Here is a 55749-nt window from a genome sequence, read left to right on the forward strand (position 1 = left end):
GACGGCGCAGGTGTTGACCAGCACGGCGTCGGAGAGGCCCGCTTCGAGCGCCTTCCGCCGCATCACTTCCGATTCCGCCGTGTTGAGGCGGCAGCCGAAGGTGATCACCTCGATCGCCATGCCGTCGTCGTGCTCCCTGTGGTCCAGACCCGGCTATATGGCGGAAAGGCGCGGAAATTGCCAGAGGCGAAACCGCGGGGGACCGCTAATCCGGGCGGCGGGCGCGCACCACGTGCGATCCCCATTCGCCGCCGCCGGCGGCGGGCTCGCCGAGATAGCGGTGCCTCAGCGCCTGGATATCGAGGTCCTCCACGTCGGACAGGCCGATTTGCCGCAGCGCGGCGGCAAGCTCTGCCGGCTCGAAGAAGCCGACCCACGGCTCGCCGCTGGCCGCCAGTTCCGCCGTCATCGCCTCGGTGACGGCGCGGCCCTCCGGCGACTGGGAATGGGGCGGCACCGTATAGTCGAGGACGACCTCGGAGCGCGGCAGGCCGGCGATGAAGCGGAGCAGATCGAGCGTCGTCGCCACCGGCAGGTAGACGGCGACGCCGAGCATTTCGAAGAAGGTCGGCTGGTCGGCCCGCCAGCCGGCGGCGGAGAGCGCCGCGGCGAGGTCGCCGCCGCCGATCTCGGCCGGCACCAGCGACAGGCCGGCCGGCAGATGCGGCCCGAGGCGCAGGAGGCGCCGCCGCTTGTCGGCCTGGGCGGCGGCGCGGTCGACCTCGAAGACGGCGAGCCCGAGCCGCCGGTAGGGGTTGCGGAGGCTGAAGGTGTCGAGGCCGGCGCCGAGGATCACCATCTGGCGGCAGCCGCGCTCCACCGCCTCGGCCAGCGCGTCCTCGGCATAGCGGCTGCGGGCGGGCATCAGGAAGCGCAGGACGTGGTAGCCGGGCACCCCCGGCAGGCCCATGGTCAGCGGCGCCGCCTCCGGGCCGAGGATGTCCTCGGCGAAGGGATCGCGGAAGACGCGGCCGTCGTCGTGCGTCTGGTGCGCCGCCCGGATGGCGGCGGTGACCTGCGAGGTCTGCATGGGAAAGCCGTAGCGCACGACCAATCCTCCCGAGCGCCTCCGTGCTGCGCGGCCGCGCTCCATCTGCTTGTTTGCCCGCGGTTCCGGAGGGAAAGGTGGAAGCCGGCTTTCCCGGAACTGCTTCAGGCTACCTCCGGCGCGAAGGTCGCTTCCGGCAGCAGGCCGTCGTGCTCGAATTCGGTGGCGCCGGTCATCAGGATGCGGTTCTCCGCCGTCCAGTCGATGACGAGGTCGCCGCCCGGCAGGCTGACGCGCACCTTGCGGCCGGTGCGGCGGGTGCGGGCGGCCGAGACGGCGGCGGCGCAGGCGGCCGAGCCGCAGGCGCGCGTCAGGCCGGCGCCGCGCTCCCACACCCTCAGCGTCAGCGCGTCGGGCGCCGTGACGTGGGCGAGCGAGATGTTGGCGCGCTCGGGGAAGATCGGGTGGTTCTCCAGCATCGGCCCGATGGCGGCGAGATCGTAGGCTTCGACGTCGTCGACCCAGAAGATGGCGTGCGGGTTGCCGATGCTCACCACCGACGGCGAATGCAGGATCGGCGCGTCGATCGGCCCGATCTGCAACTCGATGGCGCGGGTGTCGGCGAAGGGCTCGGCGAGCGGGATGTCGTTCCAGGCAAAGCGCGGCTCGCCCATGTCGACGGTGACGAGGCCGCCCTCGGCCCGCTCGACGCGGAGGAGGCCGGCGCGCGATTCGAGGAAGAAGGGCGACGGCGCGCCGGCCTCGAACAGGCGGGCGCCGACGCAGCGGCTGCCGTTGCCGCAGGCGAAGCTCTCGGAGCCGTCGACGTTGAAGATGCGCATCGAGGCGAGGGTGTCCGGCCGGCGCGGCGCGTAGAGCACCATCAACTGGTCGAAGGGCTCGCGGGCGGCGATGGCGCGGGCGGCGTCGGCCGTCACCGTCTCCGGCCGGTGCCTGAGGTCGAGCACCACGATCTCGTTGCCGATGCCGTTCATCTTGACGTAAGGGATGCCCATCGCCGCCTCGCTTGTCCGGCTCCTTCATAGACGATCGGCGGCGACGGCGGAAGGCGATCCTCGCTTTTCCTTGACTTCAAGCCGCCTTGTCTGTAAGGCCCGTCCATTCTCGTCCTGTTGCGACAGCCGAGCCGCCGACCGGGGCATGATCCCGGAGGTCAACATCCGCCAGCGCGTCGCGCCCGCGGATGGGCGTGGCGCTTGGGTTTTGCGGCCGGCGAGGCCATATGAGCGGTCCGACAGACCGTTCGACGGGGACCGCCGATGTTTGAAAGCCTTTCCGATCGCCTTGCCGGCATCTTCGACAAGCTCACCCGCCGCGGTGCGCTGTCGGAAGCCGATGTCGCCGAGGCCATGCGCGAGGTGCGGCGGGCGCTGCTCGAGGCCGACGTGGCGCTCGACGTCGTCAAGTCGTTCACCGACAAGGTGAAGAACCGCGCCGTCGGCGTCGAGGTGGTGAAGTCGGTCACCCCCGGCCAGATGGTGGTGAAGATCGTCCACGACCAGCTGGTGGAGACGCTGGGCGCCGACGCCCAGCCGATCGACCTGGAGGCGCCGGCGCCGGTGGCCATCCTGATGGTCGGCTTGCAGGGCTCGGGCAAGACGACGACCACGGCGAAGATCGCCAAGCGCCTCACCGACCGCCAGCGCAAGAAGGTGCTGATGGCCTCGCTCGACACCCGTCGGCCGGCCGCCATGGAGCAGTTGAAGGTGCTCGGCCAGCAGAATGGCATCGACACGCTGCCGATCGTCGCCGGCCAGTCGGCGCAGGAGATCGCGGCGCGGGCGCTGACCGCCGCCCGGCTCGGCGGCTACGACGTGGTGCTGCTCGATACGGCCGGCCGCGTCACCGTCGACGACGCGCTGATGAGCGAGGCGGCCGACGTCAAGCGGATCGCGGCGCCGCACGAGGTGCTGTTGGTGGCCGACGCGCTGACCGGCCAGGACGCCGTCAACACGGCGCGCGCCTTCGACGGCCAGATCGGCATCACCGGCATCGTGCTGACGCGCGTCGACGGCGACGGCCGCGGCGGCGCGGCGCTGTCGATGCGCGCCGTCACCGGCAAGCCGATCAAGCTGATGGGCGTCGGCGAGAAGGCCGACGCGCTCGAGGACTTCCACCCGCAGCGGGTGGCCGACCGCATCCTCGGCATGGGCGACATCGTGGCGCTGGTCGAGAAGGCCGCCGCCAACCTCGACGCCGAGAAGGCGGCCCGCATGGCCGCCAAGATGGGCAAGGGCGAGTTCGACATGAACGACCTCGCCGAGCAGCTCGGCCAGATGCAGAAGCTCGGCGGCATGAGCGGCATCCTCGGCCTGATGCCCGGCATGGGCAAGATGAAGAACCAGCTCGCCGCCGCCGGCTTCGACGACCGGCTTCTCAAGCGGCAGCTCGCCGTCATCCAGTCGATGAACAAGAAGGAGCGGGCCAAACCCGCCCTCCTCGATGCCAAGCGGCGGAAGCGCATCGCCGCCGGCTCGGGTACCGACGTCTCCGACGTCAACAAGGTGCTGAAGATGCACCGGCAGATGGCCGACATGATGAAGGCGATGGGCAAGCAGAAGGGCGGCCTGTTCGGCGGCCTCGGCAAGCTCGGCGCCATGATGGGCGGCGGCGGCCTGCCCGACCCCTCGAAGATGGACCCCGCCCAGCTTGAGAAGATGGCCCGCGACATGGGCATGGGTGGCGGCGCCGGCGGATTGCCGCCCGGCCTTGGCCAACTGCCGCCCGGCCTCGGCGGTCTTGGCGGCCGCCTGCCGGGATTGCCGGGTCTGCCCGGCCTGCCGAAGGGGCCGAAGAAATGACCACCCCCGATCCGGTGATGGCCGAACTCCTGGAGCTGCGCGGCTCGATCGACAACATCGACGCGGCGCTGGTGCATCTCCTCGCCGAGCGCTTCAAGTGCACGCAGCGGGTCGGCCGTCTCAAGGCCGAGCACGCGCTGCCGGCGGCCGATCCGGCGCGCGAGAAGGTGCAGATCGAGCGGCTGCGCGGCCTTGCCGCCGACGCCCGGCTCGATCCGGACTTCGCCGAGAAATTCCTGAACTTCATCATCACGGAAGTGATCAGGCACCACGAGGCGCTCCGCCTCTAGGGGCGCCTCACCGAACCCAAGACGCCTCAACCTCAAGACAGACAAGCTGGAGTAACCCCGATGTCCCTCAAGATCCGTCTCGCCCGCGGCGGCGCCAAGAAGCGTCCGCACTATTCGATCGTCATCGCCGACGCCCGCTCGCCGCGCGACGGCCGCTTCATCGAGAAGATCGGCACCTTCGATCCCATGCTGGCCGACGACGCCGAGAACCGCGTCACGCTGAACGCCGAGCGCGCCAAGTACTGGCTCGACCAGGGCGCCCAGCCGACCGATCGCGTGCTGCGCTTCCTCGACAAGGCGGGCCTCGCCAACCGTCCGGCCCGCTCCAACCCGAAGAAGGCCGAGCCGGGCGACCGCGCCAAGGAGCGCGCCGCCGAGCGGGCCGCCAAGGCCGCCGCCCTCGAGGCGCCGACCGAGTGATTGCGGCCTGACGCCGCCTTTCAAGGGACCGTCCCGCCCCGCGGGGCGGTCCTTTTCCTTGCCGGAGACCCGCCATGGCCGAGCCGAAGCCCATCCTGATCGCCGAGATCGGCGCCGCCCACGGCGTGCGCGGCGAGGTGCGCGTCAAGGCGCATACCGCCGATCCCCTGGCGGTCGCCGACTATGGACCGCTGTCCGACGGCAAGGGTGGGGTATTCAAGGTGAAGTCGCTGAGGCATCTGAAGGACGACATGCTGGTGGTCGCCTTCGAGGGCGTCGCCGACCGCACCGCCGCCGAGAAGCTCAATCGGACAAAACTCTTCGTCGACCGCTCGGCGTTGCCGCCGCCGGATGAGGACGAGTTCTACCACGCCGACCTCATCGGCCTCGCCGTCGAGACCACGGCCGGCGAGGCGATCGGCACGGTGGCGACGGTGGCCGACTTCGGCGCCGGCGATCTTCTGGAGGTGCGGCGGCCCGGCAAGCCCTCGGTCTACCTGCCGTTCACCCGCGCCGTGGTGCCGACGCTCGACTTTGCGGCGGGCAAGGCGATCGTCATGCCGCCGGACGGCCTCCTCGACGAGGCCGGCCAGCCGGAGGACGGGGAGGACGCATCGTGACCGGCTTTGCCGCCGATGTGCTGACGCTCTATCCGGAGATGTTTCCGGGGCCGCTCGGCGCCAGTCTGGCCGGCCGGGCGCTCGCCGAGGGCGGCTGGTCGCTCACGGCGACGCAGATCCGCGATTTCGCCACCAGCCGGCATCGCAACGTCGACGACACGCCGGCGGGCGGCGGGCCGGGCATGGTGATGCGTGCCGACGTTCTGGCCCGTGCCGTCGATGCGGTGTCGCCGCCCGACGACGCGCGGCCGCGCCTCGTGATGACGCCGCGCGGCACGCCGCTCCGGCAATCGCGGGTGCGCGAACTGGCGGCCGGTCCCGGCGTCGTCGTGCTCTGCGGCCGTTTCGAGGGCATCGACGAGCGGTTGATCGGCCGGCGCGGCTTCGAGGAGGTGTCGATCGGCGACTACGTGCTGTCCGGCGGCGAGGTGGCGGCGCTGGTGCTCATCGACGCGGTGGTGCGCCTGCTGCCTGGCGTGATGGGCAACGACCTTTCCGGCCTCAGCGAGAGCTTCGAGGACGGCCTCCTCGAACACGCCCAATATACCAGGCCGCCGGTGTTCGAGGGCGAGGCGATCCCGCCCGTCCTGTTGTCCGGCGACCACGCCAAGGTCGACGCCTGGCGCCGCGCCGACGCCGAGCGGACGACCGCTGCCCGGCGGCCCGACCTCTGGGCGGCGCATGTCGAGCGCCGGAGCCGGAAATGAAGGCTTTCCGGCCAAGATTCTTGCCGCAGGTGGTCGACAAAGCCGCTCTGCTCGTGTAGGAACCCGGCCGGTAATTGATTGACGCATCCGCCCCTTCGTCCTGATGTGACGATGTCTTCGGGCGCTCTGGTCGGCTCAGGAAGAAGAAGGAATTCAAAGATGAGCAAGATCATCCAGGAGCTCGAGGCCGAGCAGATGGCCACCGTCAAGGCGCAGCGCGAGCTGCCGCAGTTCTCCCCCGGCGACACCGTGCGCGTCAACGTCAAGGTGACCGAAGGCACTCGCACCCGCGTGCAGGCCTACGAAGGCGTCTGCATCGCCCGCAAGGGTGGCGGCCTCAACGAGAGCTTCACCGTCCGCAAGATTTCCTACGGCGAGGGCGTCGAGCGCGTCTTCCCGGTCTACTCGCCGCTGATCGACTCGCTCGAGGTGGTGCGCCGCGGCAAGGTGCGTCGCGCCAAGCTCTATTACCTGCGCGATCTGCGCGGCAAGGCGGCCCGCATCTTCGAGGCGACCAACGCCCGCGCCCGCAAGCTCAACGACGCCGCCAAGGCCGAGAAGTGAGCCTCAGCCACGGCTGAACCATTCCAGGCCCGCGCGCAGCCGCCCGCGGGCCTTTTCACGTTCGGAGAGCCGAGAGCCATGCGACAGGTCAAGATCGCCACCTGGAACATCAATTCCGTGCGGATGCGCCGGCTGATCGTCGAGCGGCTTCTCAACGAGGCGGCGCCCGACGTGCTGTTCCTGCAGGAGACCAAGTGCCAGGACGGTCAGTTCCCGGCCGCCGACTTCCGCAAGCTCGGCTACGAGCATGTGGCGCTGAACGGCGGCCGCGGCGGCTACCACGGCGTCGGCATCGTGTCGCGGCTGCCGCTTCACGACGTGCGCGTGCAGGAGTTCTGCGACAAGGTCGGCGATCCACGCCATATCTCGGCGGTGATCGGCGAGGGCAATTCGGCCTTTCGCGTCCATAACTTCTACGTGCCGGCCGGCGGCGACGAGCCGGACCCGGCGATCAACCCGAAGTTCGAGCACAAGCTGCGCTTCCTCGACGAGATGAAGGGCTTCCTGCCGGCGATCGGCGACGGTCTGCCGGACGTGGTGGTCGGCGACCTCAACGTCGCCCCGCACGAGCACGACGTCTGGTCGCACAAGGCGCTTCTGAAGATCGTCAGCCATACGCCGATCGAATGCGAGAAGCTGGAGGCGGCGCGGGCGTCGGCCGGCTATGTCGACCTCGCCCGGCGCTTCGTGCCGCTCACTGAGAAGCTGTATTCCTGGTGGAGCTACCGCGCCAAGGACTGGCGGGCGGCCGACAAGGGCCGGCGGCTCGACCACATCTGGGCGCATCCGGCGCTGGCCGACCGGATGAGCGACTTCCGCATCCTAAAGGATGCCCGCGACTGGGACCGGCCGTCCGACCACGCGCCGGTGGTGGTGACCGTCGATCTCTAGAGCAATTCCAGCAAAAGTGGGAACCGGTTTTGCGTCCGGAATTGCGTCTCAACAATGAGATTGAGCCTTTCCGGTGAACCGGATTTCACCGGAAAGGCTCTAGCGGTCAGTGACCGAGCCGGTCGAGGCGGTCGCGCACCGCCATCAGCCGTGAGGTGGTGTCGCGGACGTTTGCCGACAGGCGGCGGTGCAGGCTGGCGGCGATGTCGGGAAACTCGTCGAGCATGCGGCGGAACAGCGGCCGGCGGATCAGGATGGTGTCGACGCGACCGCGCGCCACGGCGGTCATCGTCCGTTCGCCGTCGACGATCAGCATCAGGCCGTCGATCAGCGCGCCGGGCGCCGCCACCTCGGCTGGCGTCGCGTCGTTGCCGGGCGGAAACAGCGCCACCTCGCCCGACGACACCACATAGGCGCCGTCGGCGCGGTCGCCGGTCGAGTAGAGGCGCTGGCCGTCCTTGAAACTGCGGCTCTCGGCCGAGAAGGCGAGCAGGCGCAGCTTGTCCTCCGTGAAGTCGGACAGCATGGGCACCGTGCCGAGCAGCTTGATGTCGGACTCGAGACTCATGGACAGCCTGAAAGGCGGGCTCGGCGGCGACGACGACCGATCACGCGCCGCCGCACGACGCATGACGGAGAAGCAGTAGCACGCCGGTCCCGGAAGGTTAACCGCCCAATGCCCCGGCCGTCCGAAGCGGCCGGGTTTTCCACGCCGAAGGCCGGGCTCACGGTACCAGCTTGTAGCCGCCGCCCTCGGTGACGAGGAGCTGGGCGTTGGCCGGGTCTTTCTCGATCTTCTGGCGCAGCCGGTAGATGTGCGTTTCCAGCGTGTGGGTGGTGATACCGGCGTTGTAGCCCCAGACCTCGTGCAGCAGCACGTCGCGGGTGATCACCTTGTCGCCGGCCCGGTAGAGGAACTTCAGGATCGAGGTTTCCTTCTCGGTCAGCCGGATCTTGCCGCCCTTGCCGTCGACCAGCAGCTTGGCCGAGGGGCGGAAGGTGTAGGGGCCGATGGTGAACACCGCCTCCTCCGACTGCTCGTGCTGGCGCAGCTGGGCGCGCACGCGGGCGAGCAGCACGGCGAACTTGAAGGGCTTGGCGACATAGTCGTTGGCGCCGGCTTCGAGGCCGAGGATCTGGTCGCTGTCGGTGTCGTGGCCGGTCAGCATGATCACCGGCGCCGCGAAGCCGCCCTTCCTCAGGATCTTCACCGCCTCGCGGCCGTCCATGTCGGGCAGGCCGACGTCCATCAGCACCAGGTCGACGTGGGCGGTGCGGGCCGCCTGCATGCCCTTGGTGGCGGTTTCGGCCTCCAGCGGCTCGAATTCGTCGAACAGCGAGAGCTGTTCCAGCAGCGCCTCGCGAAGGTCGGGATCGTCGTCGACGATCAGGATTTTTCGAGCGGTCATGTCGTCCCCGTCAAGGATGGGCCGTCCAGGATGAACGCCGGCAGCACCCCCGTCCTGCCGGAGGGGCGCCGCCGGGTTGGCGATTCACCCGATCTCTGCCAGATTATCACGGCGGATCGGATACTTCACAGAATTATACCGTCTGTTGGTCGCTGGCGGCCGTCTGTCAAGCAAGGCGGAAAATATGCATCGCAAGCCGGAATCGAAGGGGTCGGCGTTCGACCTCATTCACGTTCGCGTGACATCGCGTCGAAACTGTCGCGGCCGTCTCGTCGGTGACGGCATCGATCTCGCCGCTGCCATCGGCCGCTCGGGTCTCACGGCCATGAAGCGGGAAGGCGACGGCGCCAGCCCGATCGGACAGTTCCGCATCGTCGGCGGCTACTACCGGCCCGACCGCTTTCCCGCCCGGCCGGTCGCCGGCCTGCCGCTCAGGCCGCTCAGGCCGGACGACGGCTGGTGCGACGATCCCGGGAATCGCAACTACAACCGCCCGGTCCGCCGGCCCTATCCGGCCAGCCACGAGGCGATGTGGCGCGACGACGGCGTCTACGACATCGTGCTGGTGCTCGACGTCAACCTCATGCCGCGCGTCAAGGGCGGCGGCAGCGCCATCTTCTTTCACCTGACGCGCCCCGACTTCGGCCCGACGGCCGGCTGCCTGGCGATCAGCCGCCGCGACATGCTGCGGCTGTTGCCGCGCCTCTCCACCGAGACGGTAATCGCCTTCGGAGGATAGGTCAGATCGGCTCGCCGTCGACGAGGCGGGGCGTCGGGCCGGGCGCGCCGGCCGCGGCGGCGATCAGCGCCCGCTTGACCGGCGGCAGCCGGTCGATCAGGCCGAGGCCGAGGTCGCGGACCAGCCGCAGCGGCAGGAGATCGTTGGAGAACAGCCGGTTGAGACCGTCGGTCATGGCGGCCATGCGGATGGTGTCGAAGCCGCGCCAGCGCTGGTAGTCGCCGAGCACGTCGGCGGCGCCGGGATCGCGGCCGGCTCTCAGCGCACCGGCCACCACCTCGGCCAGCGCCGCCGCATCCTTGAAGCCGAGGTTGAGGCCCTGGCCGGCGATCGGATGGATGGCGTGCGCGGCGTCGCCGACCAGCGCCAGCCGTTCGGCGGTGAAGCGGCGGGCGAGCGCGAGGCCGAGCGGGAAGGCCTGCCGCTTGCCGACCACCGAGAGCTTGCCGAGCCGGTGGCCGAGGCGGCGCGCCAGCTCTGTGTCGAACAGGAAGGGCTCGCCGCCGACCAGACGGCCGGCGATGTCGCTGCGCTCGCTCCAGACCAGCGACGAGCGGCGGCCGCCCTTCAGCGGCAGCACGGCAAACGGGCCGGCCGGCAGGAAATGCTCCTCGGCGCGGCCGTCGTGCGGCCGCTCGTGCTCGATGGTGGCGACGATGCCCGACTGGCCGTAGCTCCAGGAATTGACGCCGATGCCGGCTTCGGCCCGGAGGCGCGAGCGGGCGCCGTCGGCGGCCACCACCAGCGAAGCCAGCATCGTCCGGCCGGAGGCAAGCGTGACGCGCCGGCCGCCGGGGAGGGGTTCGGTGGCGGCGACGCTGTCGGGAGACAGGAAGCGGACGCCGCTTTTCTCGGCGGCGGCGCCGAGCGCCGCCACCAGCGGGCCGGTCGGCAGCATGTGGGCGAGCGGCCCGTCATTGCCTTCCTGTCGCTCGAAGGTCAGGAACACCGGACGGATCAGGTCGTCCAGGCGGGAATCGGTGATGATCATCTCGCGCACCGGCTCGGCCTCGCCCGACAGCCCGTCCCAGACGCCGAGGGCGCCGAGCATGCGGCGGCCGGCGGCGGCCACCGCGAAGGCTCGGCCGTCGCCCGACGCCTCGCGCCATGGCCGGGGATCGACGAGCGCCACCCTGGCGCCCGGCACCGAAGCGGCGATGGCCAGCGCTGCGGACAGGCCGACGTAGCCGCCGCCGGCGATCAGCACGTCCACTCTCTCGACGGTTTCGGTCATTGTCCGGTACTCCCGCTGCGATCGAAGGCCCCATCAACATAGTGGGATTGCGGATGGCGGCCAATGGCCCGCTGTCTCCGGACGCGAAAAAGCCGGCCGCGGCTGGAGGTGACTGCCGTAAAAAGAGGCGGCAGTAGCAAGATCGTTTGCCTTTGATATGGGCAGAGCGGCCTCTATGCCGCTGAAATGATCACCGGCCATGGCGCCGACGGCGCCTCCGACCGCCGAAATGCAGAAAAAGCCGCCTGTCCGGCCAGCTTGGCACAAAGATTGTTTCTCCTGGAGGCATCGAGGCCCGCAACGGGGCGCATCGCGGGGGTGCGCGCCTGGTCCCGGGAAACCAGTCGATGGAAGGAACCCCATGAAGATCGTCATGGCAATCATCAAGCCCTTCAAGCTGGACGAGGTGCGCGACGCGCTCAACGCTCTCGGCGTGCACGGGCTCACGGTGACGGAAGTCAAGGGCTATGGCCGCCAGAAGGGCCATACCGAGATCTACCGCGGCGCCGAATATGCTGTCAGCTTCCTGCCGAAACTGAAGGTCGAGGTGGCGGTGGCCACCGACCAGGTCGACAAGGTGGTGGAGGCGATCGCCACGGCCGCCAAGACCGGCCAGATCGGCGACGGCAAGATCTTCGTCACATCCATCGAGCACGCCGTGCGCATCCGCACCGGCGAGACCGACGGCGAGGCGCTCTGACCCCACGGCGGGCCCGCTGCCGGGCCTGTCAGGCACGCCGCCGGTTGGCGCCCAGGTGGGCAGGCAGGCCGGACGGACAGTCGACAACCGATCCAAGAGGATTTCGATGAAGCATCTCAAGTCCCTTCTCGCGGCCGCGCCGGCACTGGCGCTGATGGCCGCCGCGGCGTTCGCCCAGGACGCCGTCGCGCCGGCGGTCGAAGCCGCCGCCCCGGTTCCCGTCGCCGATCCCGGCCACACTGCCTGGGTGCTCACCTCCACCGTGCTGGTCGCCATGATGACCGTACCAGCGCTGGCCCTGTTCTACGGCGGTCTCGTACGCTCCAAGAACGTGCTGTCGATCCTGATGCAGTGCCTGATCGGCTTTGCGGTGATGGCCATCCTGTGGATCGTCTACGGCTACTCGCTGGCCTTCACCATGCCGGACGAGGCAACCGCGCTGTCGCCGTTCATCGGCACCTTCGGCAAGGCCTTCCTGGCCGGCATCACCCCGGAGACGGTGTCCGGCTCCATACCCGAGATCGTCTTCGTCGCCTTCCAGATGACCTTCGCCTGCATCACGCCGGCGCTGATCGTCGGCGCCTCGGCCGAGCGCGTCAAGTTCGGCGCGGTGATCTTCTTCCTGGTGCTGTGGTTCACCTTCGCCTACCTGCCGATGGCCCACATGGTATGGGGCGGCGCCGGTTCCTATCTCGGCAGCGTCTGGGGCGCCATCGACTTCGCCGGCGGCACCGTGGTGCACATCAACGCCGGTATCGCCGGTCTGGTCATCGCCATCATGGGCGGCAAGCGTATCGGTCTCGGCCGCGACAACTTCGCGCCGCACAACCTGGTGCTGACCTATATCGGCGCCATGCTGCTGTGGATCGGCTGGTTCGGCTTCAACGCCGGCTCGGAGCTGGCCGCCGACGGCATCGCCGGCTACGCGCTGCTCAACACCCTCGTCGCCACTGCCGCCGCGGCCATCGCCTGGCCGTTCGCCGAATGGCTGACCCGTGGCCACGCCTCGCTGCTCGGCGGCGCCTCGGGCGTCGTCGCCGGCCTGGTCGCCATCACCCCGGCCTGCGGCACCGCCGGTCCGTTCGGTGCCATCGTGATCGGCCTTGCCGCCGGCGCGATCTGCTTCTGGGCCGCCACCTGGGTCAAGGCGAAGTTCGGCTATGACGACGCCCTCGACGTGTTCGGCGTGCACGGCGTCGGCGGCATCGTCGGCTCCATCCTGACCGGCGTGTTCGCCAACCCGGCGCTGGGCGGCCTCAAGGCCGACTACGCCGGCTTCGGCACCCAGGTCACCGCCCAGGTGGTGTCGGTGATCGTCTGCATCCTGGTGTCGGGCGTGGTGTCGGTGATCGCGCTGTCCATCGTCAAGGCGATCATGGGCCTGCGCGTCACCGAGACGGCCGAGCGCGAAGGTCTCGACATCACCACCCACGGCGAGCGCGCCTACAACTGAGCCGACGTCCCGTCGGGCGATTTGCAACGGGCGGATCCCTGAGGGGTCCGCCCGTTCATCCTTTCGGTGCAATCGCCGCGCGACGCGCCGAGGACGGCAGTCTCCATTCCATTTTCCGCTTGGCGCTCGCGCCGGTCGCGCTATGGTCGGCGTATCGACAAGGCGGTTCGCCGCCCATCCCGACACGGACCGGAAAAGAGGTGCCCCCATGAAGATCGTGACGGCCATCATCAAGCCCTTCAAGCTCGACGAGGTGCGCGACGCGCTGACCACGCTCGGCGTGCACGGCCTGACGGTCACCGAGGTCAAGGGCTACGGCCGCCAGAAGGGCCACACCGAAATCTACCGCGGCGCCGAATATGCCGTCAGCTTCCTGCCGAAGCTGAAGATCGAGGTCGCCGTACCGGCCAACGAGGCGGAGAAGGTGGTGGAGACCATCGCCTCGGCCGCCAAGACCGGCCAGATCGGCGACGGCAAGATCTTCGTCCATTCGATCGAGCACGCCGTGCGCATCCGCACCGGCGAGCAGGACGAAGAAGCGCTCTGAGAGACCGCCCGGAGTTTCCGCTCCGGCGACCGCCCGCCCCGACCTCCCCAGCTGTCCGGTGCCCGCTTCGGTGAAAGCCGGAGCGTCGCTGCCGGACGCAAATTTCGGAAACGGTCGCCGGGACCGTTTCGGGGCGATCCCGGCGAGAGGGTTAAAGGGCGTTTAACCATGGATGCCTAGAGTGGCCAGGTGACGACAAGGCCGGCCGCTCTCAGGGGCCGCGGGCCGAATCACCCGTTGCCCCGAGCCCAGGCTTTCATGACCACGCCTCTGCCGCCTCCCGTTTCCCCGTTCCAGCGCCTTGGCCGGCTGATCGCCGGCGTGGCGCCCGGCCGTCCGCCGATCGACGTATCGGTCGGCGAGCCGCGTCACCCGGTGCCGGCCTTCGTCGGCCCGGTGCTCGACGCCGCGCTGGCCGATTTCGTCCGCTATCCGCCGATCAAGGGCACGCCGGCCTTCCGCGCCGCCGTCGCCGGCTGGGCCGAGCGGCGATTCGGCCTGCCGGACGGTACTGTTGATCGCGACGACGGCGTGCTGCCGCTCAACGGGTCGCGCGAGGGCCTGTTCCACGCCACGCTCACCGCCGTGCGGCTGGCTGGCGGCGCCAAGGGGCCACGGCCGGCCATCCTGCTGCCCAATCCCTTCTACGCCGTCTATGCCGCCGCCGCCGAGGCGGCCGGCGCCGAACCGGTGCTGGTGTCGGCCGGCCGCGACGACGGCTTCCTGCCGCGCTTCGAGGCGCTGCCGGAGGAGTTGCTTGCCCGCACCGTCGCCGCCTTCCACGCCAGCCCGGCCAACCCGCAGGGGGCGGTGGCCGACCTCGCGATGCTGCAGGGTCTCGTCCGGCTCGCCCGCCGCCACGGCTTCCTGTTGTTCTCCGACGAGTGCTACTCGGAGATCTGGCGCGGCCGGGCGCCCGACGGCGTGCTGGCCGCCGCCCATGGCCTCGGCGACGGCCTCTCCGGCGTCGTCGCCTTCAACTCGCTCAGCAAGCGCTCCAACCTGGCCGGCGCCCGCTGCGGCTTCGCCATCGGCGATCCGGCCTTTCTGGCGGCCTGGGCGGTGTTCCGCAACGTCTCGGCGCCGCAGGTGCCGCTGCCGATCCAGGCGGTGGCCGTGGCGGCGCTCGGCGACGAGGCGCATGTCGTCGAAAATCGCCGCCTCTACGACCTCAAATATGCCGCCGCCGCCGACATTCTCGGCGACCGCTTCCCCGACCTGGTGCCGCCCGGCGGCTTCTTCCTGTGGCTCGATGTCGGCCGCTGGGGCGGCGGCGAAACGGTGGCGGCCCGGCTGTGGGGCGAGGTGGGTGTCAAGGTGGTGCCGGGCGGCTATCTGTCGGCCACCGGCGCCGACGGCGTCAATCCGGGCGCCGACTTCATCCGCATCGCCATGGTCGAGAGCCTGGCGACCAGCCGCGAGGCGCTGAGCCGTCTGTCGGAGGTTCTGTCATGAGAGCAGAGATGAGGACCAGCCCCCGCCTGCGCGACAACGGCCGCCTTGACGGACCCTACGAGCCGCGCCCCGGCAACGCCCGCCGCGCCGCCAACCTGCGCGACCTCGACCAGCGCCAGCGTCAGGCGGCGCCGAGCCGTGAGGATCGCCTCCGGCAGGCGATGCTGCGCAACATCGCCGGCGCCTCCGGCCTGATGCTGATCGCCGGCGTCGCGGCGCTGTCCGCCGCGCTCGCCACCTGGTCGGTGGACGATCCGAGCTGGAGCCACGTCGCCGACGGCCCGACGCGCAACGTCATGGGCTCGGCCGGCGCGGTGATCGCCGACCTCGTCATGCAGCTGTTCGGCCTCACCGCCGCGCTGTTCCTGGCGCCGGTGGTGATCTGGGGCTGGCAGCTTACCGTCGGCCGCATCCCGCGCGTCGCCAGGAACCGGCTGTTCGGCTGGGTGATCGGCACGCTGGTCGGCGCCGCCTTCATGGGCGCGCTGCCGCCCACCACCGGCTGGCCGCTGCCGACCGGCCTCGGCGGCGCCATCGGCGACCTCATCCTGCAACTGCCGGCCGCCTTCAACAACGGCGTCCTCACCGATACGCTGCGCCTCGTCGTGCTGATCGTCACCGGGCCGCTGTCGCTGGTGGCGATGATCTATGCCTCCGGCATTCCCGGCCGCAAGATCGGCGCCGCCGCGCCGGCTCGCGACTGGCAGGACGACGACGACGAGGACGACGAGGAGGAGGGCGGTCGCCTCGCGGCGCTGCGCGGCGTCGTTGGCCACTGGTGGCTGACGCTGCGCGCCGGCCTCTCCCGCCGCTTCCTGCGCCGGCCGGCCTTCGCCTATCCCGGCGAGGAATACGAGGACGACGAGGACGACTATCAGCCGCCGGCGCCCCGCCGGGCCGAGCCGACCATGGCCCGGACGCGGCCGGTGGCACCCGCCCAGGACGAGGACGACGATTTCGGGCCGGCGCCGGTCGTCGACCGGCGTGGCGGCCGGGTGGAGCCGAGTTTCGCGCCGGAAGCGCCGCGCGCCGCGCCGGCGCCGATCGCCGATGAGGAGGACGAGGACGACGATCCGCCACCCTTCGCCCTCGACGACCGGCTCGCCGATTTCGACGACACCGATGGCGAGCCGATCGCCCCGCCGAAGCCGGTCGCTGTCGCGCCGGCGCCGCGCAGCTTCGAGGCGCGGCCTGCTCCCTTGCGCGGCCCCGCCTCGCGCATCGGCAAGCCGGCCGCCCAGCCCGACAAGCCGGCCGGCCGCGTCAAGGCGCCGGCGCCGCCGGTGCAGCAGGCCAAGCGCGCCAAGGGCGGCACCCAGCTGTCGCTGCTCGACGCCGCCGGCTTCGAGTTTCCCGACATCGAACTCCTGGCCGAGCCCAAGGGCGGCAACGGCGTGCAATACACGCCCGACAGCCTGGAGCAGAACGCCGGCCTCCTGGAAGGCGTGCTGGAGGATTTCGGCATCAAGGGCGAGATCTTCAACGTCCGTCCCGGCCCGGTGGTGACGCTCTACGAACTGGAGCCGGCCCCCGGCATCAAGTCGTCACGCGTCATCGGCCTTGCCGACGACATCGCCCGCTCGATGAGCGCCGTCGCCGCCCGCGTCGCCGTCATACCCGGCAAGAACGCCATCGGCATCGAGCTGCCCAACCAGCGGCGCGAGATGGTCTACCTGCGCGAGCTGATCGCCAGCCAGGACTTCGAGAAGTTCAAGGGCCGTCTGGCGCTGGCCCTCGGCAAGACCATCGGCGGCGAGCCCGTCATCATCGACCTCGCCCGCACGCCGCACATGCTGGTGGCCGGCACCACCGGCTCGGGCAAGTCGGTGTCGATCAACACGATGATCCTCAGCCTGCTCTATCGCATGACGCCCGAGGAATGCCGGCTGATCATGATCGACCCGAAAATGCTGGAGCTGTCCGTCTACGACGGCATTCCGCATCTCCTGACGCCCGTGGTCACCGATCCGCGCAAGGCGGTGGTGGCGCTCAAGTGGACGGTCCGCGAGATGGAGGACCGCTACAAGAAGATGTCCAAGGTCGGCGTGCGCAACATCGAGGGCTTCAACGCCCGCGTGGCGCAGGCCATCGAGCGCGGCGAGAGCATCAACCGCACCGTCCAGACCGGCTTCGACAAGGAGACCGGCGAGCCGGTGTTCGAGACCGAGGAAATGGAGCTGAAGCCGCTCCCCTTCATCGTGGTCATCATCGACGAGATGGCCGACCTGATGATGGTGGCGGGCAAGGAGATCGAGGGCGCGGTGCAGCGGCTGGCGCAGATGGCCCGCGCCGCCGGCATCCACGTCATCATGGCGACGCAGCGGCCGTCGGTGGACGTCATCACCGGCACCATCAAGGCCAATTTCCCGACCCGCATCTCCTTCCAGGTGACCTCGAAGATCGACAGCCGCACCATCCTCGGCGAGCAGGGCGCCGAGCAACTGCTCGGCCAGGGCGACATGCTCTACATGCAGGGCGGCGGCCGCATTCAGCGCGTCCACGGCCCGTTCGTCTCCGACGGCGAGGTGGAGGCGATCGTCGCCCACCTGAAGACGCAAGGCGTGCCCGACTATCTCGACGCCATCACCGCCGACGACGAGGAGGACGGCGGCGGTGAATCCCCCGTCTCGACCGACGAGGGCGCCGACCTCTACGACCAGGCGGTGGCGCTGGTGCTGCGCGACAAGCGCGCCACCACCAGCTACATCCAGCGCCGGCTGGGCATCGGCTACAACCGCGCCGCCTCGATCATCGAGCGCATGGAGAAGGAAGGGCTGGTCGGCCCGCCCAACCATGCCGGAAAGCGCGAGATACTGGTCCGCACCAGCGAGGATTGACGGCGGCGGCCGCAAGCCGGACAAAGGGCGTCTTCCCCTGCGGGAGGACGCCCTTTTCGTCGTCATCGGCTGCCCCATGCATCGCATCCTGATCTCCGCCTGCCTGATCGGCCGGCCGGTCCGCTACGACGGCGCCGGCAAGCCGCTCGCCGACCGCCGCGTCGCCGGCTGGCTGGCGGAAGGCCGGCTGGTGCCGCTCTGCCCGGAGATGCTGGGCGGCCTGCCGGTGCCGCGGCCGCCGGCCGAGATCGTCGGCGGCGACGGTGGCGATGTCCTGGCCGGCCGGGCGCGCGTGGTGACCGCGACCGGCGAGGACGTGACCACCGTCTTTCTGGCCGGCGCCGTCGCGACGCTCGACCTTGCCCGCCGGGAGGACTGCGGCCATGCACTGCTGATCGACCGCAGCCCCTCCTGCGGCAGTCTCACCATCTACGACGGCAGCTTCTCCGGCCGGCGGATGCCGGGCGCCGGCGTCGTCGCCGCCCTGCTGGCCGCGAGCGGCATCGCCGTCTTCGCCGACCACCAGCTGGATCGCCTCGCTGCGGCGATCGCGGCAGGCGAAGGAGGGGAACCTGCGACGGGGTGAGGCGTTGTGTCTTGCGCCGGCCGTCCGGCCGGATCGGACTTCCAGACGGAGAGCCCCATGGCAGACAGCATCCTCGTTCTCGGCGCCACCGGCACCATCGGCCAGCTGGTCGTTTCCGAACTGGTGGCGAAAGGCGAAACCGTCAAGGCGGCCGCCCTCGACGGCGAGGCGCATCCCAATGCCGAGGTGCTGCGGTTCGATTTCCGCGATCCCGCCAGCATCGCGCCGCTGTTCAAGGACGTCGACCGCGTCTTCGTGCTGATGCCGTCGGCGCCCCTCGACGTCATCGCCGCGCTGATGCCGGTGATGCGGCACGTCGTCGACCGCAAGATCAAGGCGGTGCTGCTGTCGACCATCGGCGCCGACGTCTCCGACGACAATCCCTACCGCCGCCTGGAGCTGGTGCTGGAGAATTCCGGACTGCCCTTCGTCATCCTCCGGGCCAACTGGTTTGCCGACAACTTCCGTACCGTCTGGAAGGAGGACGTCGGCAAGGGTGAGCTGGCGCTGCCGGCCGACGACGGCCTGATCAGCTTCGTCGACGGCCGCGACGTGGCCGCCGCCGCCGCCGTGGCGCTGACCGGTTCCGACTTCGACGGCCAGACGCTGTTCCTCACCGGCCCCTCGGCCATTCCGCTCGCCCGCGCCGCCGAGGTGATGAGCCACGTCACCGGCCGGCCGGTGACCTTCAAGCCAATTTCCGCCGCCGATTACGAGGCGCGGCTGGCCGCCGAGGGCGTGCCGGAGCAGCAGATCGCCGAGCGGGTGGCCGAGTTCGACACCATCCGCGACGGCACGGCATCGATCGTCAGCCCGGCCGTCGAGAAGATGACCGGCCGTCCGCCGCGCTTCTTCGAGAGCTTCGCCAAGGATCACGCCACCGACTTCGTCCGTTCGTGAGCGGCGCCGAAAACGCCGCTCCCGGCGTCGAGAGCATTGACCCCCCGTGCCGTTTCTGATGATGGTCATGCCGTGATATTTTTCGCGGGGGTCCGGCGCATCAGGCGCCTGGCTCAGCGGCGGCGTGGGACAGAAGACGAGACGATGGCGACCGAGCGATACAACGCGCGCGAATCGGAGACGCGCTGGCAGAAGGCCTGGACCGAGGCCAAGGTGTTCGAGACGACGAACGACGATCCGCGGCCGAAGTATTACGTGCTCGAGATGTTCCCCTATCCGTCCGGTCGCATCCACATCGGGCACGTGCGCAACTACACCATGGGCGACGTGGTGGCCCGCTACAAGCGCGCCAAGGGCTTCAACGTCCTGCATCCCATGGGCTGGGACGCCTTCGGCATGCCGGCCGAGAACGCGGCGATGAAGGGGGGCGTCCATCCCAAGGCCTGGACCTACGACAACATCGCCGCCATGCGCGGCCAGCTGAAGAGCATGGGCCTGTCGCTGGACTGGAGCCGCGAGTTCGCCACCTGCGACGAGGACTACTACACCCAGCAGCAGAAGCTGTTCCTCGACTTCATTCAGGCCGGCCTCGTCTACCGCAAGAAGTCCAAGGTCAACTGGGACCCCGTCGACATGACGGTGCTCGCCAACGAGCAGGTGATCGACGGCCGCGGCTGGCGCTCCGGCGCGCTGGTCGAGCAGCGCGAGCTGACGCAGTGGTTCCTGAGGATCTCCGACTATTCCGAGGAGCTGCTCACCGCCCTCGACGGGCTCGATCGCTGGCCGGACAAGGTCCGGACCATGCAGCGCAACTGGATCGGCCGTTCGGAGGGCCTCCGCGTCCGCTTCGAGATCGACGGCGCTCCGGTGGCCGGCGAGCCGACCATCGAGGTGTTCACCACCCGTCCGGACACCCTCTACGGCATGAGCTTCCTGGCGCTGTCGGCCGACCATCCGGTGGCGCGGGCGCTGTCCGGGACGGACCCGGCCGCTGCCGCCTTCTCCGAGGAGTGCCGGCGCATCGGCACCTCGGCGGCGGCGCTGGAGACGGCCGAGAAGAAGGGCTACGCCACCGGCCTCAGCGTCAAGCATCCTTTCAACGGCAAGAGCTATCCGGTCTATATCGCCAACTTCGTGCTGATGGACTACGGCACCGGCGCCATCTTCGGCTGCCCGGCGCATGACCAGCGCGACCTCGATTTCGCCCGCAAGTACGGCCTGTCCGTCACGCCGGTGGTGCTGCCCGAGGGGGCCGACCCCGCTGCCTTCGCGGTGGCCGACGTCGCCTATACCGACGACGGAAAGCTCTTCAACTCCGACTTCCTCGACGGAATGGACGTCGAGGCGGCCAAGGATCTCGTCGCCTCGAAGCTGGAGGCGACGACGCTCCACGGCGCGCCGGCCGCCAGGCGCCAGGTGAACTATCGCCTGCGCGACTGGGGCATCTCGCGCCAGCGCTACTGGGGCTGCCCGATCCCGGTGATCCATTGCGAGGCCTGCGGCGTGGTGCCGGTGCCGGCCAGGGATCTGCCGGTCCGCCTGCCGGAGGACGTCGAGTTCGACCGGCCCGGCAACCCGCTCGACCGCCACCCGTCGTTCACCAAATGCGTCTGTCCGACCTGCGGCAAGCCGGCGCGGCGCGAGACGGATACCATGGACACCTTCGTCGATTCGTCCTGGTACTACACGCGCTTCACCGAGCCGCACGCCCAGACGCCGACCGTGCCGGAGGTGGCCAACGCCTGGCTGCCGGTCGACCAGTATATCGGCGGCATCGAGCACGCCATCCTGCACCTGCTCTATTCGCGCTTCTTCACCCGCGCCATGAAGAAATGCGGCCACGTCGGCTTCGACGAGCCGTTCCGCGGCCTGTTCACGCAAGGCATGGTCGTGCACGAGACCTACCAGTCGGAGAGCGGCGAATGGCTGTCTCCGGCCGATGTCGAGGTCTTCGAGGAGGGCGGCAGCCGCAAGGCGCGGCTGCGGTCGTCGGGTGTGCCTGTCAGGATCGGCCCGATCGAGAAGATGTCGAAGTCGAAGAAGAACACCGTCGACCCCACCGACATCATCGATAGCTTCGGCGTCGACACCGCCCGCTGGTTCATGCTGTCCGACAGCCCGCCGGAGCGCGACGTCGAGTGGACCGAAGCCGGCGCGCAGGGCACCGCCCGCTTCCTGCAGCGCGTCTGGCGCATCGTCTCGGAGGCGTCCGAGCTGGTGCCGGGCGCCGGCCGGGCCGAGGGCGGCGACAAGCTGGCGCTCGCCTTGCGCAAGGCGGCGCACAAGGCGCTGGCCGCCGTCGAGGAGAATATCGAGGGCCTGCGCTTCAACGTGGCGCTCGCCAAGATCTACGAGCTGGTCAACACGCTGGCCGGCGCGCTTTCCGCCGACAAGGCGCTGCTCGCCGCCGACGGCGCCGCCGCCGCGGCGCTGATCGAGGCGACCGGCCTGCTCGTCCGGATGATGGCGCCGATGACGCCGCATCTCGCCGAGGAGAGCTGGGCGGCGCTCGGCAACGACGGGCTGGTGGCGCTCACCGACTGGCCGGCGGTCGAGCGGGCGCTGCTCGTCGAGGACGAGGTGACGCTGCCGGTGCAGGTCAACGGCAAGAAGCGCGCCGACGTCACCGTGGCGCGCACCGCCTCGCCGGCCGAGGTGGAGGCCGAGGTGATGAAGCTCGATGCCGTGATCAAGGCGCTCGACGGCAAGAGCCCGAAGAAGGTCATCGTCGTCGCCCAGAGGATCGTCAATGTGGTCGTCTGATCTCAGCCGCCGCGGCCTGCTGCTCCTGGCGGCCGCCGGCCTCGTCGCCGCCTGCCAGGTGCGGCCGGTCTACGCGCCGGCCGGCTCGCCGGCGGCGGAGAGCCGACCGGCCGTCGCCACCGAACTCGCCTCGATCGCCGTCGAGACGCAGACCGACCGGGTCGGCCAGGCGCTGATGAACGAGCTGATCTTCCAGCTGCGCGGCGGCGGCGCGCTGGTGGCGCCCAAGTACCGGCTGCACCTCATCCTGACGACGCGCGTCTCCGATCTGGCCATCCGCGCCCGCGAGGGCATTCCGGTGGCGCGCCTGTTGTCGCTGACCGCCACCTACACGCTGACCGAAATCGCCAGCGGCCGGGTGGTCACCTCCGACAACGTCTATACGACGGCCTCCTACGATACGAGTTCGCAGCGTTATGCCAACGTCCGCGCCGAGCGCGACGCCGGCGACCGGGCAGCCCGGACGGCGGCGGCCGACATCCGCCTCAGGCTGTCCTCGGCGCTGATCGGCAAGGGCTGAGCCGATGGTGGCGGCGCGCCCCCAGGAGGCCGACCGCCTCGTCGCGCGGCCGCCGCGCGACGTTGCCTTCTACCTCGTCTACGGGCCGGACACCGGCCTGGTCTCCGAGCGGGCGCGGACGATCGCCGCCGCCTTCGCCGACCCGGCCGATCCCTTCGCGCTCGTCCGGATCGAGGCCGGCGAGCTGACGGCCAACCCGACGCGGCTCGCCGACGAGGCCTATGCCCTGTCGATGTTCTCCAGCCGGCGGGCGATCCTGCTGCGCGACGGCGGCCGCACCGATCTGGCCGGCCGCTTCAAGGCGCTGTTCCGGCAGCCGCCGACCGACACCGCCGTGGTCGTCGAGGCGGGCGATCTCAAGAAGTCCAATCCGTTGCGCGTGTTATTCGAGCAGGAGAAGGGCGCCTATGCCATCCCCTGCTTTGCCGACGACGAGCGATCGATCGGCGCTTTGATCGACGACGAGGTGGCGGCGGCCGGCCTTGCCATCGCGCCGGAGGCGCGGGCGCTTCTCATCTCGCTGCTCGGCGGCGACCGGCTGATGACGCGCGGCGAGGTGCGCAAGCTCTGCCTCTACGCCCATGGCGCCGGCTCCATCGCGCTCACCGACGTCGAGGCGCTGATCGGCGACAGCTCGACCTTCGCCGTCGACGAACTGATCGACGCGGCGGCCGGCGGCCTGCCGCCGGCGCTGGTGGAGGGACTGGCCAAGGCACGCGCCGAGGGCGTCGATGCCGGCCAGATCGCCGGTGCCGCGCTGCGCCATTTCATGCTGCTCGACGAACTCCGGGCGGCCGTCGAGAACGGTGTCAATCCGGCCGACGCGGTGAACGGCGCCCGGCCGCCGGTGTTCTTCAAGCGCAAGGGCAAGGTGGAGGCGGCGATCGGCCTGTGGCCGCCGGCCCGGCTGGCCCGGGCGATCGTCGTGCTCGGGGAGGCGGCGCGCGACGCCCGCCTCAGCCCGGCGCTGTCCGCCGACATCGTCGGCGAGACGCTGTTGACGCTGGCCCGCGCCGCCGAGCAGGCGAGCCGGCGCAGAAGATAGGCCCTATGCCAGCCCCGCGAAGATGCTGACGCATCCGGTCGTTGAGAAATTCGCGACCGGACGATCACCAGCCGTTCTCAAGCCCGCCGATATTACGCCGGGCCGATGTGGCCGAATGCGGCCAGCACGCGGGCGTATTGCGCCCGCCGGTGCAGCGGCGCCACGCCGGGCAGCTCGGCGAGCGGCCGCCAGCGCCATTCGACGAATTCCGCCGGTTGGTCGGTATGGGTGGCGGCGACGGTGATCTCGTCCTCGGAGCCGACGAAGCGGAAGGCCGCCCAGCGTTGGCGCTGGCCGCGGAAGGGGTGGAGCTTGTGCGCCTTGGAACCGCGGGCCGGGAAGTCGTAGCTCCACCAGTCGTCGGCAAGGGCGATCAGCTCGGCGCTCCGGACGCCGGTTTCCTCCCAGAGTTCGCGGCGCGCCGCCGCAATGATCTCCTCGCCGGCGTCGATGCCGCCCTGCGGCAGCGCCCAGTCGGCGCCGTCGGCGAACACCTCCGGATCGGGCCAGCCGAAGGGGTTGGCGTGCCCCCGGCCGGCGAACACCAGGCCGCGGCTGTCGAACAGGCAGATGCCGACGTTCGGCCGGTAGGGGAGATCGGCGAGGAGCGGCTCGCGTATCGCGGGATCGGGCGGCGTCGTGGCGGCCGGCAGGCGGACGCTCACGCCGGCACCGCCAGGTGCGCCAGGGCGGCGCAGACCTCTTCGTAGACCGGCCGCTTGAAGGGCACGATCAGCGACGGCACCTCGGCCAGCGGCTTCCAGGCCCAGTGCGAGAACTCGGCCGGGTGGGCACCGCCGCCGGGATGGTCGACGTCGATCTCGGCGTCGTCGCCGAGGAAGCGGAAGGCGAACCACTTCTGCGTCTGGCCGCGCCACTTCTTCCGGAACCGGCCGGCGGCGATGTCGTCGGGGACGTCGTAGCGGTACCAGTCGGGCGCCTCGCCGATCAGCTCGATCGAGCGCACCGAGGTCTCCTCCCACAGCTCGCGGCGAGCGGCGTCGAGCGGGCTCTCGCCGTCGTCGATGCCGCCCTGCGGCATCTGCCAGGGGGCCGGCGTGCCGGTCATGTCGGCGACATGCTTGCGGTGGCCGACGAAGACGAGGCCGGCGCGGTTGATCAGCATGGCGCCGGCGCAGCGGCGATAGGGCAGGTCGGTGCGGCTGGTCATCGGGGTCAGCTCCGCTTGGGGACGGCAGTGATCGGCACCAGCGTGATGCCGCGGCCGTCGAGGCCGGCCACCCAGCCGGAGAGCGCCTTCAGCGTCGCCGGCCGGGCGCTGGCGACGCCGACGGCGAGGCCGCGCGTGCGGGCGATCTGTTCGAGCTGGGCGAGGCGGCCGGCGATCTCGCGCGGCGTCGGCACCGTGTCGATGGTCATGTCGGCCTTGGCGAATGTCGTCTTGAAGCGGCCGGCCGCCTCGGCGGTGACGCTGCGCGGCGAGCTGCCGTCGTCGAGATAGAGCAGGCCGCGCAGGGCGATCTCCTCCATCACCGGATCGAGGGCGGCGGCCTCGGCGGTGAAGCGGGCGCCCATGTAGTTGACGATGCCGACATAGGTCGTGAAGCGGCCCATCACCCGGTGCAGGTTCTCGATGTTCTGCCGCGCGTCCTTGCCGACCAGCAGCGTGTTCTCGCCGGGGTCGTTGTCGGGATAGTCGAAGGGTTCGAGCGGCACCTGCAGCAGCAATTCGTGGCCGTCCTCGCGCGCCTTGGCGGTCCAGCGATCGAGGCTGGCGCCATAGGGGGCGAAGGCGAGGGTGACCTCGGGCGGCAGGTCGGCGAGCGCCTGCTGCGTGCCGGTCTGGCTGAGGCCGAGGTCGCCGACCACCAGGGCGATCTTCGGCGCGGCGCCGATGAAGCCGGGCACCGGCCGGGCGTAGACGTCGGCCGGCCGGCGGCCGTCGGCGGCGACGCGCGGTAGCGGCCCAAAGGGCGAGGGTTCGACCAGGGCGACATCGGCCTCGACCGGCAGCGCCACCCGTTCCTGCGCGCCCTCGGCCCCCCCGAGGCCGACGGCGGCATCTTCGGCGATATCGGGCGGGACCTCGGCGGGCGGCGGCAGCAGTTCGCCGGTGCCGGACTTCACGCCGACCGTGGCGATGTCGGCGCGGGCGTAGCCGGTGTTGGATGCCTCGATCTTGACGCGGGCATAGGGCTCGCCACCGAAGGGATCGTTGACCACCATCAGCCAGACGGCGAGGCCGGCGATCAGGCTGGCGGTGAGCACGGCGGCGATGGCGCCGACCGGCAGGCGGAACTTGCGGCCGCCAGCGCCGCCGAAGCCGAGGGGATTGGACAGATCGTTCATGGCGCGTGCGGTCCCGGCGGCGGGCAGCGGCCCTGATTCGCTTTCCGGAGCTTAGAGCATCGCGTGGAAAAGTGGGAACCGGCTTCCGGCGGAACGATGCGATGGGAAAGCCGGGCACCGGCGGCCCGGACGGATGGCGGCGGGCCGGAGGGGTCTCCGGCCCGCGCGTTGGTCGGCCGCTCAGTTGGCGGCCGCTTCACCCTTCGGCGGGAAGGCGGCGTTGGCCTGCAGGCCGCGCAACAGGTCGAGCGCCAGATTGAGCTGCTTGTCGTCCTTGGGGTCGGGCGGCACGTAGGCCTGGCTGCCCGAGCCTTCGGCGCCGGCCGTCTCGCTCTTCAGGTGACCCTTCAGCGACGCTTCGCCCTTGGTCTCGGTCACCTGGCTCTTCAGGTCCTCGGGCAGGTCCTGCAGCACCTCGATGTCGGGGTGGATGCCCTTGGCCTGGATCGAGTTGCCCGACGGCGTGTAGTAGCGGGCGGTGGTCAGGCGGATGGCGCCGTTGGCGCCGAGCGGGATGATGGTCTGCACCGAGCCCTTGCCGAACGAGCGCGTGCCGATGATGGTGGCGCGGCGATGGTCCTGCAGCGCGCCGGCGACGATCTCCGACGCCGAGGCCGAACCGCCGTTGATCAGCACGATCACCGGCTTGCTGCCGACCAGCTCGCCGGCCTTGGCGGCGTAGCGGCGGGTGTCGCCGTCGTGGCGGCCGCGCGTCGAGACGATCTCGCCCTTATCGAGGAAGGCGTCGGACACGGCGATCGCCTGATCGAGCAGGCCGCCCGGATCGTTGCGCAGGTCGAGCACGTAGCCCTTCAGACGGTCGTCGGGAACGGCGGCGTCGATCTTGTCGATCGCCGTCTTCAGGCCGTCGAAGGTCTGGGCGGTGAACTGGGAGATGCGGATGTAGCCGACGTCGTCCTTCACCTCGTAGCGCACCGACTGCACCTTGATGACGTCGCGGACGATCTTGACGTCGAACGGCTTGTCGGTGCCGCGCGCCACGGTCAGGGTGATCGCCGAATCGACCGGGCCGCGCATCTTGTCGACCGCCTCGTTGAGGGTGAGGCCCTTGACGTCCGTGCCGTCGATGGCGGTGATCAGATCACCCGAGCGGATGCCCGCCTTGGCGGCCGGCGTGTCGTCGATCGGCGTCACCACCTTGACCAGGCCGTCCTCCATGGTGACCTCGATGCCGAGGCCACCGAACTCGCCCTTGGTCTGGACCTGCATGTCCTGGTAGCTCTTGGCGTTCATGTAGCTCGAATGCGGGTCGAGCGAGGTCAGCATGCCGTTGATGGCCGCCTCGATCAGCGCCGGCTCGTCGGGCTCCTCGACATAGTCGGAGCGGATGCGCTCGAACACGTCGCCGAACAGGTTGAGCTGGCGATAGGTGTCGACGCCGGCGGCCACGGCCGACCCGAAGCCGGGCAGACGGTGCTCGAGGGTCAGGGTGGTGACGCCGGCGCCGATGACGGCGCCCGCTGCGAGTAGCGACAGTTTTCTGATCATCCGCTGACCTTCCGATCCTGCGATGCGACCCACCAGGGGGATGGGTCGATCGAAGTTCCACCTTTGCGAAATTCGACGTAGAGCACGGGCTGCGTGACGCTGGCGTCCAGCGCGGCGGCGCTGGCCAGCCGTTGATTTCCCATGACACCGACGGGCTCGCCCGTCAAAACAAATTGGTCGAGCTGGACGTCGATCCGTTCCATGCCGGCAAGCACGATATGATAGTCGCCGCCGGCATCGAGGATCAAGAGCTGTCCGTAGGAGCGGAACGGCCCGGCATAGACGACGCGGCCGTCGGCCGGCGACACCACGCGGGCGCCGGCGCGGGTGGCGATCGACTGGCCCTGCGACAGGCCGCCGAGGCCGTTGTCGTCGCCGAAGGATTGCAGGTTGACGCCGCGCACCGGCAGGATCAGCCGGCCCTTGGCCTCGTCGAAGGCGACGGCCGGTCCGAGGCGACCGCCGGCGGACGGCGGCGCGCTGGGCGCGGCCGGCTGTCCGGGGCGGGCGGCGGGCAGCGCCTTCTTCATGCCGGCGATCAGTTCCTCGAGGCTGCGGGCGGTCCTGGCCAGCTCCTCGGCCTTCGCCTTCTCGGCGGCGAGTTCTGCGGTGCGCGCCTCGCTGTCGGTCTTCTTCCTGTCGATCAGCAGGGCGAGGCGCTGCCGCTCCTCGGCGATGGCGGCGGCATCGGCCCTGAGGCGATCGCGCTCGGTGGCGGCGCGGGTGCGCTCGGCGACCAGCGCGTCCAGATCGGATTGCAGCGCCTCGGCCTCGATGCGGATCTCCGGCAGCACGGCGCCGATGACCACGGCCGAGCGCACCGCCTTCAGCGCGTCTTCCGGGCTGACGATGAGCGCCGGCGGCGGCTGGCGGCCGATGCGCTGGGCGGTGGACAGCACGGCGATCAGCACGTCGCGGCGGCCGGCCAGCGAGGCGCGGATGCGGGCCTCGTTGTCGGCGCCGCGGGCGAGCCGCTCCTCGCTGTCGGTGATCGACTGCTCCAGCGACTGGACGCGGGCGGCCGAGGCGAGCAGACGGTCGGTCAGTTCCTGCTGGTCGCGCGACAGGCCGGCGATTTCGGCGGCGATCTCCGCCTGCCGCTCGGCCGACAGCTCCATGGCGCCGCGCAGCTTGGTCAGTTCCTGGTCCTTCAGCGCCCGCTCGGCCTCGACGTCGACCTTGTCGGAAACGGCGGCCGGACGGACGGCTTCGCTGGTCGCCGGCGCGAAGGCGGTCGCCTCGACCGGCAGTCCGTCCTCGGCGGCGGCGTGGCCGCAGATCGCCGCGGCAAGCGCGGCGAGGACAAGGCGGCGGGCTCCGGTGCGTCGCGTTTGAAGCGGCATGAACGGCGGGGTGTCCGGTGACGGTATGGTCGAACGGCCGAGTCTATCGGCCTTTCCGTTAACGCTCCGTCAACCAAACGGGGCGCCTCAGGGCCGGTGATAGGGGTGGCCGCTCAAGATGGTGACGGCACGATAGACCTGCTCTGCGGCGAGAATGCGGACGATCTGGTGCGGCCAGGTCAGCCGGCCGAAGGAAATGCGGTGACCGGCGCGCGATAGCAATTCCGGGCCGTGGCCGTCCGGTCCGCCGATCAGCAGCACGGCGGTGGGCGTGCCGCGGTCGCGGGCGTCGCCCAGCATCTCGGCGAAGCGCTCGGAGGTCGGCGAATCGCCGCGTTCGTCGAGGGCGATCAAGAGGGCGCCGGGCGGCAGCTCGGCCAGCAGGCCGCGCGCCTCCTCCTCCTTGCGCTGCAAGGTCTCTCGCGCCCGGCTCTCCAGGATCTCGCGGGCGGTGACGGAGGTGAAGCCGATCGCCCGGCCGGCCTTGTCGGCGCGGTCGAGGTAGCGGTCGGCCAGCTCGCGTTCGGGGCCGGCCTTCAGTTTTCCAACGGCGTGGATGGCGATGCGCATGATGTCCAGTGTCGTTCAGGGCGCACGCCTTGCCGCCGGGGCCGGCGGCCCCGCGCGCCGGGGTCTCGAGAGTCTGGCCGGATAGTCTGCCACTTTTCGGGCGGATGCCTCAACGCCGGCCGGCAGCGGGAGCCGGATCGGGCGCCCACATTTTCTCGAGATGATAGAACTCGCGCACTTCCGGCCGGAAGACGTGGACGATCACCGAGCCGGCGTCGATCAGCACCCAGTCGCAGGCCGGCTGGCCCTCGATGGCGACGGTGCCGAAGCCGGCGTCTTTCAGGTCCTTCGCCACATGGTCGGCGATGGCGCCGACGTGGCGGCTGGACCGGCCGGTGCAGATCACCATGTGGTCGGTGATCGGCGTCTTGGCGGAGACGTCGAGATCGACGACATCCTCGGCCTTGGCGTCGTCAAGGCTGGCGAGGATGGTGTCGAGCGGGGATCGCGGGGAAGAGGCGTCGCCGGTGAAGGCGGCGACGTCGGCAAAGGGGGTGGCGCGGAAGGCCGCGGCGTCCTCGGTGAAAGGCATGCTCAGGGGTGCACCTCGAAATGCGCTTCGTAGCGGCCGGCCCGATGCCGGCAGCGGCGGATAGAGAAAAGGATGGACCTCGTCAGTGACGTTTTCAAGATCGACGCGGACCAATGGCTAAGCCTTGCCGGCGGCGCGGCGGAGGTCGCTCGACGACAGCGGCACCTTGACGCCGGCCAGGAACACCCAGGCGGGCGGCCGGAGGTCGGCCAGAAGGCCGGCGTCGCGCTCGGCGATGCGCGCCCCGGCGAAGGCGCGGGCGGCCGGCGAGGCCAGGGCGGCGAAGGTGGCGCCGGGCCGGTCGACGACGGCGATCGGCAGCGTGCGGGCGATCTCCTTCCAGCCGCCCCAGCGGTGGAAGGTCGCCCAGTTGTCGGCGCCGATCACCAGCACGAAGCGCACCGATGGCCTCAGGCGGGTCAGCCGGCGGACGAGATCGATGGTGTAGCGGGTGCCGAGCCGTGCCTCGAGGTCGGTGACGACGGCGCGCGGGTGACGGGCCACCGTGGCGACCGCCGCCAGCCGTCGCTCGACGTCCGGCAGGCCGTCGGTGGATTTGAGCGGGTTGCCGGGGCTGACCAGCCACCAGATGCGGTCGAGCCGGAGGCGCTGGAGGGCGAGACGCGCCACGTGGGCATGGCCGCGATGCGGCGGGTTGAACGAGCCGCCGTAGAGCCCGACCCTCAGGCCGGGCAGCGTCGCGGGGAGGCGGGGGAGCGTCACGGCCGCGTCTGGCCGGCGCCGTGGACGCGGTAGTTGAAGGAGGTGAGTTGCTCGACGCCGACCGGCCCGCGGGCGTGCATCTTGCCGGTGGCGATGCCGATCTCGGCGCCCATGCCGAACTCGCCGCCATCGGCGAACTGCGTCGAGGCGTTGTGCAGCACGATGGCCGAATCGACCTCGGCGAGGAAGCGGTCGGCGGCGGCCTGGTCGGCGGTGACGATGCTGTCGGTGTGATGCGAGCCGTAGCTCTCGATATGGGCGATGGCGCCGTCGACGCCAGCCACCAGCGCCACCGAGATGATCGGCGCGAGATATTCGGTCGACCAGTCGGCCTCGGTGGCCGGCACGGCGTCGGGGAAGCGGGCGCGCACCTCGCCGGTGGCGCGGATCTCGCAGCCGCGGTCGTGGAGGGCCTTCAGGATCGGCACCAGATGGCTGTCGGCCACGGCGCGGTCGACCAGCAGCGTCTCTGCCGAGCCGCAGACGCCGACACGCCTGAGCTTGGCATTGACGGTGATCGATATCGCCATGTCGAGGTCGGCGGCCTTGTCGACATAGACGTGGCAGAGGCCCTCGAGATGGGCGAACACCGGCACGCGCGCCTCGCGCTGCACGCGCTCGACGAGGCTCCTGCCGCCGCGCGGCACGATGACGTCGATGGTGCCGTTGAGGCCGGTCAGCATCGCGCCGACGGCGGCGCGGTCCTTGACCGGCACCAGCTGGATGGCGGCCTCGGGGAGGCCGGCCGCCTTGAGGCCGGCGGCCAGCGCCGCGAGGATCGCCTGCGAAGTGCCGAGCGAATCCGAGCCGCAGCGCAGCACGGCGGCGTTGCCGGCCATCAGAGAGAGGGCGCCGGCGTCGGCGGTGACATTGGGCCGGCTTTCGAAGATGATGCCGATCACCCCGAGCGGCGTCGCCACGCGCTCGATGCGGAGGCCGTTCGGCCGCGTCCAGGCGGCGAGCACCCGGCCGACCGGATCGGGGAGGGCGGCGATCTCCTCAAGCGCCCCGGCGATCGCCTCGACGCGGGCCGGGTCGAGCGTGCCGCGGTCGATGAACGAGGCGGCGGCGCCGTTCTCCTTCATTGCCGCGACGTCGGCGGCGTTGGCGGCGAGGATGTCGGCGGCGCGGGCGCGCACCTCGGCGGCCATGGCCTTCAACGCGGCCACCTTGCCGGCGGAGGTGGCGCGGGCGAGGCGGCGGGCGGCGGCGCGGGCCTTGCGGCCGATGTCGGCCATCAGCTCATGGACGGAGGCGTCGGTGGTGGCGGTCATGGTCAGTCTCCGAGGTCGCCCTTCAGCACGAGGTCGTCGCGGTGGATCATTTCGGTGCGGCCGGGCGCGCCGAGGATGGTCTCGATCACCGCCGAATTCTGGCCGCGAATACGGCGGGCGTCCACCGCGTCGTAGGCGACGAGGCCGCGCGCCAGCTCGTTGCCGGCTTCGTCGACGACGATCACCGTGTCGCCGCGGTGGAAGTCGCCGTCGACGCGGGTGACGCCGGGCGGCAACAGGCTGCGGCCCTGCTTCAGGGCCTTGACGGCGCCGGCGTCGATGGTCAGGACGCCCGGCGCGTCGATATGGCCGACGATCCACGCCTTGCGGGCGGTGACCGGGCTGGCCTCGGGGCGGAACAGCGAATGCGGGCCGCCGGCGTCGATGCGGGAAAGCGGCGCCGCCACCTTGCCGGAGGCGATGATCATCGCCGCGCCGGCCACGGTGGCGATCTTGCCGGCGTCGATCTTGGTCTTCATGCCGCCGCGCGACAGTTCGGAGGCGGCGCCGCCGGCCATCGCCTCGATCTCCGGCGTGATGCGGTCGATCACCGGGATCAGCCGGGCGTCGGGGTCGGCCTGCGGCGGCGCGGTGTAGAGGCCGTCGATGTCGGAGAGAAGCACCAGCAGGTCGGCGCCCATCATGGCGGCGACGCGGGCGGCGAGACGGTCGTTGTCGCCGTAGCGGATCTCGGTGGTGGCGACGGTGTCGTTCTCGTTGATCACCGGCACGGCGCCGAGCTTCAGGAGCTTGCCGATGGTGGCGCGGCCGTTCAGGTAGCGACGGCGCTCCTCGGTGTCGCCGAGCGTCAGGAGGATCTGGCCGGCGGTGATGCCGTGGTCGCCCAGCACCTCGGCCCAGGCCCGCGCCAGGGCGATCTGGCCGACGGCGGCGGCCGCCTGACTGTCTTCGAGCTTCAGCCGGCCCTTCGGCAGCTTCAACACGCCGCGGCCCATGGCGATGGCGCCGGAGGAGACCAAGAGCACGCCGGCGCCGGACGCCCTGAGGCGGGCGACGTCGGCGGCGACGCTCTCCATCCAGCCGCGCTTCAGCGTGCCGCGGCCCTCGACCAGCAGCGCCGAGCCGATCTTGATCACCACGCGGCGATAGCCGGACAGCGGGCCGGCAAAGGCTTCAATCGTCGTCATCGTCGCTGTCGTCCTGGTCGTCGTCGTGGCGGGGAAGGGGCTGCCAGATGCGGGTGGCGGTGGCCGCCCGCGCGTCGTCGCTGTCGGCGCGGCTCGCCTCGACGGCGCTCGCCATGGCGCGCAGCACCGCCTCGACGCCGGTGCCGGTGACGGCGGACAAGAGGATCGGCGTCGCCTTGGCGGCGCGCTTCAGCTTCTTCGCCTTGGCGGACAGCTCGTCCTCGGGCACCAGTTCGCATTTGGAGAGAGCGACGATCTCCGGCTTGTCGCCCAGCGCCTCGTCATAGGCGGCAAGCTCGCCGCGCACCGTGCGCCAGGCGCCGACCACATCATCCTGGCTGGCGTCGACGAGGTGCAGCAGCACGCCGCAGCGCTCGACGTGGCCGAGGAAGCGGTCGCCGAGGCCGACGCCCTCGTGGGCGCCCTCGATCAGGCCGGGGATGTCGGCCAGCACGAATTCGCGGCCGTCGATGCGCACGACGCCGAGGCCGGGGTGCAGCGTGGTGAAGGGATAGTCGGCGATCTTCGGCTTGGCGGCGGTGGTGCGGGCGAGGAAGGTCGACTTGCCGGCGTTGGGCAGGCCGACGAGGCCGGCGTCGGCGATCAGCTTCAGCCGGAGCCACAGCCACTTCTCCTCGCCCGGCAGGCCGGGGTTGGCGCGGCGCGGCGCCTGATTAGTGGAAGTCTTGAAATAGGCGTTGCCGAAGCCGCCGTTGCCGCCCTTGGCCAGCAACACGCGCTGGCCGATCTCCACCATGTCGGCGACCAGCGTCTCGCCGTCCTCCTCGATGATCTGCGTGCCGACCGGCACCTTCAGCACGATGTCGCCGCCCTTGGCGCCGTGGCGGTCGCGGCCCATGCCGTGGCCACCGGTCTTGGCCTTGAAATGCTGCTGGTAGCGATAGTCGATCAGCGTGTTGAGGCCGCCGACGCATTCGGCCCAGACGTCGCCGCCGCGACCGCCGTCGCCACCATCCGGGCCGCCGAACTCGATGAACTTCTCGCGCCGGAACGACACGGCGCCGGCGCCGCCATCGCCGGAGCGGATGTAGACCTTGGCTTGATCGAGGAACTTCATCGGGCTTTCCTGAAACGGGGACGGCGGACGGTCGGCGCCGGCGGCGGGCCGGGCCGTACGTCCGCATGGCTTTAGAGCATCACGCGGCGAAAATGAACGGATTTTTGCGGCGGGCCGGCGGGTGGAGGGTCAGCGCCGCCACGGTCGGGCGGCGTGGCGGGCCCGCGTCAGCCGCGTGTCGACGTGGTCGAGCAGGCGGTCCTCGATCAGCGACGGCCGCTGGCTCATGCCGATCACCTCGAAGCCCTGGCGGGCCTGGATGGCCAGCGAGGCGACGTTGCCCCGGAAGGCGCCGGCGGCGATGGTGTCGACGTCGAGGCTGGCATAGGCCCAGGCGAGCGACGCGTCGACCGCCTCGCTCATCAGCCCGTGGCCCCAGAACGGCCGGCCGAGCCAGAAGCCGACCTCCGGCCGGGTGTCGAGGCTGTGCAGGGCGACGATGCCGCGCACCACGGCGCGGTCGTCGCCGCGCACCACGAGGCCGAGCGTCGTCGCCGTGCCGAGGCCGGCGGTGGTGCGGCACTGGTCGATGAAGTCGGCGGCGTCCTCGACGGTGAAGGGATGCGGCACGCGCACCAGCCAGCGCGCCACTTCGACGTCGTCGAGATAGGCGGCGACGGCGACGGCGTCGCCGGGCTCGAGCGGCCTCAGGACGAGGCGGCCGGTCTCGATGCGGGGAGAAAGCGGCGCGCGCGGGCGCCAGGAACCAAAGGCACCGGAAAGCAACTTCATTTCCGTACTCACCTTTCTAGCGGCTCGGCTCCGTCCTCGCATCCGCCCGGCGGACAGGGGGCGAGGCCCAGGGAACCGCTAGCTACTATTACTCCGGCGGAACTCACAGGTTCGACATTTGCTCGTGATCGCCGGCAAACGGCCGGGTCGCGACGTCAAATCCGTTCCGCCGGGGCCTGATAATCCCTCAGGGGCTCACCGTGGCTGTCGCCCCGCTCGGCCCACGCGGCCTCGCGATGATGAACCCTGAGGGGCTCCCAGGCCCTGATACTCTCCCAGGTGCGACGATCGATGCGGAAACGGTCGATGGCCACCGCCGCGCCGCTGCCGGCCACCGAGGCCAGCTCCTGCGCCACCATCTGGAAGCCGCATTTCTCGATCACCCGTCGGCCGGCCGGGTTGGTCACCCGGCAGGCAAACAACAGTTTGTCATGCCTTTGGTGAAGAAAGGCATAATCGATCGCCGCATGGCAGGCTTCGGTGGCAAATCCCTGGCCCCAGTGGCGCTCGCCGAGCCAGCAGCCGATCCAGCCGGGGCCGGCGCGGCCGCGCATGTCAAGCGTGATGACGCCGACCGGCGTCGGCGCCGCGTCGAAGCCCTTGCGGCAGATCAGGTGGCGCTGGCCGCGCGGATCGACCGGCTCGGCCAGCCAGGCGCGAGCGTGCCCGACGCGGTAGGGATGCGGCATGCCGATCAGGCTGCGGGCGACGGCGGCCGTATCGGCCAGCCGGGCGATCGCCTCGGCGTCGGCATCGACCGGCGGCCGCAGGATCAGCCGCCGCGTCTCGATGGCCGGCGTCGCCGGCGCCATCAGCGGCCAGCCGCACGGACTATCCGGTTCTTCCGGTTCGCTCACCTCGGACATCGGGCTCTCCTCGCGCTTCAAACGAAATCAGGGGAAGTGGCGCCCCACTTCCCCTGATCCATCGCGCGCTCGGAGCGCGGTCCGTCCGGGTCCGTGGGACGCCGGCGGGCCGCTTCAGCTCCATCCGGCTTACTCTGCTGCCGCTGCCGTCGTCGGGACGACCGAGACGTAGACCCGGCCGTTGGTCTTGGTGGCGAAGGACACGTTGCCCTCGACGAGGGCGAAGATCGTGTGATCGACGCCGATGCCGACGTTGCTGCCCGGGTGCCACTGGGTACCGCGCTGGCGGATGATGATGTTGCCGGGGATGACGGCTTCGCCGCCGAACTTCTTCACGCCGAGGCGTCGGCCGGCCGTATCGCGACCGTTGCGGGACGAACCGCCTGCCTTTTTGTGCGCCATGATAGTCTCCTGTCTTTCTTGTCGTCCTCCGGCGGAGCGGTTCGGCGCTCGACGCCTTGATGGACGTTTTCCGGGTCAGGTTCCGGCAGCAGCGCGCCGGAACGGCAATTTCGTCAGACCGCTTCTTCAGGCGGCGTTGATCGCCGTGATCTTCACCGTGGTCAGAAGCTGCCGGTGGCCGCGCTTGCGCTTGGAGTTCTGGCGGCGGCGCTTCTTGAACGAGATCACCTTGGGGCCGCGGGTCTGCTCGACCACCTCGGCGACGACGGTGGCGCCGGCGACGGTGGGGGCGCCGACGGTGACGCCGGCCTCGGAGCCGACGGCCAGCACCTCGTCGAAGGTGACGGCGGCGCCGTCCTCGAGCTCGATCTTCTCGATGTCGAACACGTCATCAACGGCAACCTTGTACTGCTTGCCGCCGGTCTTGATCACTGCGAACATGGTCGTGCCAGTCCTTCTTCAGATGGTTCTTGGCCGCGCCGCACCATCGGGCGCGCGGCGGATCGGCAATACGACAGCCTCCCGGCAAGGACCGGGCTTCGTCGAGCCGCGTTCTCCCTACACGGAAAGGTCCGGACGGTCAACGACGAAGGCGGCATTCTCGGCGCGCCGGCGGCGACAAGCAGTGTCCGGGCAGTCAAAAAACCCTGCCGAAAGGCTTTTGCCCCTCTTGCCAGCCGTCCTTGCCGCGGCTATGGTCCGCGCCGCTTTCGACCGGGATCGCATCCCAAAAGCACCGCGGAGAGGTGGCAGAGTGGTCGATTGCACCGCACTCGAAATGCGGCATACTCGCAAGGGTATCGGGGGTTCAAATCCCTCCCTCTCCGCCATTTTCCCCCATCTGTCTTCCACCGTCTCCGGGTCTCCCGCAGGGGGCCTTTGCGTCCGGCGGCCGAAGGGCGCCTCGCCGGGCTGACCGATCGGGACGGCCGGCGGCCGGCCGCCGCGACGGCGCGAAACGTGGAACATATCGCGAGGGCCGGCGGTTGTGCGCCAAGCCGTCGGAGAGCCCGCGCCTGCCGAAAGCCGGCCTTGCCGCCCTCCCGCCCGACGCCGCCGGGCCGGAAGGGCAGGGAGCGGGAACGTCGACGCCGCTCGGGCGTTCTTTTCACGGATGAAAGGGAGATGGCGATGGTCGATCTCAACGAGGACAAGATCCGGGCGCGTGCCTATCAGCTCTGGGAAGAGGAAGGGCGGCCGGAAGGCCGGTCCGAGCAGCACTGGTTCACCGCCCGCGAGAGCGTGGCGATCGAGGAGGGTCAGGCATCGACCTACCTGCCGATCGACAGCGGCACAGCGCCGGAACCGATCGAGGCATTGGAGAACACCGGCGAGTTCCCGACGCTCACCGACCAGGGCGAGCAGCAGATCCCGCATCATCCCGACCCGGACGACGCCGCCCCGCCGCTGCGCTCTCCGGGCGCCGCGAGCCGCCGGGGCCGTTCCGCCTGAGGGAGCCGCCTTGACCACTCCGCCCGCAACGCCGCTGCCCAATGATCCCGGTCATGCCGGTCCGGTCGACGGGCCGAGCGTCGAGGCGCTGCTCAAGTGGCAGAAGCGGGATGATCAGCCGGACGGTCCGCCGCGCGCCGCCTGGCGTCGGCGGCTGCGCCGGCTCTATGTCGGCACCGACCGACCGGCGGTGCGCTTCCAGTGGGCGTTCGCCGCGCTGGACCTCGTCATTATCGGCTTCTTCATCCTGAGCCCGGTGTTGCAGGCGTCGCGGGCGTTCCTGTGGGTCGACTATGCCGTCGCCGCGCTGCTCGCCGTCGATCTGGCGGCGCGGGCGGCCGCGGCGTTCAGCGTCCGGCGCTGGCTGGCGCGGCCGGCCGTCTGGGTGGATTTCGTGGTGCTGGCGACGCTGCTGGCGCCGCTGTGGCTGGTCAACCTTGGCTTCCTGCGCATCCTGCGCCTGTGGACGCTGTCGCAGAAGGACCTGTTCTGGCGCTCGCTCCGGCGGCGCGGCTATCAGGAGTGGGAGGATGTCGGCCGGGCGGCTGTCAACCTCGTTACCTGCCTGTTCGTGATCACCGGCTTCGTCTACACCGCCTTCGCCCGGCCGGGTTCGGGCATGGAAGGCTGGATAGACGCGCTGTATTTCACGGTGGCCACGGTGACGACCACCGGCTTCGGCGACATCACGCTGCCCGGCACGGCCGGCAAGCTGACGTCGATCGTCACGATGATCGTCGGCATATCGCTGTTCGTGCGTCTGGCCCAGGCGCTGTTCCGGCCCTACAAGGTCACCTTCCGCTGCCCGAAATGCGCGTTGATGCGCCACGAGCCGGACGCCGTGCACTGCAAGGCCTGCGGCCACCTGCTGGCGATCCCCGACAGCGGCGACGGGTGAGCCCTCAGCAGCCGGCGAGGCGGATGCCGCTTTCGGCGTCGAACAGATGGCCGCGCCCCGGCGCCAGCGACACGGCGAGCCGGTCGCCGGCGGCGACGGCCGGCCGCTCCTTGGTGACCATGGTGAGGACGTGCTCGTCGATCCTGAGCGTCAGGTGGGTCTCGGCGCCGGTCGGTTCGATGACTTCGACGATTCCCTCGACTGCCGCCTCGCCGCCGATGAGCATGTCCTCCGGCCGGATGCCGTAGCGCAGCGTCGTGCCGGTCGCGGCGTCCGGCCGCCGCAGGCGGAAGCGGTCGATCACCAGGAGCGCGTCGCCGGCCGGCGCTGCCGGCAGCACGTTCATGGCCGGCGAGCCGATGAAGCCGGCGACGAACAGGTTGGCCGGCCGGTCGTAGAGGTCGAGCGGCGCGCCGATCTGTTCGACGCGGCCGCCGTTCAGCACGACGATCTTGTCGGCCATGGTCATTGCTTCGATCTGGTCGTGCGTCACGTAGATGATCGTCGTGCCGAGCCGGCGGTGCAGCGCCTTGATCTCGGCCCGCATCTGGACGCGCAGCTTGGCGTCGAGGTTGCTGAGCGGCTCGTCGAACAGGAACACCTTGGGATGGCGGACGATGGCGCGGCCCATGGCGACGCGCTGGCGCTGGCCGCCGGAGAGCTGCGCCGGCTTGCGGGCGAGCAGCGGCGTCAGCGACAGGATGTCGGCCGCCTTGCGCACCTCGGCGGCGATCTCCGCCTTGGGCCGGCCGGCGATCTCCAGCGCGAAGCCCATGTTCTGGGCCACCGTCATCTGCGGATAGAGCGCATAGTTCTGGAACACCATGGCGATGTCCCGGTCCTTGGGCTCGAGGTCGTTGACGCGGCGGCCGTCGATCTCGATGTCGCCGGAGGTGACGGTCTCGAGGCCGGCCACCATCCTGAGCAGCGTCGACTTGCCGCAGCCGGACGGGCCGACCAGGATGACGAACTCGCCGTCGTCGATGGAGACGTCGACGCCCTGCATCACCCGGGCGGCGCCGAAGGACTTGCCGACGTTGCTTATGGTCACCGAAGCCATGGCGGTCTCCTCAATCGAGCCGACGGATGCGGAGGGCGAGATGCGGCCGGCCGGGCAGGCGGACGCCGAAGGCGGCGTCGGCGACGCCGCCGCGCACCGCGTCGCCGTGGCGGGTCGGATGCTGGACGAGCGGCGGCACCTGTTCGGCCGGCTCGATGGTCATGTTCCAGGTGTCGATCAGGTCGACGGCATAGCGACCGTCGTCGGTCGGCAGGCCGGTGGTCCATTCGAGCGGCTGGTGCTCGCCGAAATAGAGGAAGCGCAGGCGGCCGCCGAGGTCGGCGACGCCGGAGACGCGCGTCCACGGCCAGCCGTCGACGAGGCCGGATAGCGGTTCGAGGCCGGTGACGCCGCTCTCTTCGAGCAGCCTGCGCAGGAAGGCGATGCGCTTCCAGGCCTCGCCCTTCAGCTTGCCGCCCTTGGCCCACCAGATGATGTCCTGGGGATCGGCGTAGGTCTCGCCGTGGCCGGCGTAGCCGCCGCGCGTCAGGGCCAGCCAGAAGCGGTGCACCAGTTCCTCGGCGGTGATGTTGCCCCAGGCCGGCCAGATGTTGCCCTCGTATTCCGGCTCGTCGTCGACCACCGGCTTGCCGTAGGCCTGCCGCCACTCCGGCATGCGCTTGACGTCCCAGTTCTGGATGCAGACGTGGCTGATCCACGGCTTGCGGTGGTCGTAGTTCATCCGGGGATCGCCGTTGTGGATCGACATCAGGTGCCGGACGGGATCGTGCTCCTCGATCAGATGGCAGTAGCCGTCCCAGCTCTCCATCGGGATGGTGTTGAGCATGAAGTCGTATTCGTTGGCGAGCGACCACCAGACGTTGCGGTAGGCGGAGAGACGGGCGGCGACATGGGCGACGTAGGCGCGGTTCTGCGCCTCGCTCATCGTCGCGTAGCCCCAGCGGTCGTAGGGGTGGAACAGGATGACGTCCGCCTCGATGCCCATCTCGGCCAGCCGGGCGATCTGGGTCTCGAAATGACGGAAGGCCTCGGGATTGGGCCGGTCGAAGTCGAGCGTGCCGTCGGCGCGCGGCGTGAACACCGGCATGAGCGGTTCGTTGGTGTTGAAGGGATAGTCCTTGGGAAAGATCGCCATGCGCAGCTTGTTGAAGCCGGCGCCGGCCAGCGTTGCCAGCGTCTCCTCCTGCAAGGCGAGCGGCTGATGCGTCCAGACGTAGCAGGTGGTGCCGAAGGGCAGGTAGGGCGTGCCGTCGGCATGGGCGAAGTGGAAGCGGTGGCTCACCCGCACCGGCCCGTGCACGCCCTCGCGGGCAGGCAGCGCGGTGAAGCGGCCGGTATGGCCGTCGAGGGCGGCGAGGCTGGAGACGGTGCGCCAGGTCCATTCGCCCGTCGTGTCGGGCATGAAGCGCAGGCGATAGCTGTCGCCGCCGTCGTGGAAGCCGGTGACGCGCACCGAGCGGTTGCCCTGCGAGAATACGGCGTGGAGCGTCACGTCGAGATAGGGGTTGCCGGCGAAGGCGCCTTGAAGGCTGATTTCGTGGACGTCGTAGACGTGGGTCATCATCATTCCTTGACGGCGCCGGTGGTCAGGCCGGCGACGAAATAGCGTTGGAACATCAGGTAGACGATCGCCGCCGGTAGCACCGTCATGACGATGGCGGCGTTGAGCTGGCCGTAGTCGCGCTGGAACTGGCTCTGGAAGGCCATCAGGCCGAGCGGCAGCGTCCATTTCTGCGGGTCCTGCAGGATGACCAGCGCCATGGCGAACTCGTTCCAGGTGGCGACGAAGTCGAGGACGAACAGCGCCGACAGCGCCGGCAGCGACACCGGCAGGAAGATCCGCCTGAATATGGTGAAGTGCGAGGCGCCGTCGATGCGCGCCGCCTCCGACAGCTCCTTGGGCACGGCGGAGAAGAAGCCGTAGAGGATGAACACCTGGTAGGGCACGCCGAAGGCGAGGTAGGGCAGGACGATGCCGGGATAGCTGTTGATCAGGCCGAAGGCGTTCACCTGCTTGAAGATCGGCGCCAGCATCACCTGGAAGGGGATCATGGTGCCGAACACGCAGAGGAGGAACAGGACGCGGCGGCCGCGCATCGGCACGCGGGCCAGCGCATAGGCGGCCATCGCCGACAGGAACACGCCGAGCGGCACCTTTACAAAGGTGATCAGCACGCCGTTGAAGGCGGTGACCGAGAAATTGCCGCGCGCCCAGGCCTTGGCATAGTTGGAAAAGGCCGGGTCGGTCGGCAGCGCGAAGGCGGTCTCGCCCATCACCGCCGTGTTGGTCTTGAGCGAGGTGAAGACGATGAACACGAAGGGGGCGATCCAGATGACGGCGACCAGGATCAGGGCGACCCACAGCGCCACCAGCACGGGATCGGCGCGGGTCGAGCCGACCGGCCGGAAGGCTTGGGAGAAGAGGCTCATCTGTCCGCCTCCGACTGGCCCATGGTCCATTTGAGGTATGGGATGACGACGATCAGCGTGACGGCGAGCAGGATCACCGAGATGGCGGCGCCCTTGCCGAAGTCGCCGAGCTGCATCGACTGGGTGTAGGCCCACATGGCCAGCATCTGCGTCGACTGGGCCGGACCGCCGCCGGTCATGCCGTAGACGATGTCGAAGGCCTTCAGCGAGTTGATCACCGACAGCACGAAGACGATGGCGATGGTCGGCTTCAGCGCCGGCAGCGTCACGTGGCGGAACACCCGCCAGCGGCCGGCGCCGTCGATGCGCGCCGCCTCGATCAGCGTCGCCGAGACGCCTTGCAGGCCGGCCAGGAACAGCACCATCGAGAAGCCGACCGACTGCCAGAGATGGGCAACGAACACCGACCAGAGGGCGATGCGGCGGTCGCCCAGCCAGTCGGCGACCAGACCCTGCCAGCCCCACTCGGTCAAGAGGTTGCTGAACAGGCCGAAGAACGGGTCGTACATCCACTTCCAGATGGTGGCGACGGCGATCGAGGCGATGATCACCGGCAGGTAGAAGACGACGCGCAGCGCCGACCGGCCGGGCAGGTTCTGGTTGAGGGCGAGCGCCAGGCCGAAGGCGACGAGGTTGGGCAGCGTCACCGCCAGCGCCGTCCACCAGATGGTGTTGAGAAGCGCGCCCCAGAACACCGGATCGGTGGTCAGCACGGCCCGGAAGTTGTCGAGGCCGACGAAGGAGCTGTCGGCGTCGAGGCCGTTCCACGACGAGAAGGACATCCTGATGACGTCCAGCATCGGGTAGACCGCGAACAGGAAGTAGACTGCCAGCGCCGGGGCGAGCAGCAGGTAGCCCTCGGTCTGGGGCCGCAGGCGGGCCTTGGCCATGATTGGGTTTTCCCGGAAGGAGAAAGGGGCGGGGCCCGGAGGCCCCGCCAGGCGGCGGGGAGGCGCCTACTTGTGGTTGGCGATGAAGGTGGCCAGCGTCTTGCCGCCGTCCTGCGGCGCCAGGTTGCCGGAGGCCACCTCGTTGATGACGCGGAAATACTCCGTCGTCACGTCGAGCGGGAAGGCCTGGTCGCCGTTGATGTAGGTCGCCTTGTACTTGGCGAAGATGTCGAGCCAGCGCTGGTCGAGCGGATTGACCTTGTCGTACTTGACGTCGGCGTTGACCGAGATCGAGCCGAAGGTGCCGAGGTACTTTTGCTGCACCTCGTCCGACAGGAGGTAGTCGAGGAACTTCGCCGCCTCGTCCGGCGCCTTGCTGCGCGCCGACACGTAGTAGTATTCGGAGAAGCTGTAGAGGCGGTCGGTGCCGGTGGGGATCGGGAACAGGTCGTAGTCGGCGAGCCGGTCGGCGTCGCGGAGCTGGCCGACCAGCCAGTCGCCTTCCAGCATCATGGCGGCGCGGCCGGCCAGGAACAGGTTGAAGCTCTGGGCCTGGTCGATGCCCATGAACGGCGACAGGATGTAGGTCTCCGACCAGTCGCGCAGCTCCTTGAAGCTGTCGGCGGCGCAGGCCTCGGTTGCCCAGTCGGCGGTCATCGCCTTCAGCGCGTCGTGCTTGTCGGCGCCGCACTTGGCTTCGAGAATGGCGTCCATCAGCCGCATCAGGTGCCAGTTGACGGTGCCGCCGAAGGTGATGGCCGGAATGCCGGCGTCCTTCAGCTTCCTGGCGTCGGCCTTCAGTTCGTCCCAGGAGGCGGGCGGGGCGGTGATGCCGGCCTTCTCGAACAGCGCCTTGTTGTAGTAGAGCGCCTCGCCGTGGAAGGTGTAGGGCACGCCATGCCGGCCGCCGGCATAGGCCTTGGAGGCGGCGACCGAGGTCGGCGTCAGCCGGTCGTCCCACTTGTACTCGGCGTAATAGGCGTCGAGCGGCTTCGACAGGCCGGCGTTGACGAACTCGCCGCCGAGGCCGAGGCCCGACCACATGAAATAGATGTCCGGCCCCTGGTCGGACCGGGCAGCGACGCGCAGCGCCGCCTTGTGCTCGTCGGTGGAGCGGTTCTCCATCGACACGGTGGTGCCCGGATTCTTCTCCTCGAACGACTTGATGATGTCGTTCCAGGCGGCGACCACCGTCGGATTGTCGAAGGAGAGGGTCCAGAGCTTGAGGTTGGCGGCCATGGCGCCGCCGCTGAGGGCGGTCGACAGGACGGCCGCCGCGGCGAGGCTGGCGAGAGCGTGGGTCTTCATGGTGTGTCCTCCCTGAGGCGGTCTCCACCGCCTTGGGAAAGCAAAGCACGGCGTCCGGGAGATGGCAATAACTTTTTTCATATACGAAAAAAGTATCGGCCAAATTGCCCGAGATGGTGACATTTTGCCGCGCCAAAAGTCGCATTGTCGGCCCGAAAGCTGGCCTATGGCCTAAAATCGGATATTATTTCGACTTCCATGAAAAAAGCCGGCGCGCAACAGGCGGTTTGTCCTCGGCCGCCGATCGTGCTACCGGAGGGGGCGAGGAACACCATGCCGGCCGACAGCCTGAAATCGCTCCTGACCCGCACCGACCTGCCGATCGCCAGGATCGTGCGGGCGCTGTCGGCCCTGGGATCGGCGACGTCGCTCGATCTCGTCCGCGTCGCCGGCCTCGCCCGCTCCACCGTCTCCATGGGTCTGGCCGAACTGCGCGACGCCGGGCTGATCGTCGAGGTGGAAGCCCGCCAGAACGGCATGGGCCGGCCGACCGTGCTGTTCTCGCTGACCCCCGATTCGGGCCGCTGCGCCGGCGTGCTCCTCGGCCTCGACGAGATCCGCATCGCCATCTGCGACATGGCGCACAACGTGCTCTCCGACCGCTCGGTGCCGATGGCCCGCGACTACGATCCGGAGGCGGCCTTCGCGGTGGTGCGGGCCGAACTCGGCGCCGACTGCGCGGCGCTGGGCCTCAGGCTGTCCGACCTCTTCGGCGTCGGCCTCGCCGTGTCCGGCCCGATCTCCGAGAAGGGCGTGGTGGCGGTCAGCTCGGTGCTGCCGACCTGGAGCGGCGTCGACCTGTCGGCGGTGTTCGGCGGCCTCGGCTGCCCGGTGCACGCCGACAACGAGAGCCATTGCGGCGCGCTGGCCGAGATGACCTGGGGCGCGGCGATCGGCGAGCCCGACTTCATCCTGATCAAGTTCGACCTCGGCATCGGCGGCGCCATCGTGCTCGACGGCCAGGTCAGACGCGGCCTCAACGGCAGCGCCGCCGAATTCGGCCATCTCACTCTCGACCCGCGCGGCGCGCTCTGCCGCTGCGGCAACCGCGGCTGCCTGGAGACCATGGCCGGCGCCAGCCATCTCCTGAAGGTGGCCGGCGAGATGAGCGGCCGCGAGGTCGGCCTCGACGAATTCGTCTCAGCCGCTGTGGACGGCCACATCGGCTACCGGCGGCTGATCGAGGACGCCGCCGACATCGCCGGCTGGGGCGCCGGCCTGGTCGGCACGGTGCTCGACCCGCCGCTGATCATCGTGGCCGGCGGCCTCGCCAAGGCCGGCGAGCTGTTCCTCGACCGCTTCGTCGGGAGCTACGATCGCCACGCCTCGGCCAGGTCGGCCACGCTGCCGCCCGAGCGGCGACGGCGCTTCCTGCTCGGCCGCTTCCTCGCCAATGATACCGTGCTCGGCGCCGTGGCGCTGGTGCTGCACCAGCAATGCCGCATCGCCTGACGCCGCGACCTTTGATCCGTATCTTGACGTAGACGGCCGAAGCATATCTATATCTAGCCGTCACGGTCCCGCGATTCACAAGATCAAGGGCCAAGAGGGAATCCGGTACGGCGCAAGCCCAGGCCGGAGCTGCCCCCGCAACTGTAGGCGGCGAGCCTCGCCCGATGACGCCACTGGTGCCGCAAGGCGCCGGGAAGGCCGGGCGAAGGCGGCGACCCGCGAGCCAGGAGACCTGCCGTGACGGCTTGTTACGTCCTCGGGCGGGGTGCCCCGGTGGAGCGTGGCCGCGGCGCGCCGTCTCCCGACGGCCGCGCCGTCCGTCGTCGCGTCCGCTCGGCCTTTGCCCCCAATGATTGGGGTTGCCGATGTCTCTTTCCTCCGAACTCGATCATCCGGCACCGGATGCCGCCCGGCCGAGGGTGATCCGCCGCAACGGCGCGGTGACGCCCTTCGACGCCGCCAAGATCCGCGCCGCGCTGACCAAGGCCTTCCTCGCCGCCGAAGGCCCCGAAGCCGGCGCCTCGCGCCGCGTCCACGACATCGTCGGCGCGCTTACCGCCGAGATCGTCGCGGCGCTCCATCGCCGCGGCGACGGCCGCGCCTTCGACATCGAGGAGATCCAGGACCAGGCCGAGCTGGCGCTGATGCGCGGCGGCCACCACAAGGTCGCCCGCGCCTACGTGCTCTATCGCGAGGCGCGGGCGCGGCAGCGCGCCGTCCCCGCTGCTCCGGCGGCGCCGGTCCTCCACGTCCGCGCCGCCGACGGCGCGCTGAGGCCGCTCGACGAGGGGCGCCTCGCCCGGCTGGTCGAGGAGGCGGCGGCCGGCCTCGACGGCGTCTCGGTCGCGGCGATCCTCGCCGAGACGCGGCGCAACCTCTACGACGGAATCTCGCCGGACGAACTTGCCGAGGCGCCGATCCTCGCCGCCCGCGCCCTCGTCGAGCGCGAGCCCGGCTACAGCCGGGCGACCGCCCGGCTGCTGCTCGACAAGCTGCGCCGCGAGGCGCTCTCCTTCCTCGCCGGACGGCCGGACGAGGCGACGCAGGGCGAGATGGCCGGCCGCTACGCCGACTATTTCCACGCCTATCTCAAGGCCGGCATCGCCGCCGAGCGGATCGATCCGGAACTCGGTCGCTTCGATCTGTCCCGCATCGCCGCCGCCCTGAAGCCCGAGCGCGACCTCGCCTTCGACTATCTCGGCTTGCAGACGCTCTACGACCGCTATGTGCTGCACGTCGGCGGCCGGCGCTTCGAGCTGCCGCAGGCCTTCTTCATGCGCGTCGCCATGGGCCTCGCCTTGCGCGAGGTCGACCGGGAGGCGCAGGCGATCGAGTTCTACGACCTCCTGTCGTCCTTCGACTTCATGGCCTCGACGCCGACGCTGTTCAACGCCGGCACGCTGCGGCCGCAGCTCTCCTCCTGCTTCCTGACCACCGTCGCCGATGATCTCGACGGCATCTTCAAGGCGATCCGCGACAACGCGCTGCTGGCCAAGTATTCCGGCGGCCTCGGCAACGACTGGACCGGCGTGCGCGGCCTCGGCGCCCACATCCGCGGCACCAATGGCGAGAGCCAGGGCGTGGTGCCGTTCCTGAAGGTGGCCAACGACACGGCGATCGCCGTCAACCAGGGCGGCAAGCGCAAGGGCGCCGTCTGCGCCTATCTGGAGACCTGGCACGTCGACATCGAGGAGTTCCTCGACCTCAGGAAGAACACCGGCGACGACCGCCGCCGCACCCACGACATGAACACCGCCAACTGGATTCCCGACCTGTTCATGGAGCGGGTGGAGGCCGACGGCCCCTGGACGCTGTTCTCGCCCGACGAGACGCCCGACCTGCACGATCTCCACGGCGCCGCCTTCAAGGTCGCCTACGAGGGTTACGAGGCGAAGGCGGCGCGCGGCGAGATGAAGGTGACGCGCAGGCTGCGGGCCGTCGACCTCTGGCGGCGCATGCTGACCGTGCTCTACGAGACCGGTCACCCGTGGATCGCCTTCAAGGACCCCTGCAACATCCGCTCGCCGCAGCGGCATGCCGGCATCGTCCATTCGTCGAACCTCTGCACCGAGATCACGCTGAACACCTCGGCCGACGAGGTCGCCGTCTGCAATCTCGGTTCGGTCAACCTTGCCGCCCATGTCACGCCGGACGGCCTCGACCGTGAGCGTCTCGCCCGCACCGTGCGCACGGCGATGCGCCTCCTCGACAACGTCATCGACATCAATTTCTACACCATCCCCGAGGCGCGGCGGTCCAACCTCCGCCACCGGCCGGTCGGCCTGGGACTGATGGGCTTCCAGGACGCGCTGCACGTCCTCAGGCTGCCCTATGCGTCGGAGGACGCCCTGCGCTTCGCCGATCAGAGCATGGAGGCGATCGCCTACGAGGCCATCTCGGCCTCCTGCGATCTCGTCGCCGAGCGCGGCCGCTATCCGTCGTTCGCCGGCTCGCTGTGGTCGGAGGGTATCCTGCCGATCGACAGCCTGGAGCTTTTGGCCGAGGCGCGCGGCGGCATCGACCTCGACCGCTCGTCGACGCTCGACTGGGACAGTCTCCGCGAGCGGGTGAAGACGGTCGGCCTGCGCAACTCCAACTGCCTCGCCATCGCGCCGACGGCGACGATCTCGAACATTTCGGGCGTGTCGCAGTCGATCGAGCCGGCCTACCAGACGCTCTACGTCAAGTCGAACATGTCCGGCGACTTCACGGTGGTGAACCCGCACCTCGTCGCCGACCTCAAGGCGCGCGGCCTCTGGGACGAACTGATGGTCTCCGACCTCAAGTATTACGATGGCAGCCTCGGCGCCATCGACAGGGTGCCGGCCGACCTCAAGGCGCTCTACGCCACCGCCTTCGAGTTCGATCCGGCCTGGCTGATCGAGGCGGCGGCGCGGCGGCAGAAGTGGATCGACCAGGCGCAGTCGCTCAACCTCTACCTCGCCGATCCCTCGGGCCGGAAGCTCGACGCGCTCTACCGCCTCGCCTGGCGGCGCGGCCTCAAGACCACCTACTACCTGCGCTCGCGCTCGGCCACCCACGTCGAGAAATCGACGCTGCAGGGTGTCGACGGCAAGCTCAACGCTGTGTCGGTCGCAGCACCGACGCCCAACGCCTGCGCCATCGACGATCCGACCTGCGAAGCCTGCCAGTAACTCCGAGGACCGACCGATGCCCGATTTCTCAGAAACCACCATGCCCGGCTCTGCCGGCTCCGCCGCTGATGCCAGCGGCCTCGGCGCCATCGACCGCGGCGGCGGCCGCGTGCGCGTCGATGACAAGGCGATGATCAACGCCCGCGCCGACGTCAACCAGCTCCTGCCGATGAAATACGGCTGGGCCTGGGAAAAGTATCTCGCCGCCTGCAACAATCACTGGATGCCGACAGAGGTGTCGATGCAGGCCGACATCGCCCTATGGAAGTCGAACGGCCTGACCGACGACGAGCGGCGGATGATCAAGCGCAACCTCGGCTTCTTCGCCGCCTCGGAATCGCTGGTCGCCAACAACATCGTGCTGGCCGTCTACCGCCAGATCACCAATCCCGAATGCCGGCAATACCTGCTGCGCCAGGCCTTTGAGGAGGCCGTTCACACCCACACCTTCCAGTATATCGTCGAGAGCCTCGGCCTCGACGAGGGCGAGCTGTTCAACATGTATCGCGAGGTGCCGTCGATCACCGACAAGGCGGCCTGGGCGATCGAGCATACCCGCAGCCTCGACGACCCCGGCTTCCGCACCGGCACGCCGGCCGCCGACCGGGCGTTCGTGAAGGATCTGATCGCCTTCTACGTCGTCTTCGAGGGCATGTGGTTCTACACCGGCTTCGCGCAGATCCTGTCGCTCGGCCGGCGCAACCGGATGGTCGGCATCGCCGAGCAGTACCAGTACATCCTGCGCGACGAGAGCCTGCACCTCAACTTCGGCATCGACGTCATCAACCAGATCCGGGCCGAGAACCCGCATCTCTGGACGGCCGATTTCGTCGAGGACGTGCGCGCCATGCTGCGCGAGGCGGCCGAGCTGGAGGCCGCCTACGGCCGCGACACCCTGCCGGGCGGCTTCCTCGGCCTCAACGCGAAGCTCTGCGAGGACTACATGCGCTTCATCGCCAACCGGCGCTGCGCTCAGCTCGGGCTGGCGCCGGTGTTCCCGGCGACCGAGAACCCGTTTCCCTGGATGAGCGAGACCATGGACCTGAAGAAGGAGAAGAACTTCTTCGAGACGCGCGTCATCGAGTATCAGAACGGCGGCGCGCTGGCCTGGGACTGAGGCCGGCCGAAAGAAATCCCCGCGGCAACGGCCGCGGGGACCCGGCGCCTGCCAGAGCATTTCCGGGGAAAGCGGGTTCACCGGAAATGCTCCATCTCTTTGTTTTGACGCAATTCCGGTTCCCAGTTTTGCTGGAATTGCTCCAGGTCGGAAGCCATACTTGCCGACGGCGGCCCCCGCCGCGGACCTCATCCGGCATCGGCGCGGCGCCTTTCTTCCGATCCCGGCGAATCGATCGTTGGCGCCGCATGTCCGGCGACGGAGATTTCCAAACTTGTAAACATATGAACATGACGCTCGTCCCGACCGACTCCCCGGTCGGCGTGAGTCATGACAATGTATTGCTGTAAAACAATAAATTCTGTATTCCGAAAGACAGGGCCGGCACGCGGCCTCTTGCCGCCCGGGCGGAAGCGCCACTTTCCTTCGGGATGAGAGCGTGTCGGCAACCCGGAAAAGACGTGACGGGATTGGCGGATTTTCGGGAAAATTCGCAAGCGGCGACCGATGGGACGGGCTGGAGGAGCGCGGGCGAATACGAATAACCTGACAACCTATTGACAAGCGACCGGCCGGCGCGTCTTCTGCGGGAGAGGAGAGGCCGGCGGACCGGACGGCCCGGCCGCCGCGCGGCGCGGCAAACCCCGTCGCCACCGGACCGAAGGCGCCACGCCTTCCGAGCAGGAGAGGAAGCCCGTGATCCCACATCTCGCCATCACCATGGGCGATCCGGCCGGCGTCGGTCCCGAGATCATCGCCAAGGCCTGCAAGGCGCTGAAGCCGCGCCTCGAGGCGGACGAGCTGCGCCTGCTGGTCGTCGGCTCGGTCGACGCGCTCGAGACGGCGCGCCGCGCCTTCGCGCCCGGCCTCGCCATTCCCGAGGTCGACGCCGCCGGCAGATGGCCGGGCCTCGCCGCCCTCCAGGCCTGCCCGGAGGGCGCGCCGATCCTCCCCGGCGTGCTGTCCACCGACGGCGGCCGCTTCGCCTATCACGCGGTGGAGCAGGCGGTGCGCCTCGCCGAGGCCGGCCGCATCCACGGCATCGTCACCGCGCCGCTCAACAAGGAAGCGCTGAACAAGGCCGGCTTCCATTTCGCCGGCCATACCGACCTGCTCGCCCACCTCACCGGCGCCAGGGGTTCGGTGATGATGCTCGCCCATGGCAACATGCGGGTCAGCCACGTCACCACCCACATCGCCCTCGAGGACGTGCCGAAAAAGCTCACCCCCGAGCGGCTGCGCTACGTCATCGACCTCACCGCCGAGACGCTCGACGGGCTCGGCCTCAAGCGCCGCCGCATCGCCGTCGCCGCGCTCAACCCGCACGCCGGCGAGGGCGGCCTGTTCGGCCGGCAGGACATCGACGTCAGCATGCCGGTGATCGCGGAGTGCGTCGCCGACGGGCTCGACGTCGTCGGCCCGGTGCCGGGCGACACGGTGTTCGTCAAGCTGCGCGCCGGCCAGTATGACGCGGTGGTCGCCATGTATCACGACCAGGGCCACATCCCGGTCAAGCTGCTCGGCTTCGACGTCGATCCCAAGACCGGCACCTGGAATTCGCTGTCCGGCGTCAACATCACGCTCGGCCTGCCGATCGTCCGCACCTCGGTCGACCACGGCACCGCCTTCGACATCGCCGGCAAGGGCATCGCCAACGAGCTGAGCCTTCTCGAAGCCATCGACTACGCCGTCAAGCTGTCGGCAACCCGCCTTGCCAAGCCGGAGGCCGCCACGCCATGAACCCGCTCTCCACGCCCATCGATCTCGTCCAGCCGGCCCGCCTGCTGTTCGGCCGCGGCGTCGCCGCCGAGGCCGGCCGCTGGCTGGCCGGGCGTGGCGTCCGCCGGCCGATGGTGGTCACCGATGCCTTCAACGCCGCCCGCGTCGGCGGCCTGGAACTGCCCGGCGAGCCGGTGGTGTGGAGCGATCTGGCCGGCGAGCCGACCACCGGCGACCTCGCCAGGGTGGTCGCCGCCGCCGAGGCGTCCGAGATCGATGCGGTCGTCGGCTTCGGTGGCGGCAGCGCCATGGATCTCGCCAAGCTGGTCGCCGTGCTGGCCGGCAGCGGCCAGCCCTTTGCCGAGGTGGTCGGCGCCGAGAAGGTTGCCCGCAAGGGGCTGCCGCTGGTGCAGGTGCCGACCACCGCCGGCACCGGCAGCGAGGTCGGCACGCGGGCGCTGGTTACCGACGTCGCCGCCACCGCCAAGAGCGCGGTGCAGAGCCTCCACATGCTGGCCGATCTCGCCGCCGTCGATCCCGATCTGGCGCTCGGCATGCCCCGGGCGATCACGGTGGCGACCGGCGTCGACGCGCTCGCCCATTGCGTCGAGGCCTACACCAACCGCAAGGCGCATCCGCTGATCGATCTCTACGCGCTCGAAGGCATCCGCCTGGTCGGCCGCTGGCTGGCCAGGGCGGCCGACGACGGCGGCGACCCGGACGCGCGGGCCGGCATGGCGCTCGCGTCCCTCTACGGCGGCTACTGCCTCGGCCCGGTCAACACGGCCGGCGGCCACGCCGTCTCCTATCCGCTCGGCGCCCGCTACCATGTGGCGCACGGCGCCGCCAACGCGCTGATATTCCCGCACGTGCTGGCCTTCAATGCGCCGGCCGTGCCGGAACGGACGGCGGCGATCCTCGAAGCGCTGGGCCTGCCGGTTTCCGACGATCCCGAGACGGTGTTCGCCGCCGCCCGCGACTGGTGCCTGCGGCTCGGCTGCGAGATGCGGCTGTCGGCCTTCAACGTGCCGGAAGCCGACCTGCCGGCCATGGCCCGCGAGGCGCACGCTATCCGGCGGCTCCTCGACAACAACCCGCGCGACCTTGGCGAGGCCGACATTCTCGCCATCTACCGCGCCGCCTTCTGACGCCCCAACCTGAGTGGACAGCCCCATGAGCAACCCCAAGGGCCCCTTCGTCGCCATCGTCACGCCATTTGACGACAGGGAGGACATCAACGCCGCCGCGCTTTCCCGTCAGGTCGACCGCCAGGCCAGGGCCGGCAACGGCATCTTCTGCGCCGGCACCAACGGCGAGTTCTACGCCCTGTCCGTCGAGGAGAAGGTGGCGGTGGCGAGAACCTGCGTCGAGGCCGCCGCCGGTCGGGTGCCGGTGCTCGCCCATGTCGGCGAGATCTCGACGCACCAGACGATCGCCCTCGGCAAGGCAGTGGAGACGCTGGGCGTCGCTGCCGTGTCGGTGGTGGCGCCCTCCTTCGTCGCCTGCTCGCAGGACGAACTGGTTGCCCACTATGCCCGCGTCGCCGACGCGCTGACGGTGCCGGTCTATCTCTACAACATCCCGGCCCGCACCGGGAACAAGATCGAGCCCGACACCGCCGCCCGCCTCGCCGTACATGCCAATATCGCCGGCATCAAGGACAGCGCCGGCTCCGAGGAGAGCCTCGACGGCTTCCTCGCCGTGGTCCGCCCCGGCTTCGACGTGCTGGTCGGCCCCGACCATCTGGTGCTGCACGGCCTCAGGAATGGCGCCGCCGGCTGCATCTCCGGCCTCGGCAACGTGGCGCCCAAGACGCTCAACGCCATCTGGACCGCCCATGTCGCCGGCGACGCCGCGGCGGCCGACGCTGCCCAGGCCCGGTTCGGCGAGCTGCGCAAGGCGCTCTACGCCCACGGCTTCCCGCCGGCCATGGTCAAGCGCGCCCTCGCCGTCGCCGTGCCGGAGGTCGGCAGGAGCCGCGGTCCGACCATCCTCAACGATGAGGTCGCCGCCAAGGTGGCCGAGGTGTCGGACAAATTCTTCGAGGCCGTCGCCTGAGGCGCCGACCCGCACGGGAGGAATAACCATGCCCTTCACCGTCGTCAGCCTCGGCGGCCCGGTCGCGCCGGAGGGCGAGGCGATCCTCCGCGCCGCCGGCATCGTCTCGCTCGCCACCGACCCCTATCCCGGCAAGGCGGAACTACTGCCGTTCCTCACGGAAGTGCAGCCCGACGCGCTGATCGTCCGACTGATCGAACGGGTGGATGCCGAGGTGATGACGGCCTCGCCGAAGCTGAAGGCGGTCGCCAAGCACGGTGCCGGCACCAACGACATCGACGTAGCCGCCGCCGCCCGGCTCGGCATTCCGGTGCTGGCGGCGGTCGGCGCCAACGCCCATTCGGTGGCCGAGCACGCGCTGACGCTGTTGCTGGCGCTCGTCAAGGACTTGCCGGCACAGGACGCCTTCGTGCGCGGCGGCGGCTGGGAAAAGAAGGCCTATCGCGGTCATGAGATTCGCGGCCGCACGCTCGGCATCGTCGGCCTCGGCGCCATCGGCAGTGTCGTCGCCCGGCTGGCGGCCGCCTTCGGCATGACGGTGATCGCCTATGACCCCTACATCCCCGACGCGGCCTTCGACCCCTATGCCGAACGAGTGTCCGACCTCAATGCGCTGCTCGCCCGGGCTGACGTGGTCAGCCTGCACTGTCCGCTGACGGCGGAGACACGCGGCATGATCGACGGCCGCGCCCTCGGGCTGATGAAGCGGGACGCCCTCTTGATCAACACCGCCCGCGGCGAGGTGGTGGACGAGCCGGCGCTCGTCGCGGCGCTGAAAGATGGTACCATCGCCGCCGCCGGCCTCGACGTGTTCGCGCCCGAGCCGCCGGCCGCCGCCAATCCGCTGTGGGCGCTGCCCAATGTGATCGTCAGCCCGCATGTCGGCGGCGTCACCGAGGAGGCGCGGCGCGAGCTGTCGGTGATGACCTGCCGCAACGTCGTGGCGTTGCTCGAAGGACGCGAGATCGACGGCCGCTTCCTGGTGCGGCCGGCCTGAGCGGAGGGAAGGCGATGAAGCCGGGGTATGTCAGGCTGGTCGAAAACGTCGCTCTGCCAAAGGTGGCGCTCCTCCGCCAGAGTTTCGCGGCGGTCGACGCGCCGCCGCCGGACAAGGCGGTGCACGACGCCATGGCCAGCGCGCCCTGCGTCGACGAGACCATCCGGCCGGGCATGAGCGTGGCGCTCACCGTCGGCAGTCGCGGCCTCGCGGCGCTGCCCGAACTGGTGCGGGCGATCGTTTCCGAGTTGAAGGCGCGCGGCGCCGTGCCGTTCATCGTGCCGGCCATGGGCAGCCACGGCGGCGCCACCGCCGATGGCCAGACCCGCGTGCTGGCCCATCTCGGGGTGACCGAGGCGAGCGCCGGCTGTCCGATCCGCTCCAGCATGGAGACCGTCGAGGTCGGCCGGCTCGACAACGGCATGTCGGTGAGGATCGACAAGCTGGCCTTTGAAGCCGACGGCATCGTGCTGTTCAACCGCATCAAGCCGCACAGCGCCTTCCGTGCCGCCAACGAGAGCGGCCTCGTCAAGATGCTGTCGATCGGCCTCGGCAAGCAGTCGGGCGCCGACAATTGCCACGCCTGGGGTTTTGGCCATGTCGGGCGGTTCATCGTCGAGATGGCGCGGGTGAAGCTCGCCACCTGCCGCGTGCTGTTCGGCATCGCCACCATCGAGAACGCCTACGACCGGCTGTCGCAGGTGGTGGTGCTGCCGACCGAGGGACTGATCGAGCGCGAGCGCGAGTATCTCGCTGTCGCCATGGCCAACATGCCGCGCCTGCCGCTCGGCCCGCTCGCTGAGCCGCTGGCCTCAGGGCCGCTCGACGTGCTGGTCGTCGACTATGTCGGCAAGGAGTTCTCCGGCAGCGGCATGGACCCCAACATCAACGGCCGGCCATCGACGCGGGCGATCAGCGGCGGCCCGTCGGTGTCGCGCATCGTGGTGCTCGACGTCACCGACAAGAGCGAGGGCAACGCCAACGGCGTCGCCCGCGCCGACGTGATCACCCAGCGCCTCGCCGACCGCTTCGATCGCGAGTCCGTCTATACCAACTCGCTGACTTCCGGCGTGCTGATCGCCGCCGCGCTGCCGATGGCCATGCCGGATGACAAGACCGCCATCCAGGCGGCGGTGAAGACCTGCGAATCGCATACGCCCGACGCCATCACGCTGATCCGCATTCCGAACACGCTGCATCTCGAATATCTCTATGCCTCGGAGGCGCTGCTGCCCTCCCTGGCCTCGCGGCCGGGCATCGACATCTTGGGAGAGC

The 55749-nt window shown here is 69.9% G+C and carries 53 protein-coding genes, 1 tRNA gene, 1 pseudogene and 1 riboswitch (2 of these 56 running past the window's edge); of the genes and pseudogenes, 29 read left to right on the forward strand and 26 right to left on the reverse strand.

Annotated features, from left to right (window positions below):
* The 3 genes from mtaB to dapF form a co-directional block, all read right to left on the reverse strand.
* Positions 1–120: the 5' end (the start) of a tRNA (N(6)-L-threonylcarbamoyladenosine(37)-C(2))-methylthiotransferase MtaB gene (mtaB, locus tag H512_RS0121470; RefSeq protein WP_026785155.1), read on the reverse strand. The gene continues 1137 nt to the left of window position 1, outside the view; 120 of the gene's 1257 nt are visible here — the first part of the coding sequence; it begins with the start codon at positions 118–120; the stop codon falls past the left edge of the window.
* Positions 121–205: 85 nt separating this feature from the next.
* Positions 206–1048 (reverse strand): class I SAM-dependent methyltransferase, encoded by an 843-nt coding sequence (locus H512_RS0121475; protein WP_026785156.1) that lies wholly within the window; start codon positions 1046–1048, stop codon positions 206–208.
* Positions 1049–1152: 104 nt separating this feature from the next.
* Positions 1153–2004 carry a diaminopimelate epimerase gene (gene dapF, locus H512_RS0121480; protein WP_026785157.1) on the reverse strand — a complete coding sequence of 284 codons (852 nt, stop codon included), beginning with the start codon at positions 2002–2004 and terminating at the stop codon, positions 1153–1155.
* Positions 2005–2268: 264 nt separating this feature from the next.
* On the opposite strand from dapF, the gene ffh reads away from it, so the two are divergent.
* From ffh to H512_RS0121515, 7 genes and pseudogenes are all read left to right on the forward strand, one after another.
* The gene (gene ffh, locus H512_RS0121485; RefSeq protein WP_026785158.1) at positions 2269–3810 is read left to right on the forward strand and encodes a signal recognition particle protein; all 1542 of its coding nucleotides are present in this window, start codon (positions 2269–2271) and stop codon (positions 3808–3810) included.
* Positions 3807–4100, forward strand: coding sequence for a chorismate mutase (locus H512_RS0121490; protein WP_026785159.1), 294 nt, complete (start codon positions 3807–3809; stop codon positions 4098–4100). Before ffh ends, H512_RS0121490 begins: the two co-directional genes overlap by 4 nt.
* A gap of 60 nt (positions 4101–4160) precedes the next feature.
* Entirely contained in the window at positions 4161–4520 is a 360-nt protein-coding gene (rpsP, locus tag H512_RS0121495) for a 30S ribosomal protein S16 (RefSeq protein WP_026785160.1), read from the forward strand.
* Positions 4521–4594: 74 nt separating this feature from the next.
* Complete coding sequence (gene rimM, locus H512_RS0121500) at positions 4595–5140, forward strand: ribosome maturation factor RimM (protein WP_026785161.1); 546 nt, start codon at positions 4595–4597, stop codon at positions 5138–5140.
* On the forward strand, positions 5137–5847 hold the full coding sequence (gene trmD, locus H512_RS0121505) for a tRNA (guanosine(37)-N1)-methyltransferase TrmD (protein ID WP_026785162.1): 711 nt from the start codon (positions 5137–5139) through the stop codon (positions 5845–5847). The genes rimM and trmD overlap by 4 nt, the downstream gene beginning before the upstream one ends.
* Positions 5848–6006: 159 nt before the next feature.
* Positions 6007–6402 (forward strand): annotated as a pseudogene (rplS, locus tag H512_RS25430) (50S ribosomal protein L19); the annotation flags it as partial.
* An 87-nt stretch (positions 6403–6489) separates the two neighbouring features.
* Positions 6490–7302, forward strand: a complete 813-nt coding sequence (locus tag H512_RS0121515) for an exodeoxyribonuclease III (RefSeq protein WP_026785163.1) — start codon at positions 6490–6492, stop codon at positions 7300–7302.
* Positions 7303–7408: 106 nt separating this feature from the next.
* On the opposite strand, the gene H512_RS0121520 is transcribed toward H512_RS0121515, so the two are convergent.
* Positions 7409–7870 carry a Crp/Fnr family transcriptional regulator gene (locus H512_RS0121520; protein ID WP_026785164.1) on the reverse strand — a complete coding sequence of 154 codons (462 nt, stop codon included), beginning with the start codon at positions 7868–7870 and terminating at the stop codon, positions 7409–7411.
* Between the two features lie 157 nt (positions 7871–8027).
* Positions 8028–8711, reverse strand: coding sequence for a response regulator transcription factor (locus H512_RS0121525; protein WP_026785165.1), 684 nt, complete (start codon positions 8709–8711; stop codon positions 8028–8030).
* 184 nt (positions 8712–8895) lie between these two features.
* Here H512_RS0121525 and H512_RS0121530 point away from each other — a divergent pair, with 184 nt between their 5' ends.
* Positions 8896–9450: a L,D-transpeptidase family protein gene (locus H512_RS0121530; RefSeq protein ID WP_026785166.1), complete on the forward strand. Its 555-nt coding sequence runs from the start codon at positions 8896–8898 to the stop codon at positions 9448–9450.
* A 1-nt stretch (position 9451) separates the two neighbouring features.
* On the opposite strand, the gene H512_RS0121535 is transcribed toward H512_RS0121530, so the two are convergent.
* Positions 9452–10684 (reverse strand): FAD-dependent monooxygenase, encoded by a 1233-nt coding sequence (locus H512_RS0121535; RefSeq protein ID WP_026785167.1) that lies wholly within the window; start codon positions 10682–10684, stop codon positions 9452–9454.
* 361 nt (positions 10685–11045) lie between these two features.
* Here H512_RS0121535 and H512_RS0121540 point away from each other — a divergent pair, with 361 nt between their 5' ends.
* The 10 genes from H512_RS0121540 (at position 11046) to holA (ending at position 23490) form a co-directional block, all read left to right on the forward strand.
* A complete protein-coding gene (locus tag H512_RS0121540; RefSeq protein WP_026785168.1) occupies positions 11046–11384 on the forward strand; it encodes a P-II family nitrogen regulator in 339 nt (112 codons plus the stop codon).
* 106 nt (positions 11385–11490) lie between these two features.
* Positions 11491–12837: an ammonium transporter gene (locus H512_RS0121545; protein WP_026785169.1), complete on the forward strand. Its 1347-nt coding sequence runs from the start codon at positions 11491–11493 to the stop codon at positions 12835–12837.
* A 208-nt stretch (positions 12838–13045) separates the two neighbouring features.
* Positions 13046–13384 (forward strand): P-II family nitrogen regulator, encoded by a 339-nt coding sequence (locus H512_RS0121550; RefSeq protein WP_026785170.1) that lies wholly within the window; start codon positions 13046–13048, stop codon positions 13382–13384.
* 258 nt (positions 13385–13642) lie between these two features.
* Positions 13643–14839, forward strand: a complete 1197-nt coding sequence (locus H512_RS0121555; protein WP_026785171.1) for an aminotransferase class I/II-fold pyridoxal phosphate-dependent enzyme — start codon at positions 13643–13645, stop codon at positions 14837–14839.
* Positions 14840–14847: 8 nt separating this feature from the next.
* On the forward strand, positions 14848–17676 hold the full coding sequence (locus tag H512_RS25435; protein WP_084798687.1) for a DNA translocase FtsK: 2829 nt from the start codon (positions 14848–14850) through the stop codon (positions 17674–17676).
* 76 nt (positions 17677–17752) lie between these two features.
* Positions 17753–18262: a 2-thiouracil desulfurase family protein gene (locus H512_RS0121565; protein WP_026785172.1), complete on the forward strand. Its 510-nt coding sequence runs from the start codon at positions 17753–17755 to the stop codon at positions 18260–18262.
* 57 nt (positions 18263–18319) lie between these two features.
* Positions 18320–19162, forward strand: coding sequence for an NmrA family NAD(P)-binding protein (locus H512_RS0121570; RefSeq protein WP_026785173.1), 843 nt, complete (start codon positions 18320–18322; stop codon positions 19160–19162).
* Positions 19163–19306: 144 nt separating this feature from the next.
* The gene (gene leuS, locus H512_RS0121575; protein WP_026785174.1) at positions 19307–21925 is read left to right on the forward strand and encodes a leucine--tRNA ligase; all 2619 of its coding nucleotides are present in this window, start codon (positions 19307–19309) and stop codon (positions 21923–21925) included.
* The gene (lptE, locus tag H512_RS25440) at positions 21912–22445 is read left to right on the forward strand and encodes an LPS assembly lipoprotein LptE (RefSeq protein ID WP_053240133.1); all 534 of its coding nucleotides are present in this window, start codon (positions 21912–21914) and stop codon (positions 22443–22445) included. Before leuS ends, lptE begins: the two co-directional genes overlap by 14 nt.
* A 4-nt stretch (positions 22446–22449) precedes the next feature.
* Positions 22450–23490: a DNA polymerase III subunit delta gene (holA, locus tag H512_RS0121585; protein ID WP_026785175.1), complete on the forward strand. Its 1041-nt coding sequence runs from the start codon at positions 22450–22452 to the stop codon at positions 23488–23490.
* A 92-nt stretch (positions 23491–23582) separates the two neighbouring features.
* On the opposite strand, the gene H512_RS0121590 is transcribed toward holA, so the two are convergent.
* From H512_RS0121590 to rplU, 15 genes are all read right to left on the reverse strand, one after another.
* Positions 23583–24155 carry an RNA pyrophosphohydrolase gene (locus H512_RS0121590; protein WP_053240134.1) on the reverse strand — a complete coding sequence of 191 codons (573 nt, stop codon included), beginning with the start codon at positions 24153–24155 and terminating at the stop codon, positions 23583–23585.
* Entirely contained in the window at positions 24152–24661 is a 510-nt protein-coding gene (locus H512_RS0121595; protein ID WP_026785177.1) for an RNA pyrophosphohydrolase, read from the reverse strand. Before H512_RS0121595 ends, H512_RS0121590 begins: the two co-directional genes overlap by 4 nt.
* 5 nt (positions 24662–24666) lie before the next feature.
* Positions 24667–25800, reverse strand: coding sequence for a divergent polysaccharide deacetylase family protein (locus H512_RS25445; RefSeq protein ID WP_036793094.1), 1134 nt, complete (start codon positions 25798–25800; stop codon positions 24667–24669).
* A gap of 180 nt (positions 25801–25980) precedes the next feature.
* Positions 25981–27309, reverse strand: coding sequence for a S41 family peptidase (locus H512_RS0121605; RefSeq protein ID WP_026785178.1), 1329 nt, complete (start codon positions 27307–27309; stop codon positions 25981–25983).
* Positions 27306–28652: a murein hydrolase activator EnvC family protein gene (locus H512_RS25450; protein ID WP_084798688.1), complete on the reverse strand. Its 1347-nt coding sequence runs from the start codon at positions 28650–28652 to the stop codon at positions 27306–27308. Before H512_RS25450 ends, H512_RS0121605 begins: the two co-directional genes overlap by 4 nt.
* Positions 28653–28739: 87 nt before the next feature.
* Positions 28740–29222 (reverse strand): 23S rRNA (pseudouridine(1915)-N(3))-methyltransferase RlmH, encoded by a 483-nt coding sequence (gene rlmH, locus H512_RS0121615; protein ID WP_026785179.1) that lies wholly within the window; start codon positions 29220–29222, stop codon positions 28740–28742.
* Positions 29223–29331: 109 nt separating this feature from the next.
* Positions 29332–29754 carry a ribosome silencing factor gene (gene rsfS, locus H512_RS25455; protein ID WP_084798689.1) on the reverse strand — a complete coding sequence of 141 codons (423 nt, stop codon included), beginning with the start codon at positions 29752–29754 and terminating at the stop codon, positions 29332–29334.
* 117 nt (positions 29755–29871) lie between these two features.
* A complete protein-coding gene (locus tag H512_RS0121625) occupies positions 29872–30477 on the reverse strand; it encodes a nicotinate-nucleotide adenylyltransferase (protein ID WP_026785180.1) in 606 nt (201 codons plus the stop codon).
* Positions 30474–31751 carry a glutamate-5-semialdehyde dehydrogenase gene (locus H512_RS0121630; RefSeq protein WP_026785181.1) on the reverse strand — a complete coding sequence of 426 codons (1278 nt, stop codon included), beginning with the start codon at positions 31749–31751 and terminating at the stop codon, positions 30474–30476. The genes H512_RS0121625 and H512_RS0121630 overlap by 4 nt, the downstream gene beginning before the upstream one ends.
* A 2-nt stretch (positions 31752–31753) precedes the next feature.
* Positions 31754–32899 carry a glutamate 5-kinase gene (gene proB, locus H512_RS25460; RefSeq protein WP_053240135.1) on the reverse strand — a complete coding sequence of 382 codons (1146 nt, stop codon included), beginning with the start codon at positions 32897–32899 and terminating at the stop codon, positions 31754–31756.
* The gene (obgE, locus tag H512_RS25465) at positions 32886–33977 is read right to left on the reverse strand and encodes a GTPase ObgE (RefSeq protein ID WP_053240136.1); all 1092 of its coding nucleotides are present in this window, start codon (positions 33975–33977) and stop codon (positions 32886–32888) included. Before obgE ends, proB begins: the two co-directional genes overlap by 14 nt.
* A gap of 129 nt (positions 33978–34106) precedes the next feature.
* Entirely contained in the window at positions 34107–34709 is a 603-nt protein-coding gene (locus tag H512_RS25470; protein ID WP_053240137.1) for a GNAT family N-acetyltransferase, read from the reverse strand.
* A 155-nt stretch (positions 34710–34864) separates the two neighbouring features.
* A complete protein-coding gene (locus tag H512_RS25475; protein ID WP_053240138.1) occupies positions 34865–35575 on the reverse strand; it encodes a GNAT family N-acetyltransferase in 711 nt (236 codons plus the stop codon).
* Positions 35576–35704: 129 nt separating this feature from the next.
* A complete protein-coding gene (gene rpmA, locus H512_RS0121655) occupies positions 35705–35977 on the reverse strand; it encodes a 50S ribosomal protein L27 (protein WP_026785182.1) in 273 nt (90 codons plus the stop codon).
* A gap of 126 nt (positions 35978–36103) precedes the next feature.
* On the reverse strand, positions 36104–36418 hold the full coding sequence (rplU, locus tag H512_RS0121660; protein ID WP_026785183.1) for a 50S ribosomal protein L21: 315 nt from the start codon (positions 36416–36418) through the stop codon (positions 36104–36106).
* A 299-nt stretch (positions 36419–36717) separates the two neighbouring features.
* Between rplU and H512_RS0121665 the strand changes: the two genes are divergently transcribed.
* From H512_RS0121665 to H512_RS0121675, 3 genes are all read left to right on the forward strand, one after another.
* Positions 36718–36807: transfer RNA gene (locus H512_RS0121665), tRNA-Ser, on the forward strand.
* A gap of 301 nt (positions 36808–37108) precedes the next feature.
* Complete coding sequence (locus tag H512_RS25480) at positions 37109–37429, forward strand: DUF2934 domain-containing protein (RefSeq protein ID WP_210162738.1); 321 nt, start codon at positions 37109–37111, stop codon at positions 37427–37429.
* An 88-nt stretch (positions 37430–37517) separates the two neighbouring features.
* Positions 37518–38327 carry a potassium channel family protein gene (locus H512_RS0121675; protein WP_026785184.1) on the forward strand — a complete coding sequence of 270 codons (810 nt, stop codon included), beginning with the start codon at positions 37518–37520 and terminating at the stop codon, positions 38325–38327.
* Between the two features lie 4 nt (positions 38328–38331).
* Here H512_RS0121675 and H512_RS0121680 read toward each other — a convergent pair whose 3' ends face one another.
* From H512_RS0121680 to H512_RS0121700, 5 genes are all read right to left on the reverse strand, one after another.
* Positions 38332–39387: an ABC transporter ATP-binding protein gene (locus H512_RS0121680; protein ID WP_026785185.1), complete on the reverse strand. Its 1056-nt coding sequence runs from the start codon at positions 39385–39387 to the stop codon at positions 38332–38334.
* 10 nt (positions 39388–39397) lie between these two features.
* Positions 39398–40915 carry a DUF5060 domain-containing protein gene (locus H512_RS0121685; protein ID WP_425414197.1) on the reverse strand — a complete coding sequence of 506 codons (1518 nt, stop codon included), beginning with the start codon at positions 40913–40915 and terminating at the stop codon, positions 39398–39400.
* The gene (locus H512_RS0121690; RefSeq protein WP_026785187.1) at positions 40912–41778 is read right to left on the reverse strand and encodes a carbohydrate ABC transporter permease; all 867 of its coding nucleotides are present in this window, start codon (positions 41776–41778) and stop codon (positions 40912–40914) included. Before H512_RS0121690 ends, H512_RS0121685 begins: the two co-directional genes overlap by 4 nt.
* Positions 41775–42668, reverse strand: coding sequence for a carbohydrate ABC transporter permease (locus tag H512_RS0121695; protein ID WP_036793095.1), 894 nt, complete (start codon positions 42666–42668; stop codon positions 41775–41777). Before H512_RS0121695 ends, H512_RS0121690 begins: the two co-directional genes overlap by 4 nt.
* Positions 42669–42734: 66 nt before the next feature.
* Positions 42735–43976 (reverse strand): ABC transporter substrate-binding protein, encoded by a 1242-nt coding sequence (locus H512_RS0121700; RefSeq protein WP_026785189.1) that lies wholly within the window; start codon positions 43974–43976, stop codon positions 42735–42737.
* Between the two features lie 273 nt (positions 43977–44249).
* Here H512_RS0121700 and H512_RS0121705 point away from each other — a divergent pair, with 273 nt between their 5' ends.
* From H512_RS0121705 to H512_RS0121740, 8 genes are all read left to right on the forward strand, one after another.
* Positions 44250–45428 (forward strand): ROK family transcriptional regulator, encoded by a 1179-nt coding sequence (locus H512_RS0121705; RefSeq protein WP_026785190.1) that lies wholly within the window; start codon positions 44250–44252, stop codon positions 45426–45428.
* 46 nt (positions 45429–45474) lie between these two features.
* Positions 45475–45682: riboswitch (cobalamin riboswitch) on the forward strand.
* Positions 45683–45793: 111 nt separating this feature from the next.
* The gene (locus tag H512_RS0121710) at positions 45794–48583 is read left to right on the forward strand and encodes a ribonucleoside-diphosphate reductase subunit alpha (RefSeq protein WP_026785191.1); all 2790 of its coding nucleotides are present in this window, start codon (positions 45794–45796) and stop codon (positions 48581–48583) included.
* A 16-nt stretch (positions 48584–48599) separates the two neighbouring features.
* On the forward strand, positions 48600–49700 hold the full coding sequence (locus H512_RS0121715) for a ribonucleotide-diphosphate reductase subunit beta (RefSeq protein ID WP_026785192.1): 1101 nt from the start codon (positions 48600–48602) through the stop codon (positions 49698–49700).
* A gap of 720 nt (positions 49701–50420) precedes the next feature.
* On the forward strand, positions 50421–51440 hold the full coding sequence (gene pdxA, locus H512_RS0121720) for a 4-hydroxythreonine-4-phosphate dehydrogenase PdxA (protein ID WP_036793205.1): 1020 nt from the start codon (positions 50421–50423) through the stop codon (positions 51438–51440).
* Positions 51437–52567, forward strand: coding sequence for an iron-containing alcohol dehydrogenase (locus H512_RS0121725; protein WP_026785194.1), 1131 nt, complete (start codon positions 51437–51439; stop codon positions 52565–52567). The genes pdxA and H512_RS0121725 overlap by 4 nt, the downstream gene beginning before the upstream one ends.
* Positions 52568–52592: 25 nt before the next feature.
* The gene (locus H512_RS0121730) at positions 52593–53477 is read left to right on the forward strand and encodes a dihydrodipicolinate synthase family protein (protein ID WP_026785195.1); all 885 of its coding nucleotides are present in this window, start codon (positions 52593–52595) and stop codon (positions 53475–53477) included.
* Positions 53478–53505: 28 nt separating this feature from the next.
* A complete protein-coding gene (locus H512_RS0121735; protein ID WP_026785196.1) occupies positions 53506–54474 on the forward strand; it encodes a hydroxyacid dehydrogenase in 969 nt (322 codons plus the stop codon).
* Between the two features lie 14 nt (positions 54475–54488).
* Positions 54489–55749, forward strand: the 5' portion of a protein-coding gene (locus H512_RS0121740; protein WP_026785197.1) for a nickel pincer cofactor-dependent isomerase, group 22. Its footprint extends 56 nt past the window's final position; the window shows 1261 of its 1317 coding nt (coding positions 1–1261); its start codon is at positions 54489–54491; its stop codon lies beyond the right edge, outside the window.

The sequence above is a fragment of the Pleomorphomonas koreensis DSM 23070 genome, from assembly GCF_000425185.1.
Lineage (GTDB): Bacteria > Pseudomonadota > Alphaproteobacteria > Rhizobiales > Pleomorphomonadaceae > Pleomorphomonas > Pleomorphomonas koreensis.

Bases quoted from the DNA above. Each gene is read 5' to 3' on its own strand.
- H512_RS0121725 (WP_026785194.1), top strand. From the start codon at position 51,437: ATGAACCCGCTCTCCACGCCCATCGATCTCGTCCAGCCGGCCCGCCTG.
- H512_RS25480 (WP_210162738.1), top strand. From the start codon at position 37,109: ATGGTCGATCTCAACGAGGACAAGATCCGGGCGCGTGCCTATCAGCTC.
- rplU (WP_026785183.1), bottom strand. From the start codon at position 36,418: ATGTTCGCAGTGATCAAGACCGGCGGCAAGCAGTACAAGGTTGCCGTT.
- leuS (WP_026785174.1), top strand. From the start codon at position 19,307: ATGGCGACCGAGCGATACAACGCGCGCGAATCGGAGACGCGCTGGCAG.
- H512_RS0121705 (WP_026785190.1), top strand. From the start codon at position 44,250: ATGCCGGCCGACAGCCTGAAATCGCTCCTGACCCGCACCGACCTGCCG.
- H512_RS25450 (WP_084798688.1), bottom strand. From the start codon at position 28,652: ATGCCGCTTCAAACGCGACGCACCGGAGCCCGCCGCCTTGTCCTCGCC.
- H512_RS0121700 (WP_026785189.1), bottom strand. From the start codon at position 43,976: ATGAAGACCCACGCTCTCGCCAGCCTCGCCGCGGCGGCCGTCCTGTCG.
- H512_RS0121540 (WP_026785168.1), top strand. From the start codon at position 11,046: ATGAAGATCGTCATGGCAATCATCAAGCCCTTCAAGCTGGACGAGGTG.
- rpmA (WP_026785182.1), bottom strand. From the start codon at position 35,977: ATGGCGCACAAAAAGGCAGGCGGTTCGTCCCGCAACGGTCGCGATACG.
- H512_RS0121685 (WP_425414197.1), bottom strand. From the start codon at position 40,915: ATGATGATGACCCACGTCTACGACGTCCACGAAATCAGCCTTCAAGGC.
- dapF (WP_026785157.1), bottom strand. From the start codon at position 2,004: ATGGGCATCCCTTACGTCAAGATGAACGGCATCGGCAACGAGATCGTG.
- H512_RS25435 (WP_084798687.1), top strand. From the start codon at position 14,848: ATGAGGACCAGCCCCCGCCTGCGCGACAACGGCCGCCTTGACGGACCC.
- H512_RS0121525 (WP_026785165.1), bottom strand. From the start codon at position 8,711: ATGACCGCTCGAAAAATCCTGATCGTCGACGACGATCCCGACCTTCGC.
- holA (WP_026785175.1), top strand. From the start codon at position 22,450: ATGGTGGCGGCGCGCCCCCAGGAGGCCGACCGCCTCGTCGCGCGGCCG.
- H512_RS25445 (WP_036793094.1), bottom strand. From the start codon at position 25,800: ATGAACGATCTGTCCAATCCCCTCGGCTTCGGCGGCGCTGGCGGCCGC.
- rimM (WP_026785161.1), top strand. From the start codon at position 4,595: ATGGCCGAGCCGAAGCCCATCCTGATCGCCGAGATCGGCGCCGCCCAC.
- H512_RS25475 (WP_053240138.1), bottom strand. From the start codon at position 35,575: ATGTCCGAGGTGAGCGAACCGGAAGAACCGGATAGTCCGTGCGGCTGG.
- H512_RS0121605 (WP_026785178.1), bottom strand. From the start codon at position 27,309: ATGATCAGAAAACTGTCGCTACTCGCAGCGGGCGCCGTCATCGGCGCC.
- H512_RS0121555 (WP_026785171.1), top strand. From the start codon at position 13,643: ATGACCACGCCTCTGCCGCCTCCCGTTTCCCCGTTCCAGCGCCTTGGC.
- H512_RS25470 (WP_053240137.1), bottom strand. From the start codon at position 34,709: ATGAAGTTGCTTTCCGGTGCCTTTGGTTCCTGGCGCCCGCGCGCGCCG.
- obgE (WP_053240136.1), bottom strand. From the start codon at position 33,977: ATGAAGTTCCTCGATCAAGCCAAGGTCTACATCCGCTCCGGCGATGGC.
- proB (WP_053240135.1), bottom strand. From the start codon at position 32,899: ATGACGACGATTGAAGCCTTTGCCGGCCCGCTGTCCGGCTATCGCCGC.
- rpsP (WP_026785160.1), top strand. From the start codon at position 4,161: ATGTCCCTCAAGATCCGTCTCGCCCGCGGCGGCGCCAAGAAGCGTCCG.
- rsfS (WP_084798689.1), bottom strand. From the start codon at position 29,754: ATGCCTTTCACCGAGGACGCCGCGGCCTTCCGCGCCACCCCCTTTGCC.
- H512_RS0121490 (WP_026785159.1), top strand. From the start codon at position 3,807: ATGACCACCCCCGATCCGGTGATGGCCGAACTCCTGGAGCTGCGCGGC.
- H512_RS0121695 (WP_036793095.1), bottom strand. From the start codon at position 42,668: ATGGCCAAGGCCCGCCTGCGGCCCCAGACCGAGGGCTACCTGCTGCTC.
- H512_RS0121565 (WP_026785172.1), top strand. From the start codon at position 17,753: ATGCATCGCATCCTGATCTCCGCCTGCCTGATCGGCCGGCCGGTCCGC.
- H512_RS0121520 (WP_026785164.1), bottom strand. From the start codon at position 7,870: ATGAGTCTCGAGTCCGACATCAAGCTGCTCGGCACGGTGCCCATGCTG.
- H512_RS0121710 (WP_026785191.1), top strand. From the start codon at position 45,794: ATGTCTCTTTCCTCCGAACTCGATCATCCGGCACCGGATGCCGCCCGG.
- rlmH (WP_026785179.1), bottom strand. From the start codon at position 29,222: ATGCGCATCGCCATCCACGCCGTTGGAAAACTGAAGGCCGGCCCCGAA.
- H512_RS0121630 (WP_026785181.1), bottom strand. From the start codon at position 31,751: ATGACCGCCACCACCGACGCCTCCGTCCATGAGCTGATGGCCGACATC.
- pdxA (WP_036793205.1), top strand. From the start codon at position 50,421: ATGGGCGATCCGGCCGGCGTCGGTCCCGAGATCATCGCCAAGGCCTGC.
- H512_RS0121530 (WP_026785166.1), top strand. From the start codon at position 8,896: ATGCATCGCAAGCCGGAATCGAAGGGGTCGGCGTTCGACCTCATTCAC.
- lptE (WP_053240133.1), top strand. From the start codon at position 21,912: ATGTGGTCGTCTGATCTCAGCCGCCGCGGCCTGCTGCTCCTGGCGGCC.
- H512_RS0121730 (WP_026785195.1), top strand. From the start codon at position 52,593: ATGAGCAACCCCAAGGGCCCCTTCGTCGCCATCGTCACGCCATTTGAC.
- H512_RS0121535 (WP_026785167.1), bottom strand. From the start codon at position 10,684: ATGACCGAAACCGTCGAGAGAGTGGACGTGCTGATCGCCGGCGGCGGC.
- H512_RS0121515 (WP_026785163.1), top strand. From the start codon at position 6,490: ATGCGACAGGTCAAGATCGCCACCTGGAACATCAATTCCGTGCGGATG.
- H512_RS0121550 (WP_026785170.1), top strand. From the start codon at position 13,046: ATGAAGATCGTGACGGCCATCATCAAGCCCTTCAAGCTCGACGAGGTG.
- H512_RS0121715 (WP_026785192.1), top strand. From the start codon at position 48,600: ATGCCCGATTTCTCAGAAACCACCATGCCCGGCTCTGCCGGCTCCGCC.
- H512_RS0121690 (WP_026785187.1), bottom strand. From the start codon at position 41,778: ATGAGCCTCTTCTCCCAAGCCTTCCGGCCGGTCGGCTCGACCCGCGCC.
- ffh (WP_026785158.1), top strand. From the start codon at position 2,269: ATGTTTGAAAGCCTTTCCGATCGCCTTGCCGGCATCTTCGACAAGCTC.
- H512_RS0121680 (WP_026785185.1), bottom strand. From the start codon at position 39,387: ATGGCTTCGGTGACCATAAGCAACGTCGGCAAGTCCTTCGGCGCCGCC.
- H512_RS0121595 (WP_026785177.1), bottom strand. From the start codon at position 24,661: ATGACCAGCCGCACCGACCTGCCCTATCGCCGCTGCGCCGGCGCCATG.
- H512_RS0121570 (WP_026785173.1), top strand. From the start codon at position 18,320: ATGGCAGACAGCATCCTCGTTCTCGGCGCCACCGGCACCATCGGCCAG.
- H512_RS0121545 (WP_026785169.1), top strand. From the start codon at position 11,491: ATGAAGCATCTCAAGTCCCTTCTCGCGGCCGCGCCGGCACTGGCGCTG.
- H512_RS0121735 (WP_026785196.1), top strand. From the start codon at position 53,506: ATGCCCTTCACCGTCGTCAGCCTCGGCGGCCCGGTCGCGCCGGAGGGC.